Origin of the sequence: Fontibacillus phaseoli, assembly GCF_003337355.1 — a bacterium.
In the GTDB taxonomy this organism is placed as follows: Bacteria; Bacillota; Bacilli; order Paenibacillales; family Paenibacillaceae; genus Fontibacillus; species Fontibacillus phaseoli.
Window position 1 is genome coordinate 57,672 of sequence record NZ_QPJW01000006.1, and the last position, 57,671, is coordinate 115,342.

A 57,671-nucleotide genomic window follows, 5' to 3' on the forward strand; every position below is an offset into this window, starting at 1 on the left:
GTACCGATGCAAGACGGTCAAATTACCGATGACACCCGGATTCGCGAAACGCTGCCAACGATTAAGTATTTGATCGAAAACGGTGCGAAAGTCATTTTGGCGAGCCACCTTGGACGTCCGAAGGGCCAAGTGAACGAGGATATGCGTTTGACGTTGCCGGCTAAACGCCTGGGCGAACTGCTCGGCAAAGAAGTAGCTAAAGCCGACGAAGCGATTGGCGAAGCGGTTAAAGCGAAAGTAGACGCTATGAACAATGGCGACGTGCTCGTGCTTGAAAACGTCCGTTTCTATCCGGGCGAAGAAAAGAACGATTCCGAGCTTGCTAAGCAATTTGCAGAACTTGCTGATCTGTTCGTCAACGACGCCTTCGGCGCCGCTCACCGTGCGCATGCTTCCACAGAAGGCATTGCACACCATTTGCCGGCTGTATCCGGTCTTTTGATGGAAAAAGAATTGTCCGTACTCGGCAAAGCTTTGTCGAATCCGGACCGTCCTTTCACGGCTATCATCGGCGGTTCCAAGGTTAAAGACAAAATCGATGTCATCGACAATCTGTTGAACATTGCCGACAACGTATTGATCGGCGGAGGCCTGGCGTATACCTTCTTCAAAGCTCAAGGCCATGAAATCGGCCAATCCTTGCTGGATGACAGCAAACTGGATGTAGCTCTCGGCTTCATCGAAAAGGCGAAAAAGCTCGGCAAGAACTTCGTATTGCCGGTTGACGTAGTCATCGCTGACGATTTCAGTGCGGATGCTAACTATAAAGAAGTCGACATCGATAGCATTCCAGCCGATTGGGAAGGCGTGGACATCGGGCCTAAATCCCGTGCTATCTATGCCGATATCATCAAAAATTCCAAACTGGTCGTTTGGAACGGACCGATGGGCGTATTCGAAATCGATATTTTCGCGAACGGCACCAAAGAAGTGGCTGAAGCTTGTGCTACAACAGAAGGCTACACTATTATTGGCGGCGGTGATTCCGCAGCGGCAGCAGAGAAATTCAAACTGGCTGACCAAATGGACCACATCTCCACGGGCGGCGGCGCTTCTCTGGAATTCATGGAAGGCAAGGCGCTTCCAGGCGTTGTGGCTCTGAACGATAAATAAGATTAGCTTTAATGAAAGTTTTACTTCTAGATAGAAGGAGTTGAGCCACAAATGAGAACACCTATTATTGCCGGGAACTGGAAGATGTTCAAAACTGTTTCCGAAGCAAAAGCTTTCTTCGTAGACATCAAAGGGAAAGCGGAAGTAGAAGGCGTGGAGAGCGTGATCTGTGCTCCATTTACCAATCTTCCAGCTTTGGTGGAAGCCGCCAAAGGTACGTCGATCAAAATCGGCGCCCAAAACCTGCACTTTGAAGATGAAGGTGCATTCACCGGTGAAATCAGCGGGGGAATGCTGAAAGAGTTGGGCGTTGATTATGTCATTATCGGGCATTCCGAGCGTCGCGCTTATTTTGCTGAAACCGACGAGATTGTCAACAAGAAAGTGCTTGCCGCATTCAAACACGGATTGACTCCAATCCCGTGCGTCGGCGAGAAACTGGAAGAGCGCGAAGCAGGCCAAACCAAGGACGTCGTGAAGGTACAAACCGAAGCGGCTCTGAAGGGATTGTCCGCAGAGCAAGCCGCACAAGTTGTTATTGCTTACGAACCGATCTGGGCGATCGGCACGGGCAAATCTTCCACTTCTGAAGATGCCAATGAAGTGATCTCTTACATCCGCAGTCTGGTGAAAGACCTGTATGGCGCGGAAGTGGCGGACAAGATCCGCATTCAATACGGCGGCAGCGTAAAACCTGAAAATGTGAAGGAATATATGGGCCAAAGCGATATCGACGGCGCGCTCGTGGGCGGCGCCAGTCTGCAGCCGGCTTCCTATATTCAATTGGTTGAGGGGGCAAAGTAAGATGTCCACTCCAAAACCAGTAGCACTGATCATCATGGACGGCTTCGGACTTCGGAATACGGTAGAGGGGAATGCGGTTGCTCAGGCAAACAAGCCTAACTATGACCGTTACCTGAAGCAGTATCCGAATACGACCCTGACCGCTTGCGGCGAAGCCGTAGGTTTGCCTGAAGGTCAAATGGGTAATTCCGAAGTGGGCCACTTGAACATCGGCGCCGGACGGATTGTTTATCAGGATTTGACCCGTATTTCCAAGTCGATCCGCGAAGGTGAGTTCTTCCAAAACGAAACCCTGGTTGCTGCCGTTCGCAGCGCGAAGGCAAGTGGCAAGAAGCTGCACCTGTATGGCCTTCTCTCCGATGGCGGCGTACACAGCCATATTGACCACCTGTTCGCGATGCTCGACCTGGCCAAGAAGGAAGATATGCACGAAGTGTATATCCATGCTTTCCTGGACGGGCGGGACGTAGCTCCGGACAGCGCGAAAGGCTTCATCGAGCGTCTGATTGCGAAGATCGAAGAAGTAGGCGTAGGCAAAATCGCTACGGTTCAAGGCCGCTACTATGCCATGGACCGTGACAAACGCTGGGAACGCGTCGAAAAATCGTACCGTGCGATGGTATACGGGGAAGGCCCGCAATATACCGATCCGGTTACGGCCGTAACGGAATCGTACGAGAAATCGGTATTTGACGAGTTTGTAATGCCGACAGTCATCGTGGATGGACATGACCAACCGATCGCGTTGGTGGAATCCGGCGACTCCGTCGTGTTCCTGAACTTCCGTCCGGACCGTGCGATTCAGCTGTCCAACGTGTTTACGAACAAGGACTTCCAAGGCTTTGACCGCGGACCGAAATTTCCGAAGGATCTGCACTTCGTCTGCCTGACGCTGTTTGCGGAAACCGTGGAAGGTTACGTAGCTTACTCGCCGAAGAACCTGGACAACACGTTTGGTGAAGTGCTGGTACAGCAAGGCAAGAAGCAACTGCGCATCGCGGAAACCGAAAAGTATCCGCACGTAACGTTCTTCTTCAGCGGCGGACGCGATGTGGAGCTTCCGGGCGAAACGCGTATCCTGATCAACTCGCCGAAGGTTGCTACCTATGACTTGCAGCCGGAAATGAGCGCTTATGAAGTGGCTGAAGCCTGCGTGAAGGAAATTGAAGCCGACAAGCATGATGCGATCATTTTGAACTTCGCCAATCCGGACATGGTCGGCCACTCCGGTATGCTGGAGCCAACGAAGAAAGCGGTCGAAGTGACCGACGAATGCGTTGGTAAAGTCGTAGACGCGGTTAGAGCTAAAGGCGGCGTAGTCATCATCATCGCCGACCATGGCAATGCGGATATGGTATTTGACGAAAACGGCCGTCCGTTCACGGCACATACGACGAATCCGGTTCCGTTTATCGTAACCGACGAGAACGTCATTTTGCGTGAAAGCGGCATTCTGGCTGACGTGGCTCCAACGCTCCTTGATCTGATGGGGCTGCCGCAACCGGCGGAAATGACGGGCCAATCGATGATCGCCAGCCGCAAGGCTTAAGCGATAAATAAAAGTAAGAAATACTAAACCTACTTGAGTTCAAAAACATCATTTTAGGCTAACCTAGGAGCATAGAATGAATTTTTGAACATCAACCAACTAAAAGGAGAATATACCAATGACTATTATTTCTGACGTATACGCTCGCGAAGTCCTTGACTCCCGCGGCAACCCTACAGTAGAAGTTGAAGTTTACCTGGAGTCCGGCGCCATCGGACGCGCTATCGTTCCTTCCGGTGCTTCCACAGGCGCTCACGAAGCTGTTGAGCTTCGCGACGACGACAAATCCCGTTACCTCGGCAAAGGTGTGTTGAAAGCCGTTGAGAACGTAAACGAAATCATCGCTCCGGAAGTAATCGGTATGGACGCGCTTGATCAACTCGGCATCGACAAATTGATGATTGCTTTGGACGGAACACATAACAAAGGCAAACTCGGCGCAAATGCGATCCTGGCTGTTTCGATGGCTGTAGCCCGCGCTGCCGCTGACGCTCTGGACCTGCCGCTGTATGTTTACCTCGGCGGATTCAATGCTAAACAACTGCCAGTTCCAATGATGAACATCGTAAACGGCGGCGCACATGCCGACAACAACGTTGACGTACAAGAGTTCATGGTATTGCCTGTAGGCGCTCCTACATTCAAAGAAGCTCTTCGCACAGGCGCAGAAATTTTCCACAACCTGAAATCCGTTCTGAAAGCTAAAGGCTTGAACACAGCCGTTGGCGACGAAGGTGGCTTTGCTCCTAACTTCTCTTCCAACGAAGACGCTTTGGCTTCGATCATGGAAGCCATTGAAAAAGCCGGCTACAAACCAGGCGTTGACGTATTCCTGGGTATGGACGTAGCCTCCACTGAATTCTTCAAAGACGGCAAATACCATCTTGAAGGCGAAGGCAAATCCTTTACGCCTGCTGAATTCGTTGACCTCTTGTCTTCTTGGGTTGACAAATATCCGATCATCACGATCGAAGACGGCTGCTCCGAAGACGACTGGGAAGGTTGGAAATTGCTCACTGAAAAATTGGGCAACAAAATCCAACTCGTTGGCGACGACTTGTTCGTAACTAACACAGAGCGTCTTGAAAAAGGCATCAATGACGGCATCGGTAACTCGATTCTGATCAAAGTGAACCAAATCGGTACGCTCACTGAAACCTTCGACGCGATCGAAATGGCAAAATGCGCAGGCTACACAGCGGTTATCTCCCACCGTTCCGGTGAATCCGAAGATAGCACCATCGCTGACATCGCGGTTGCTACCAATGCCGGCCAAATCAAAACCGGTGCTCCTTCCCGTACCGACCGTATTGCGAAGTACAACCAATTGCTCCGCATCGAGGACCAACTGGGCGAACTGGCTCAGTACAACGGCTTGAAATCTTTCTACAACCTGAAACGTTAAGATAAACATGCAAAAAGACCCATCCGAAGCAATTTCGGATGGGTTTTTTTTTATAAGAATACAAGGAGGTATACATGCAAAAGGTGGGTAGGTGGGCATATTTCAGAAATCAATATGGCATAAATACAAACAACATACAAAGATTTTAAAAGGGAATAATTGTATAATAGTAGAGAATTATATTTACTCCATTACTTTATCTTAAAATGCATCTTAATATAAAAACATATTGAGGAGAATACAGGATATGAAAAGATGGATTTTGCTCCTTGTAGTCATTATTTTGATGCAATCGGGATGTAAGTATAGGCCAGAGGAAAGCAACATAACACTCAAAGTTCTCTACTTTGATACGGATGAGTTTATGACAAAATACGGAAATGTCTTTCATACAAAATTCCCTAATATTGATTTCGAGGTCATACCATTATCTGAATATTATAAAGAAGGGTTAAGTGAAGATATACTTAAACAATTAATTAAGTCCGAGCAGCCGGATTTAATATATGTGGAAGAATCCTTTTTTGATGCCATCATTTCTGAAGGATTGTTAGTAAGTCTTGATCTATATCTTAATAAATCAAGCGATTTTAAAATGGAAGAAATAAATCCCCACCTACTGGATTATTTGCGCTTAAAGGGACAAGGTGAAATTTATGCTCTAACTCCAACTTTTTCGGGAAAGGCGCTATTCTATAACAAAACGTTATTCGATCAATATGGTTTGGATTATCCAGTTGATCAGATGAGCTGGGGAGATGTTTTTAAATCAGCTTCAATGATAACGAATTATGCTCAAAATAAAAGTGATATTGTAGGGTTGTTTTACGATAAGAATTTGTTTGATATGGCAGTTGACATGGCCTCATCCCAAGGAGTTCGTTATGTGGATCCAAAGGGGGGGAAAGCGACAATTAATACCTCAAGTTGGGAGAATATCTTGAGTCCTCTTCTGGAAGGGATTAAAACTGGTTCTTTGAAAACACGTGAAAATATTAACCAAATTGAAGACAGTCCCGAGGATTTTCCGTTTATATTCGGGAAAATCGCTATGACTGTTGACTATTCATATTTAATGGAAGATTTATTTAAGGCAGATTTTGAGTGGGACATGGTCACCGCACCAGTCGATCCAGCCTACACCAAAAGTGCTTCAGCAATTATGCCAAATGAATTATTTGGAATTTACTCTGGTTCAAGCAAATTAGAGCAAAGTTGGAAGTTTATTCAGTATATTAATGGTCCGGAGTTTGCGAACACATACCAGATGGGTGATGATTATTCCGTCCTCCTGTCAAGGCAAGGATACAATAACCATATTGATAAGAATTGGGAGTCGTTTTATAACATAGCGCCATCGGATACTCCGAATAATCCCCTAAGCGCTGAGCAAGATCAGAAGATATTTAAAATCGCTAATCAAAAACTATGGGAAGCAATAAATAATGATGCTAATATAAAGGATTTATTATCATCAATGGAAAATGAAATTCAGAATATTATTGGACAGTAGGATAGGTAGCTCTTCAAGCTATTCGTGTAAAAATTTATAGATCTTATTTATTAGAGTAAGAGGTGGTGAGTCTCCATCTCTTACTCTATTTCAGTTTAATATGGTTAATGGTTAATATTAATCGCAGGAGCATATTCAGCCACGATGCTGATAGCCTGTAGTTGGGAAGCATGTTTGACGAATTGGCGCCGCATTTGAAGGACGCGCTTCAAGGCGGTTCTGTTCTTGAGGAGATTCCTTACCATTTTGGCAACTCCGCGCCATCCTTCATCTTGGACCAGGCGCCCGAAATGAAGCAGATGCATCGGCGCCGTCTGGACGGAAAGGACGTTGAACCCGTTATTCTCCAGTAACTGCATCCATTCCCCTGCTGTCAGCGGTGCGACATTGACACGAATGACCTGGGCGAGGTCCTTGCATACCTGCTTTCGCAGCGCAGGGTCTATATCGCCCGGAGCTAGGCTCATTTCGTGAATCCCGTACCGTCCACCCGGCTTTAGTAACCTTGCCGCCTCCTGGATGATCCTCTCCTTTTGGACAGGTGCTTGCATGGTTAGCATAGCTTCACCGTATACGACGGTCGCAGACCGGTCAGGAAGCGGGACTTGCTCTACATTACCGATAATGACACTGCGGCGATCTCCGGACAGATAGGATTGGACGGTTTGGGCAGCCTGCTCGTTTTGTTCAATTGCAATATAACTGTGCGGGCTTCGGCTTAACGTCATCCTGGCGGTTATTCCGAGACCGGGGGCAAATTCAATGACTTGATCCGTGTCGTGGATATTCAAATGCTCCAGCATTTTTCGAGTCAGGCCGATGCCTCCGGGGCGGAGTACCTTTTTGCCGAGACTGGCCAATACCCAATGTCCAGGCATTTTCGTGTAATCTTTGTTCAATGTATTCATTAAGATATCCTCCTTTGCTATTCACCCTAACAAGCCCGCTGCGATTCCTGGGCCATTCTGAGCCCAAGACCAATCAGCATTCTGTAGCCTGAGACGAGAAGCTGATTTAGCAACTCCCCACTCTGTACCATTGTAAACAAAGAATAAATGATAATAATTATCATTATCAATGATATATTCAAAAGGAATTTATTTTATGTGATTATGGTCACTTTAATGAAAATGAAGGTGCTTGTGGCAGTGTGGGGATGATCGACAGAAGGAGTTAATTATAGTAAACTTATCAATAAGTAAACGTTTACGTCGTGATTCCAAGTAGATGAAATGAAGCATGAATTGGAGAAGATATGTCGATGAGCTCAACAATTAAGGACGTGGCCAAGCACGCCGGCGTGTCGGTGGCGACGGTATCCCGTGTTCTGAATAACCTGCCGGGTTATTCGGAGGAAACGAAGCGCAAAGTGGAACAAGCGGTGAAGGAGTTGGGATACCAGCCTAATGCAATTGCACGCGGTCTTGTTAACAAACGAACGCAAACCATCGGTGTGCTGTTTCCCAGCGTGTCCAGTTCGTTCTCATCCGAAATTTTGCACGGGATCGAAGATGTAGCGCAGAATCACAATTATAGCATCATCGTCTGCAATACGGCGGAAGACGGGAAACGGACGATGAAATACTTGCAGGTGCTGCGGGAGAAACGGGTGGACGGGATTATTTTTTCCAGCGGCGTATTGGAGCCGGAATACTATGAGGCCGTTCAGGCTATGGATGTGCCTCTCGTGCTCGTGGCGACGCAGTCGGAGTTTGACGGGGCTCCTTACGTCAAAGTTGATGACCGGAAGGCGGCGTATGATGCCGCCTGCTATCTGATCCGCCGGGGGCACCGGGAGATCGCTATGATCGGCGGCGGCGAAAGCGACCTGATCGCGGGACGGCCGCGATACGAGGGCTTCCGCCAAGCGCTGCGGGATCATGGTCTCCCGCTTCGGGAGGACCATGTGCTGGACGGCGGCTTCACCTTCGAAGGCGGATGCCGGGCCGCGGAGCGGCTGCTTACGGCCGCGCCCGAGGTGACGGCGGTGTTCGCCGCCGGGGACGAGATGGCGATCGCCGTCATCTCTATGGCGGCTAAGCTGGGCATAGCCGTGCCGGGGCGGTTGTCGGTCATCGGTTACGACAACCTGAAGCTGGCGGAGATGAGCAATCCGCCGCTTACGACGGTCGCCCAGCCGCTTCAGGAGATGGGCCGGCTGGCGTCGGAGAAGCTGATTGCGATGCTGGATAACGGGGAGACGGCGTTCAGCGAAATCGTCCCGCACCGGGTGATCGAGCGGCAAACGGTCAAGCAGCGCTCGCTTTAACATGGGGGCGGCATGAAGCCGCAGCCTGCTGCTGCAACTTTTTCTTTCGCTCGCTCACTCAAATAGCGGCCAAATAGGGCCTTATTTGGTCGATGCAAGATGAAAAGGGAGAAATAAGGACGTTTTGGGTCTTATTTCTTGGAAATATACTCAATTGGGGAAGATTCCGCTGTATTTCCTCAATTAGCGTCCTTAAAAGATCCTATTTTCCTCGTTAAGCGCAAAAGGATGAAATAGGGACCCAAAAGATCGCTATTGGGCAAGTGCCTGCAAAAAAGAAAGTTGGTGGCGGCACCCAAGCTTCTCGAACAAACAGTTAGCTTGTGGCGCATCAGGATTCACGAAAAAAGTAAATTAGTTGAATAAATATGTAAGTGTAAGTGTTACGTAAACGTTTACGTTCACGTTAAAATGAGAGCTTTCCTATCAATAAAAATGGTCTGCAGAAGGGTAATAATAAGGAGCATAAAGGCTCCTTGAGCAGTCTGGATTCAGAGTAAATTCTGGTCACAGGCAAGCCAATTACAGATTAAGCCAACCAATACAAACCGACCAAACAAACCCAATACAGGCAGGTCACTTAATTAAGGCAAGGCAACCAATACAGGCAGGTCACTCAATTAAGGCAAGGCAACCAATGCAGGCAACCAATGCAGACCAAGAGAAACCAAATTAATGCAGGCCAATAAATTCAAGCCAACAATTTTGAGGAGGAGCCAATATGGACAAAAAGTGGTGGAAAGAGAGCGTCGTGTATCAAATTTATCCGCGCAGTTTTATGGATAGCAATGGAGACGGGATCGGGGATCTCCAGGGGATTATTTCAAAGCTGGACTACCTGAAAACGCTCGGCGTGGACGTAGTGTGGTTGTGCCCGGTTTATGAGTCGCCGAACGACGACAATGGGTACGATATCAGCAATTACAGGGGGATCATGCACGAGTTCGGGACCATGGCGGACTGGGAAGAACTGCTCGCCGGCTTGCATGAGCGGGGCATGAAGCTGATCATGGACCTGGTCGTCAACCATAGCTCCGACGAGCATGCCTGGTTCGTCGAGTCCCGCAAATCGAAAGATAACGAGTACCGCGATTACTATATTTGGCGCCCGGGCAAAGACGGCAAGGAACCGAATGATTGGGGCTCCTTCTTCAGTGGCCCGGCCTGGAAGTATGATGAGCAAACGGGCGAATACTACCTCCATCTTTTCTCAACGAAGCAACCGGATTTGAACTGGGAGAACCCAAAGGTACGCCAAGAAGTGTACGATATGATGACCTGGTGGCTGGATAAAGGCATCGACGGATTCCGGATGGACGTCATCAACGTCATTTCCAAGGTGCCGGGATTGCCGGACAGCTCGGACGGATCGGGCTGTGGCGAGCATTACATCAATGGCCCGCGCGTGCATGAGTTTTTGCAGGAAATGAACCGGGAAGTGCTGTCCAAATACGACATTATGACGGTCGGGGAGACGGTCGACGTGACGCCTGAAGATGCGGCGCTGTTCGCCGGCAGCGACGGAAACGAGCTGAACATGGTGTTCCAGTTCGAGCTGATGGGCATCGACTCGGGGCCGACCGGCAAGTGGGAAGTGACGCCGTGGAAGCTGACGAAATTCAAGGAGATCGTGAGCAAATGGCAGACCGAGCTGCAAGGCAAAGCATGGAACAGCATCTATTTGAACAATCACGACCAGCCTCGCCAATTGTCGAGATTCGGTCATGACGGAGAACATCACAATGTGTCGGCCAAAATGCTGGGCACGCTGCTACACACGCTTCAAGGCACACCGTACATTTATCAAGGCGAAGAGATCGGCATGACCAACGTACGCTTTAAAACGATCGAAGAATACAAGGACATCGAGACGCTTAACATGTACAAAGACTATCAAAAGAGAGGACATGACGACTCCGAGATCATGGAATCGATCTATACGAAAGGGCGCGACAATGCCAGAACGCCGATGCAGTGGAACGGGGAGGTTCAGGCTGGGTTCACCACCGGGACGCCTTGGCTCGCCGTTAATCCGAACTACAAAGAGATCAATGCGGAAAATGCGCTGAAGAATCCCAACTCTGTTTTCCACTATTATAAGAAGCTGATCGAGCTGCGTAAAAAACATGACGTTATCGTTTACGGCGACTACGCTATCATCAATGAAAGCAATGAACAGATTTATGCTTATACGCGGACTTTGGGCGATGTGCAATTACTGGTCATCCTCAACTTCTATGAACAACCGGCCGAATTCAAGCTGGATGAACAAATCCGTTTTCAAAACAAGGAACTGTTGATCGCCAATTACGACGTTCCTGTGGAAGAGGATTTCCACCAAATCTCCTTGCGGCCTTATGAGGCACGGGTTTATAAACTTCAAGGGGTAGAATAAGGATAACGGTTGTTATTCGTATTTTGAAATGGTATAATGATAATGCTGTTTTTGTATCGTTAATGATTAAGTATAAGGAAAATAGATTTCGAAGTGTTCTCACTTAGGAGGTGGATTGGATGAATATCTTTTTGGAAGTGTTGCTCATTATTTTCTCCATCGGTCTGATTGCGGTCGTTCTGCTGCAAAAAGGGAAGAGCGCAGGTCTTTCCGGTGCCATCTCCGGGGGTGCTGAACATCTCTTCGGCAAGTCGAAAGCGCGCGGCATGGAACTCGTTTTGGAACGGGTAACGATCGGGTTGGCAGCAGGATTCTTTATCCTGGCAATCGTAGTCGCTGTCGTACAAAGGTAGAAATAAATCTAAATCAAAAAGCCTTCGTTCCCATTCGGAAACGGGGGCTTTTTTTATGGGCAAAGATGCAAGAGACGAAAAAGGCGGAAAGAAGGAGAGGACGGAACTCCCTGAATCATCGGAGGTTTCTAGAATAAATTTGAAGATTTTGCGCAATAGTGATGCAATCTATTTTCTCTTCCCGGTTCCTTACCGATATTTTCTGAAAAGAGAGAAGCGGAATTTTCGGTATTTTGCGGTGGGAATTTAGGGGGGATTAGCATCCAGATTGAAAAGCTCTTCGGGGAGAGGGAGAGGCTCTCAGTTCCGGTGCGAAAAGGCGTTCATTCCGAAAAAAGTGACAAACGGATGCCGGAGGTTGATTTCGTGTATACTAGGGTATATACATGAAGGGTATTCATGGAAATTATCGTACACAAATAATTTATGCCGGCGGACAGGCCGGCCGAGGTGAGAGCATGATAACAGAAACAGAGCTGCTCGCATTTATGCGGGAGACGGCGTATAAACCAATGACATACCAGGAGCTGGAAGAGCATTTTCAAATTACGGATGCTGCCGGTTTCAAGGAGTTCCTGAAGCTGCTGAACCAACTGGAGCAGGCAGGCAAGATTCTGTTGACGCGGAGCAACCGTTACGGGGTACCCGAACGGATGGATCTGGTGCGGGGGCGTTTGCAGGCCCACGCCAAGGGCTTTGCCTTTCTCATTCCCGATGACCGGGAGCATCCGGACGTATACGTTCACGCCAACGATCTGAAAAGTGCGATGAACGGCGATATCGTGCTGGTGCGCGTGAGCTCGAAAAGCGCCGGGGGCGGCAAGCTGGAAGGCGAGGTCGTGCGGATCGTTAACCGGGCGATTACCCAGGTGGTCGGCGTGTTTCAGCATAACGAAACCTACGGGTTCGTCATTCCGGACGATAAGCGGATTAACCGGGATATTTTCGTGGCGCAGGAGAATTTCGGCGGTGCGGTAGACGGTGAAAAAGTCGTGGCCCGCATCGTCAATTACCCGGAAGGGCGGTCGGCGGCGGAGGGAGCCATCATCGAGATTCTCGGGCATAAGGATGACCCGGGGGTCGATATTTTGTCGATCATCCGCAAGCATCAGCTGCCGGAGGCGTTCCCCGATGAAGTGATGGCGGAAGCGCAGGAAGCGCCGGATGTCATTGCCGAGGAGGAGATCGCTAAGCAGGGCCGGCGCGATCTCCGGAACAAGGTGATCGTGACGATCGACGGCGAGGATGCGAAGGACCTCGACGACGCGGTCAACGTGGAGCGGTTGCCGAACGGCCATATCCAGCTCGGTGTGCATATCGCGGACGTAGGCTACTATGTGCGCGAGGGTTCGAAGCTGGACCAGGAAGCTTACAACCGCGGCTGCAGTGTGTATCTCGTCGACCGGGTCATCCCGATGCTGCCGCATCGGCTGTCCAACGGCATTTGCTCGCTCAACCCGAAGGTCGACCGCTTTACGTTGTCCTGCGAGATGGAGTTCGACGAGCAGATGAAGGTCGTGAAGCACGATGTTTTCACAAGCGTGATCCGGACTACGGAGCGCATGACATATACGAACGTGCGCAAAATTTTGCAGCAGGAGGATCCGGAGGTGACGGAACGCTACAGTCATCTGACGGATACGTTCGAACTGATGCGCGAGCTTGCGCTCAAGCTGCGGGGCAACCGGATGCGGCGCGGAGCGGTCGATTTCGACTTCGAGGAATCAAAGGTCATCGTCGACGAGAACGGCAAGGCGGTCGACATCGTCAAGCGGGAGCGGTCTATTGCGGAGCAAATTATCGAGGAATTCATGCTGGCGGCGAACGAGACGGTGGCTGAGCATTTCCACTGGCTCAAGGTGCCGTTCATCTACCGGATTCATGAGGATCCCGATCAAGAGAAGCTGATGAATTTTATGGCATTTGTGTCCAATTTCGGTTATGCCGTCAAGGGCGGGAAAGGCAACAAGATTCACCCGCGCGCACTGCAGACGCTGCTGGAGGATATCCAGGGCACGAAGGAGCAGACGGTCATCAGCACGATGATGCTGCGGTCGATGAAGCAGGCGAAGTACGACGCCGAGAGCACTGGTCATTTCGGGCTGGCGGCGGAGTTCTACACGCACTTTACATCCCCGATCCGCCGCTACCCGGATTTGGTGATCCACCGGGTCATCCGCGAGGTGATCGAGCATGGCGGGGCTCTGCCGGAAGCGCGGCAGGAGTATTTGGCCAGCCGCATGCAGGAGATTGCGCAGCAATCGTCCGAGCGGGAGCGGGTCGCCGTGGACGCGGAGCGAGATACGGAACAGTTGAAGAAAGCGGAGTTCATGCTGGATAAGGTCGGGGAGGAATTCCCCGGCATTATCAGCAGCGTAACGAGCTTCGGGATGTTCATCGAGCTGGAGAACACGGTGGAAGGGCTCATCCGTCTCAGTGCGATGACGGATGATTATTACCACTTCCATGAGCAGCATATGGCACTGATCGGCGAGCGTACATCGAAAATTTACCGCATCGGCGATGAGGTAAAAATCCGCGTAGCCCGCGTGAACATGGACGATCATACGATCGATTTCGAGATGGTCGATATGAAGCCGCGCCGCCGTGAGGATTCGAACGGCGGAAACGGCGGCGGCGGGTTTAACGGCGCCGCGGGCGCTGGGCGCGGTGGCGGTAAGCGCGGCGGAAGCGGCAAGGGCGGCGGCAAAGTTGGCGCCGGCAAGGCGGGCTGGAGCGGCAAAGCCGGTAAGGGCGGCGCCGCAGGCACAGGCGCCGGGATAGGCGAGGCCGCCTCGGCCGGCCGCGGCAAACGCGGCGGCGGACGCCGAAGCGACGCGGCGGGGGGCGGCAGTGCCGCCCCCGCCATGAGCTTCGGCTTTGGCTCCGGCAAGGGCGGCTATGCGCCCGGGCCGGCGGCCCTCAGCCGCGACTCCGGAAGCTACCGCTCCGGAGAAGGCGGCGGGTCCGGCTCGCGGCGGAAGAAGACGTCCGCGAGCGGGATTTTCACCGGCGGCGGAGGCAGCACCGATGAGAGTACGGCGTCGTCCCCGCGCAAGAAGCGGGGCGGCGGCAAGAGCAAGGGCGGCAACGGCACGGCTGCGTTCGTGCGTAAGAAGAAAAAATAGCCGCATCGGCAAGCTAGTTGGGCCGGGTATCGCTTCGTGCGATCCCGGCCTGTTCCACTTATCAGTAATTTTCATGTTGGCGTCACCTTAGTTCTAACAATGTCCTCTCCGGGTGGAATTTTCGCAAAAAATGTCTTTCAAAAGGTGGACACTTTTCTGTGAAAGAGATACTGACTCCTCATCCATAAAACGTCCATATATAGTAGTTTAGAGGCATTGAGATACTTAATATTGACTTTAGCCATATGCGAGGAAAAAGACCTTCGTGTCCACTTTTAGGTGGACATTTTTATGAATTGTCCGCTTGAAGAATACAGTGATCCTGCGTATCGTTCGTTAGAGACACGTTAATTATCAAAAAGTCTATTGTCGCTAGTCGAAATGGCCGCGAAAAAAGCAGGTTTAAGTTGATGCCTTACAAAATTACCAGATTCATGATGAATGTTCCTTTAAAGAACGCTATACACAGGGGCAATGAATAATCAATTTAATAAAAGGTGGCAGTCCTACGAAACCTGATGGTTTGTTCCTGGGCTGTCACTTTTTCATATTAATCAAGCTCTTTAAGCCTTCCCGCACACTCCATAGAAGAAACATATGCAGGCGTTCTTAAATTCTTCCTGTCTTGTAGGTAGAGCCGGTGTCGTTGGACGGTGGGAGCAGAGGCGGTGGGAGCGGAGGCGGTGCCGCGTCCGGATTCCGGGTCCGGGTGGGCGATCCAGGGCAACTATGATCAGTTCGTGGCGGAGACGGCCAAGTACCGGGTGCGCAATATCGATATTTTTACGCAGAACCTGGAGGATATATTCATCTGGTGGGGAAATTCAGCGATAAAATCGAGTGGCTACGGGGGAATCATTAACGGCAGCGTGAATTTGGGCATCAGTTTCACGATTCTCGCAGTGATCGGCCTGGTGACGTTCGGACTCGCGGTAATTCTATTCCGCAAGCGCAATCTGCCCCTGTAACTCGGGGGCTTTTCTTGATTTTGCGCGGGAGAGTTGTTACAATTAAGGTCTGGCGTTTTCATAAGGCCTGAGACGCTTTTGCGGCTATAAGTTTGGGATGAGGAGGATGAACATGGCGAAGAAAAATGACGGCAAAGTGCTGGCCCAGAACAAAAAAGCTTCCCATGACTATTTCATCGAGGATACTTTCGAAGCGGGAATGGTACTCACCGGCACTGAGATCAAATCGATCCGGAACGCCCGGGTGAATATCGGGGATGCTTTTGCGACGATCCGGAATGGGGAAATCCACATCCACAATATGCATATCAGCCCGTTCGAGCAGGGGAATCGATACAATCCGCTTGACCCGACCCGGACGCGTAAGCTGCTGATGCATAAAGCTCAGATCAGCAAGCTGCTCGGCTTGTCCAAGCAGGAAGGCTATTCCATCGTACCGCTGAAGATCTACATCAAGAACGGCTACGCCAAGCTGCTAATCGGCCTCGGCAAAGGGAAAAAGCAGTACGACAAACGCGATGCCGCCGCCAAACGCGACGCCCAGCGCGACATTCAGCGCGTGCTGCGAGAGAAGCAGAAAGTGGCCAAATGACGATATACAACAAAACCGGGAGCGCCTTATTCGGCTCCCGGTTTTTTATGTTCTGAGCTTATACCCTGTTACATCGAAGTGGGTGGCTTATTAGGATCGTTCTCCGCCTCAAATTTGCTTTTGAAGCGATTTTCCTCCGGATTCTCGGGAGAGGATTGGTGATCCACATGCAAAGCAGGAGCATTTTCCGAGTTCGGGTCGGTGCCTAAGTTCCCTTGCGCCGGCTCGGTATTTTTCCCCTTTTTCTTGAATAACTTGCCGAGCCAAAGCAAAGGTGCAAAAATAACGATCCAAAACTTCTTGGCTATTAAAGCGATGATGGCAATGACGCCCGTTTTTTTGGCCACGGCAAGTCCGGCTCCCCCTAGAATGAGTCCCGTCAGGCCCATGGAAGACTTCTTGTCCGTAGAAGGATCGAAATCAGAGTATGTATTGCCTGGAGTTACGGAGAGACCAGGGAGCAGTTCCTGAGTAAACGTTGTACGGTCGGCCTCCAGGGTTTCCGGGGTAGATACCAGGATTGCCGATATGTATCCCACGCGTGTAAGAATGCGCACGTTATAATTAATTATTTGTTCTCCGTTGTTGTCATGAAGGAGCAGAGCCCATGTGAGGCTGCGCATGGATTCATCATAGGCAGGCTCTTTAAACCATCCTTCCACATACAATTGATTGTATTCGGGAAGCTTTTTGTTCGCTTCCTTCTGCCCTCGTTCATAGCTCTTGAGCAGCTCATCGGCATCGATGTCCGATTTTTCTTTATCTTCGATATGACCGGATTCGGCATATTCAAAGTAAACGCTCCATACGGAATTCTCATCTCCTGGCTGCACATATCCGATTTCATCGTAAGTCGGGAGGTCCTCGAAGCTTTCGATGAAAGCAATCGTATTATCCTTGTCGAGGAAATAATAATTTTGCGGCAGCGTGAGCTCTGCAATGTTTGTAAGCTTAACTTTCTGTCCGGAGCCTACGGTCCAGTACAGGTTGGGTTCTTGCACCTCTTCTGCAACTGCGTTGAAGGGCATAGCGAGTATGCTGAGCAGGATCAGGCAGGATAGCAGAAGTTTTCTGATTTTTGGCTTGTTGTTGCTGAGTTTCATGATTAACCCCCAATATTAGTGTTTTACTCCAAAGAAAAAAATGGAATGTTATGATCTTACCACGATCATTCTGCATAATGAAGGAAGAAAAATACATATTTCGAGTTTATTCTTGCTTTTTTGCTATTATGTGAATTTGCTTTTCGGTCCGTTCATTGCTACAATTATTTCTACCGCTTGGCACTGTTGCCATGTATTCACCAGACAATTCGCGTGCTATCTGTGGTATACTAATGAATGTTAAGAAAAGAATCAAAGCATTCATGCTCAGCCGTTTAACCGGAAACACCTTGAGAATAAGGGGGCGTTTTTGGATTCGACGGGGGTAGATCGAGCATGGGTAGCGGGTAGTGGGGACGCGTCCGCTTTATCAACGCTAAAGCCTATTAAACGGCAAACAAAACAACAACTTAGCTTTCGCAGCTTAATAACCTGTGAGCTAGCTCTGCCTCTGCATCGCCCATGTGCCGAGATTAGGGCCCAACTTTAGTGGGATACGCCGATTGGTCTCCGCCTGGGGCCTTTCGGAAGAAGACAATCAGGCTGACCTGAAGGGAATCCGGTGACAGGGAGTCTCTAGGGTGACATCAAATCTGTCACTACACCCGTAGAAGCCTATGTGGCGTTGCCTTCGGACAGGGGTTCGACTCCCCTCGCCTCCATACTTAGTATGAGAAAAAGCGACCGTGATTGGTCGCTTTTTTGCATCCTCATATAATTAAAAAGTTACTTTTTATTTTAATAAAATAGAAAGTGGCAAAATATTGAAAGAAATGAAATTTAGGAACCGAAAAACTCGTAATATGTGGTAATATGTAGAAAAGGGGGAGAGAGTTTTGAGAAAGACTAGTTTGAGAATTTTATTTTTGGCACTGTTATTACTGGTTACTGCATGTGGAGGTGCCGCGTCTACATCAACAGGAGCGCAGAATGCTAATACTTCTGTAAAGGATCAAGGTCCTGCAGAAAACGTAAATAATGAGCAAACAGGTGATGCTGTTACAGAAGAACCGACTAAGGAGCCTGAAGAGCCGAAAGAGGTTGTCTACAAAGTAGGGGACAAGTTCAATTTGGGCAATTGGGAAGTTGTGCTGGACTCTTTTGAATTCAATCAAAAAGTCAGTGATGAATACTTTTCTTCTAGTGCGGACGAGGGCAATAGGTTTTTAATTTTAAATTATACGGTTACTAATCAAGGAACGGAAGCAGACAATTTTACGTCAATGATTGGCGGAGTCGAAATGAAGGCGCTATTTCAGGACAAATATGAGTATACATACACGATCACGATGATAGATAAAGATCTTAGCAAAGAAAGTATTAAGCCTCTATCTTCAAAAACCGGATTTGTTGTAATGGAAGTTCCTGACACAGTAGCCAAATCAGAAGATAGTTTGATTCTAAAGCTGGTAAAAGATGAGAACAAGGCCACTATTAATTTAAGATAGTTGAAGTTGCCACTAGTATGAAAGAAACCGCAAGCGTAAGGGATTTTTCCCCAAGGCTTGCGGTTTCTTTGAGAGTTCCCTCGCTTCAAAGAACCTGCATCCTTCTTTCGTTCGCTAATGAATCTATCTAAGCTAAGGAAGGGGAACAAAATCCGTAATAGGACAGGGGTTCGACTCCCCTCGCCTCCATATGTAAAATCCACAACCGAGTCCGGTTGTGAATTTTTCGTTTCAGGCTCTTTATACACGATCCTCACTATTTCAAATCAAACCCTTTGCTTTTCACGTATTCCGTATACCCGCCCAACGGCAAATCCTTATCCAGCATGGAGATGAATTTTCCGGACCAGCTAGCCTTTTGTTTGTTGTTCGTTCGTGCGGTGTAATACTCCTCGATTTCCCGGTCATACCTTTCAACCTTTGCTTTAAGATCAAGATCATCATCATACAGGTTTTCAAAAAACACGGCGGACCGCGGCAACCGCGGCTTTTGCTCGGGGAACTCGTCGGGAACGCCTACTGCAAGACCGGCCAAAGGAATGACGAGGTCCGGCAGTCCAAGCCATTCGTCCAGAGCGGGCAGGGCCTCGTTAATTCCTCCGATAATCACGGCTCCGAGCCCCATGGATTCGGCTGCCAAATTGGCATTCTGCAGGGCAAGCGCGGCACTCAGCACAGCGGATTGGTAAAAATACGAGTAGCTCAAGTTGCGGCCCATTTTTTCCTGTTGGTCCGGGCCGGCGGCAAGCATCATCCGATGAAGATCGGCACAAAACACATAAAAGTACCCGCATTTCTCAACCGACGGATTTTTCGAATGCACCGCGATCTTCTTTCTCAGTCCCTGATCGGTCACGCCGATGATCGAGAACGGCTGCATATGCGCCGAGGTCGGTGCCATTTGCGCCGCATCGACAATGGCGTCGATTTGCTCGCTAGTCAACGAAATATTTTTAAACTTACGGATGGAGCGATGCTGGCGGATCATTTGCATAACCTCATTCATTTAGATTCCCTCCAAATAGTTAGTTTTCTGTAGAAGTCTCAGGAGACAGTGTTTAATTATATGGTTTCCATGGAAACCATAATAACAAGGAAAGGAGGTTCTGTCAAATGGTTTCCTTGGAAACCGTGGTATAATGAAAAGAAAAAAGGTAGGCTTGCCTTATGCCAGATATGAATGATGATTTGCTTCAGCTCAAAAACCGCATAGAAAAATCCATGTACCGGATTCTCATCAGCGAAACCGACGAGGACCAGGATCGGCTTTGGCTCATGGAGCATATCTCCAACGACCGGCTAAAAAGGATGCTGCCCCGCCTATCCCTCTCAAGCCTGCATGTTTTGGATGTGATCGATATGCATGAAGGCATCAAAGGAGTCGATATCGCCCGCGAAATGGAGATAACGAAAGGCGCCGTTTCTAAAATTACCCGCAAATTGTTGGATCAGGACCTGATTAGAAAAATTCAACTGCCGGACAACCTGAAAGAAATTTATTTCTCCGTGACTCCGCTCGGCGCCGAATTGGCCGAACTGCACCGGGTATTCCACCAAGAACAGGACCGAAAATCGATGGAATTGTTAACCAGTTTCGACGCGGCGTCGCTGGAAATCGTGGCAGACTTTCTGGAGAAGTTGGCCAGCCTGCGGTAGCCAAAATTCTACTTGGCAGAAGGTTTTTATCGGCGAAGTCGACAGATTCCTAGTCTTAAGTCTAGGTTCAGACACCCCCTAAGACGGTTATATTAGGCAAATAAGGTCGGATATAATGGATTTATATCTCACAGAGCGTGATTTATGAAGCCAAAAGGGGTGTTTGAATATGAAGGTAACAGAAGCGACTGCAATGGAGCGGGCAGGCAAGGTGAATTGGGTGCTTTTTAATCCAAAAACCTATGCAACGATCCTCTATTTATTGCTATCTCTCCCGTTAGGGATTATTTATTTTACAGTAGCGATAACGGGACTTACCCTATCCATCGGTTTAACTCCAATATTTATCGGAATACCGCTGTTTTTTGGAGTAGCCAAGCTGTTGAATGGGATCGTGAATTTTGAACAAAACATGATTAGACAAATTTTAGGTTTACCTGCTCCTTCTGTATCGTATACCTATAATCAACAATCTGAAGCCGGGGAGAACTGGTTGAAGCGAATGGTGAGAGGCTTTGAGGGTGGGCTATTCATTCGAAATCTGCTGCTTGTATTACTAAGATGTGTAACAGGCATTGTATTCTTTGTTATCATGGTAACGGCGATTTCACTAGGACTAGGATTAATTGCTCTTCCAGTCGTGCATATCATTTTGATGAATGAAATGCAGCTTGATATTTTAGAGAATAGCTTGTTTAGTTATTTTCATATAGATTGGACTTATAATCAGCAATATCTGCTGTACGTAGGCCTTGGCCTTGTGTTTTTCTGGCTAGCGCTGCGCGTCGTGAATGGACTCATGCAAATTCAGCGCAGAATCATGTATGTGGATGAGCCATATCAGCAGCCGTCAGTGCCGCCAATGGAAGCACAAATACATGCGCCCGTTGAGTCGCAATATTATGAGTACCAAGAGGATCAGCCCACTCAAGGGATGATGCAGCCAGCCCATAGAGAGCTTTAGAAGTTCTCTTTTTTAAATCCACTACTTAGCGTATCGTACCTCATCAACACACTACGGCGAATTGTGGTTTTCACAGCCGTGGTTCGACTCCACCATGAAAAGCCCGACCACACGCGGACGGGCTTTTGCTATACCCCGAAATTGTAGACGGGTTGGAGATGACTGAAAAAAAGCGCAGGCACAGCATGAGGAACATATCTGTTCCTACGCTGTGCCTGGTGTTATCTATGTTTTATTGTTCCAATATCCGAACCAATAGGGTTACCGCTTCCGCCCGGGTCGCAGTACCGTTCGGAACGAACTTATTGTCACCGCGGCCGTCCACGATGTCCAGCTTGCGAACCGCCTCAATTGCGCCTTTCGCCCACTTCGGGATATCCTTATCGTCCGCGAAACCGGTCGTTGTGCCTGCTTCAGCAGACAGTTTAAGCGCTCTAGCGATCATCGCTGCCATTTCGGCACGGGTAATACGCGCATTCGGCCGGAAGCTGCCGTCCGCGTACCCGCTCACAATGCCTGCTTCAACAGCATTCGCAATTTCTTGCTTCGCCCATCCGCCGAGTTTGGCCTCGTCCGTAAACGCAGGCGCTGAACCTGTTTCTTCCAGCTTAAGCGCCTTGGCCAGCATGACCGTAAATTCGGCGCGGGTAATGGCGGCATTCGGCTTGAACGTTCCATCCGGATAGCCGCTGACAAGCTTCATGCCCGCCGCGCTCAGGATGGCGCTCTTCGCCCAATGTCCCGCGATGTCTGTGAACGATGGCGCCGGCGCGTTCGGTTCGCCGCTTTCGTCTTTCTTTTCGCCTACAGCCATGACCGCAAACTTGGTGAAGTGATCCACCTCGGCCGTAATTCGATCGCCGTTCACGACGCCGCCTATTTCAGTCCATACTTTCTTTGCATCGTCATAGTAGAAGATAGCGACTCTTTGATTGTCTCCTACAAGAGACGGATCGAACTTCATCGAGATGACGATCGGCTTCTTAAAGTTGCTGGTCATATTTTTCGTTAATTCATAGACGTTGCTGACAAGCGTTTCCTTATCGAATACGAGGTTTGCCGTACTGTTCAGCTTCTCGATCTCGATGCGCAGCTCTTGCTCCGCCGCCCCAGCGCCTATCGTAAGGATAACTTCTTTATCGAGGCTGACCTCGCCGGCCCGTCCGCTCGGAATAAGAATGATGCCGTTGGTCGATTCGATGACGGAAGTATTATTGCCATTACCTGTGCCGCTGCCGCTGACCGGCGTCTCCGGTTGCGGATCCTTCGGCGTCTCCGGTTGCGGAGCATTCGGTGTTGCCGTCACGGCATTGGAGAACTTGCTCTCGCCCCCCGCTCCCACGGCTTTCACTGAGAACGCGTATCGCGTGCCATTCGTCAGACCGGTTACTGTGTATGCGGTTTCCGTGACGTTCTCCTGCACTTGCACCCAATTGGCCGGATCAACCGGAGCCGCAGACCCTGCATACTTGTAAACGACATAGCGATCCGCACCAGCCACGGCATCCCAACTCAGCGAAACTTTCCGGTCTTCCGCCAAGGCGGCAAGATGAACCGGCGCTGCCGGAACCTGCGACAATGTCGAATTCGGCGTCGCCGTCACGACATTGGAGAAATTACTCTCGCCTCTCGCATCTACGGCTTTCACCGTGAACGCATAGCTTGTTTCGTTCGTTAATCCGGTTACCGTATACGTAGCTTCCGTTACGCTAGCTTGAACCAGCTGCCAGTTGCCCGGATCGGCCGGCGCAGCCATGCCTTCATATTGGTACACGGAATAGGTGACGCTTTCCGCCGGAGCGTCCCATTTTAAGGTTACGGATCGGTCACCGGGCGCCGCCGTCAAATTCGCAGGCGAAGCCGGAACAGATGCTTCATCCGACGATGGGATCACTTCCTTAGACGGCTTGGATGCCGCCGAATCGCCTTGAGCGTTCGTCGCGACTACCGTAAAGGTATACGCCGTACCGTTCGTCAAACCGGGGACGGTGATTGGGCTGCCCGAACCTTCCGCCGTCACAACAGCTTCTCCGTTTGCCCACGCGGTTACCTTATAGCCTGTAATTTCGCTTCCGCCGTTATGGACCGGCGCAGCAAAGCTCACCTCAACGGACCCGTCATGACCGACGGCATGCACATCGGCAGGCGCATCCGGGGCGGTAGCAAGAGCCGAATACACTTTAAATTCCCAGAGTGAGTAGCCGTATGTGGTCCCTCTTTTCGTGCCATACATCTGAACGTATCTTGCATTCACGGGTTCGAAGGAGATTCTATCGATTCCTCCGTCTCCGGTTGTGGTACTGTAAACCGTAGTCCAATTCGTCGCGTCGTCGGAAACCTGAATTTGGTACGCCTTTCCATACGCGTCTTCCCAATGTAGATCAACCTCCTGGATCGATTGGCTAGAGCCAAGATCGACATAGATCCACTGCGTATCGGAATAGTTAGATCCCCAACGGGTACTAAGTGAGCCATCGACCGCATAGCCGGGCCCGACGTTCGCTGCTCTGGACGAGCTTGCCTCTACCGGCTTGCCTTCTGCAAGATTGGGCGGTACTGCTTCATACACGTTAAATTCATAAAGCGAGTAGCCATTTCCGGTACCCTGCTGAACTCCTTGCATACGAACGTACCTGGCATTGATCGGACTGAAAGAAATGTCGTCGATTCCTCCGTTACCCGTCGTCGTTGAGTAAACATCACTCCAGGTGACAGCGTCGTCCGATACTTGAATTTTATAACTCTTCCCGTACGCTTTCTCCCAATTTAGCCTAACTTTATTGATCGAAAACTGATTTTGCAAATCAACATAAATCCATTCATTATCCGAATTGTTTGAACCCCAATACGAAGTTCTGTAAAGATCCGTAGCATTCGAGGCAAATAGGTTGTCTTTGCTGGATGAAGCGGTCGCACCTTTAGTATAAGCGAGATCGAATCCGCTATCGTCGATGGAGGACCCCTCATTCAAAGTCATGCTTCGGCCTGTGAACGTATCCTTGCCGAGCCTATAGCTTGTCGTGGATGTTTCTCCGTTTCGATTCAGCGTCACGTTCACTGTAATCCCCGGTGTTTCGGGATTGGCGACCGAAATACGGACAGGTGCTGAAGATTCGTCGACGATAACCATGGCGGGTTGATCTACTGTAACAATCAAACCGTCTCTCACCGTCACCGTTCCGGGTTGATAAAACAGCAATTCCGCAATCCCCAGCGACTCATGCCGGACAGCCTGGACGGATGATGTATTCGAAAGAATACTTATCGGGTTGTCGCTCGCGTAGTTGCTGACCTCTCCGGAGGTTTTGTTCGGCAATACGATGTATTGATAGGAAGCGTTAGTTGGTTTCACGCCATGATCGAGCCAAATTGAAAAAATCGGCTTGGTAATCGCCTCCGTTGAACTTCCCGTGATGACGTCACTCCATTTTCCGGTTTTCGTCTCCCGCTTTACTTGAAAATCCGTCGGATTCGGGAATATATAGCCGATATTATCGTTATAGGCCCAGCGTCCGTTGGTTTGCATCGTTCCGTCTGCTAGGGGATTGCCATCTACGAGAACTTCGCCTATCGCCTGACTTTGGTTCAATGTCGTATGGATCGGCGCGGTATTCGTAGAAGCGATTCCTGCACCAAGCGCCACCATTTCGTCATCGAAAAAGAAGTAGCCTTTCTTTCCGCTTGTATTCAACTTGTTAAAATCAAATGCGGTGGCTCCATAACGCTCGTTTGTCACTCCGCCTACAAACGTTTTGGGATTGTTGAAATTTCCGTCTTTCGTGAGTGCGTACGGGGCCGTCGTACCGGGAACATGGGCCCAGTCCATCAACCGGTAAACGGGTCTGTATTCGTCGCCGGTTCTCTGAATGGCGGTGGCTCCTTGCGGCGTCCAGAACAACAGGTTATATCCGCTGGGATTGATCGTTCTCCATTCGCCGCCTTTAACCGTGCTGGAGGCCATTTTGACCGTAATTCCGTAGTCAGTTCGCATATGGGAGGAGACAAGCGTTTGCCATTGCGTTATATTGTTGGCGTTCAGTCCGTTGCTCGTGCTCGTGCCGATCCTGCGAATATTGTCAAGGAAACTTGCAAACTCCGTAGCCCTCTTCGGATTGGCCGCCTGCATCCATTGCATCGGATCTTCATAGAAGGTCAAAGCCGCGCTCGAATAATCCGGCCAATCAGGTCCATTCATCCCCATGCCCAGATCGGCAACATCGCCTTTCACGAGATACCTGGTGCCGTCCAATAAATATGACGATAACGAATCAATCGCCGCCTCGCTGAACGAGAACACGGTGCCCGAGGCAATGTAGGCCCAGAATGACATATCTCTGGCAAAGCTTCTTCCATAGCCCGTCGTATAATTCGTTTTGCCATGCATAAAAAAGGACATGTCCGACTGGATTCCCGTCACGGTCGTCGTCACATTCGACAATACGTTAAACGCATTCACGGCGTTCCGAACGATCTGGGCATCCTCCAGCAACAAGCCCCGGTACATATAATTTTGATTGTACCAGGACGAATTGGCCCCATCGACAGTGTGAGGGCTGCTGTCTAACGTGCCAATAATATTGGAGGCTTGCGTTGCCGTTAAATAGCCTTCACATAAAAGCGCAATTTTTTCCAGCCTTAGTTGTTTGCCGATTCCGGTCTCCCACCAGTTGGTTGAAGTCGGCTTTACCGTGAACCAATAATCCAGCGCCTTTTGAATACCATTTAACAACGTTTCACTATGATAGTTTGGATCATTCGGGTCGGCAAAAGCCTGCGCCATCGACTGCATCCGGTCTAATGCAAGGTAGGGTGACCAACCTCTCCCATTGGCGGCGGAAGTTGTACTCGTGTAATCGACATCGTCCCAGCTTCCATCCGGTTTTTGATTGGATAAATAAGTACCTGCCTGTGATTTGAAGGTCCATTCGACCCGACCGTTCGTTCCGTCATTTATGATATCTTTGGAGATGTAAAAATCAACCATACGCTTTTTCATCATTTTCATGTCAGCGATCTCTTGAGAAGCATTCGTCTCCTCGGGAGTGCTCGCCGATACGGGCGAGTATAAAAATAGGGACGATATCATTGAACAAACAATAACAAGACAGATCCACCTCTTTACAAACCTTTGCATTTGGTTAGTCATTCACATGCGCTCCTTTGCTTAACTAATCTAAAAAATCTGATGATAGCGCTTTCCAATTCATGGATTGAAGACCGTTTACTTGTCAAGTTGCTTTTGCATCGTTTTCCTCCTTTCATCGAGACCGGCCATCATCAGCGTCCCGTTATCTATGCCGTTACCTTACCAAGCCCTCGCCGCAACGGCAATTCCTGCAAGCGCCAATTTTTCCTGCAAGCGCAGATTTACGAACTTCCCAAAAACAACACTATTTCAAAAATAAACGATTTTGTAGACGGTAATGCCCGTTATGCTATAATTAATCCTTAATTTATAAGCTTGGCAGGTATTATTGCGAAAGTTCTAGAGCCATGAAATTCAGACTTACAAAGGTTCGCAAACTTGGATATTCAGGTGCAGTACATTTCGCTTTCGGCAATAGGCTACTTAATCATCAGGAAACACGGGATGTGGTACAAAGGCCTATTTGTATGTCTATATCATGCTAGTTAAGTGACTTGAAAATGAAGGTTTTATTTCATGATGTGAAATATAATGGGGATTGCGAGGATAATCACTTGATAAAACCAAGTGTGTTCCAGGCTGCAAAAATCGATTAAGACAGGAGTGCAATGGATGCAGTTTACCAATCCCGTGATCCCCGGCTTTCACCCGGACCCTAGTATTTGCCGGGTAGGTGACGACTATTATTTGGTTACGAGCTCGTTTGAATATTTTCCCGGCGTACCTATTTTTCATAGCAAGGACCTTGTCCATTGGCGGCAGATCGGCCATTGCTTAACAACCGAAGAGCAGCTTCCGCTCGCCAATGCATGGAGTTCAGGGGGAATCTATGCTCCGACTCTTCGTTATCACAAGGGCTGGTTTTATATGGTGACTACTAATGTAAGCGGAGTCGGGAATTTCTACGTTAAAACGATGAATCCCGAAGGTCCCTGGTCGAAGCCCATCCAGGTTGCTCAGGACGGCATAGATCCTTCTCTTTTGTTCGATGATGACGGCCGCGTATATTTTCAATCTGCACGTAACGGCGGTATATATCAATGCGAAATCGATATCGAATCCGGGAGTATGTTGACCGGGAGTCGCTTGATCTGGACAGGATCGGGCGGGGCACATCCCGAAGCGCCTCACTTATACAAAATCAATGATCAATATTATTTGATGATCGCCGAGGGCGGGACCGAATACGGACATATGGAGACCGTAGCCAGAAGCAATGATCCGTTTGGGCCTTATGAATCCTGTCCTCATAATCCTATTCTTTCAAACCGAAGCATGGATAGCAAAATACACGCAACGGGCCATGCGGATCTGGTCCAAACCCAGGACGGCAGTTGGTGGGCCGTTTGCTTAGGAGTAAGGCCTGTTTCCTATCCATACAGGCACCACCTGGGGAGAGAGGTTTTCCTCGCGAACGTAAGCTGGAGTGCTGACGGATGGCCGATCGTTGGCAACGACGGTCACATTCATCCCCTAATGGAAGCGCCTGAATTACCGGAAGTGCGTTGGCCGGAGAAGCCGGTCAGAGACGACTTCAACCGTTCCCGGCTGGGAATGGATTGGACATTTTTACGAAATCTCAAGCAAGGCTGCTGGTCGTTGGAAGAACGGCCGGGTTATCTTGTTCTGCATGGCAATCAAACGTCTTTGAACGATATCGGTTCTCCGGCCTTTGTAGGGCGACGGCTTTGTCATTTCTCCAGCAATATTCGAGCAGCGATGGAATTTGAGCCGCTTATAGATGGGGAAGAGGCCGGTTTAACCGTTTATATGAACGAGAAGTATCATTACGATCTTGCCGTAAGGCGCGAGAGAGGACGGAAGATGATCGTTTTTCGCCGGACGGTCGGCTCGATGAAGGTAGAAGAAATGCGCGATTGCCCTGAGGGGGAAGTGGTGCTTCAAATTAAAGCTCTTCTCGAGAAGTTTGAAGCATCATTCCAAACCATTGAATCGAAGGTGTTTGAGATGGGATGGGGCGAAACTCATTTGCTTTCCACAGAAGTAGCGGGCGGCTTTACAGGCGTGTTTATGGCGATGTATGCAACGAGTGAATCGGAGCAAGTTACCCCCGCGTATTTTGATTGGTTTGATTATGAACCGGTGAATTAAATTCACCGGTTTTTTCGGTAGGTTTGAGGCGACATCCCATAGGTCTTTTTGAATAGGCGGGCCAGATAATTACTGTCATTAAATCCGCACGCATAGGAGATATCCGTTACTGAAAGATGGGTTTGTTTTAAGAGCATGCAGGCTCTTTCGAGACGAAGCCGCTGAAGATAAGCGATCGGCGTCGTTTGATAATACGCTTTAAAAATCCGGTTTAAGTGTCTTATGGAAATATTCGATTTTGCGGCAACTTCCTCCAACGCGATCGGCTCGAGATAGTGATCTTCAATATAGGAGACCGCATTCGCAAGGTGGATCAGGCCGCTGTCGAGGTCTTTTTCGCCATTGTCATAATGTCTGGACAAATAAACGACGAGTTCCATGAAGCGCGAAGCGAGCAAGGTTTGATGACCGGGAAGCTTGGACTCGTATTCCCCGACCATGAAAGAGATGAGAGACGCAACATATTCCAGGCTTGAAATCGACAAATTTAATTTGCTTTTATAAGCGGTGATATTTCGATAAAACGGTTCCAAAATGAAAAGCGCCTGAAACCCATTCAACGTCCGCAGATCGGGGCCGGCGGATTCAAGCATCTCCGGCTTGTACATAATGTTGCAAATCTTAAAGTCCTGAGGCTCTTTATAGGCATGAGAAGTACTGCCGTTAATAACAAAAACATGGCCCTTTTTGATAAATGATTCTTCGTTATTGACGATATGAGTAGCGTGTCCATTCAGGACAATGACTAATTCGGAGAAGTCCACGTGACTATGATCAAAGGTGTCTTCCTCGTGTCCTCCGTATTGAATGAAAAAGGGGAAATGCTCATCCCTCGTAAACCAGTTTAAATATACATTACTCAAAGGATCACCGCCTGATTATGCATATGTCTATATCATGCTATTGAATGACTTGAAAATCAAGGTTTGCCTATAAACGATGCGATAGAATAAGGAATGTAAGCAAGGCCGTAATTCGCCGGGTGGATGGTTTGCAGCCATTAAAGAAAGCGTATTCAATTGATGTTTGTTTCGAGAAATATACAGGGGGAAAGGATGATTAGATGCGAAGCTTGAACAAGAACTTTGGAATTCTTTTATTGGCAAGTATGCTGCTTGTCAGTGCAGGCTGCGGCAATTCGGGAAATAAAACCGTGAATTCAGGGGATTCAACCCGTGGAGACGATACTAGCCCCATCTCATTTACCTTTTTTGGTGCTGATGCGAATCCAAACTGGAACAACATGCAGGATGAAGTGGGTAAGGAAATAACGGCCAAAACCGGAGTCACCATCGACGCGGAGTTTGATATCGGCAGCGGCGGAGGACAAGACAAAATCTCCATGATGGCGGCAAGCGGCGATTATCCGGATCTTATTTTCGCTAAGGGTGAGCTCGGTAAACTGGTGGATACGGAGGCCATTCTAGATCTCACTGATTTGATTGAGGAACATGCCCCTAATATCAAAAAGATCATGAGCGAGAACATGAACCGCATGAAATACAGCAATGAAGATCAGGCCATCTATGCGATCCCGACCAATATCGGAGTTGACCAGCAATATTTCGATGCTACGAACGGCTTTCAAGTTCAGCATCGCGTACTGAAGGAACTGGGCTATCCGGAAATCAAAACGATCAATGACTTTGAAAACGTACTTAGGGAATACGCAGAGAAGCATCCGACTACGGACGGCCAACCTACAATTCCGCTCACGCTGAATGCGGATGGTTGGAAAATGTTGATTACGGTCACCAATCAGGCCAATAACACGACGGGCGGCATGAACGACGGCGAATATCATGTGGACCCCGAAACTTATGAAGCGATGCTTCACTATAAACGACCGGTAGAACGAGAATATTTTCGCTGGTTGAACAAGCTGTACAATGATGGATTGCTCGATAAGGATTCTTTTGTCCAAAAAGAAGATCAATATAAAGCGAAAATCGCCAGTGGCCGCGTACTGGGTTTGACTTCGGTGGACTGGGAATACGCTGAAGCTGAAAATGCATTGAAAGCCGCGGGCAAATATGAATATACGTATGCGCACTTTCCGGTTACGCTGAGCGAAGAATACAAGGATCATGCCATGCAGTCTTTCGGGGTTGATGGCTATGGCATTAGTATTACGACCGCTTGCAAAGATCCGGTCCGCGCGATCAAGTTCCTTGACTGGCTGGCATCCGATGAAGGTCAAGTGTTAAGAAACTGGGGGATCGAGGGTAAGCAATATATCGTCGAAAACGGTACCCGCGTCATTCCTGCCGATGTTCTCAACAAAAAAGTCAACGATGCCAACACGTTTGCCAAAGAAACGGGCGTCGATTTGTATACGACCTTTGCTCCGCGCTACGGGGATGGCGTCAAAGATTCCACAGGCAATTATTATACAACCAATTTCCCGGAACAAATCATCGCCAAATATTCGGATGTCGAAAAGGAAACGTTAGCCGCTTATAAGGCAAAGACTTGGAAGGAACTGTTCCCAAGCGAAGACGAACTTCCTGTCAAAGAGTGGGGCGCCTTGTACAATATGCAGGTTCCAACAGACGGAGAATATCAGGTCATTTCTAAGAAAACCCAAGATATCGTCCAAAAAAGAATTCCAGAGGCGATTTTGACCAAAGCGGACAAATTTGATCAAGTTTATGACGACTTCCTCGCCGAGTTGGATAAAGTCGGAGCCGAGAAGATGGAGAAGGAATATACAGAGCTGGTAAAGGCCAGAGTTTCGCTCTTTACGGGTAAGAATATAGAATAAAGCGTAATGTATTCATAATTTCCGATATTTACTCGGTATGACGAGTGAATATCGGTTTTTTTACATGAATCAGAACTCCCTTGACAACCTGGAATATCATGGTATTATTTAACCGACAGGCAGTCGGTCGGTAATGAAGGAGGTTCCCAAAAATGAGAGTTAAAAAAGAGGCGGAAGAACGCAGAAACGAAATCCTTGACGCGGCGGATGAGCTTTTCGGTCAGAAGGGCTTTGACGGCACGAGTACAAATGATCTTCTTGAAAAGGTAGGAATAGCGCGGGGAACGCTGTATCATCACTTCAAGTCGAAGGAGGATATTATGGATGCGCTGATTGAGCGCTATAATAGCTCCATTTTAGGTGCGGCGCAGGAAATTGCCGCGGATAAAAGCATCCCCGTCATCGAGCGCGTGATTCGCGCCGTAATGGCACTGAATATCAGCAGCGGCGGGAGCAGCAGTGAGGAAATTATGGAGCATATTCACAAGCCGCAGAACGCGCTTATGCATCAGAAAATCCAGAAGAGCATCATTAACGGCGTTACGCCGATCCTGACGGGAATCATTCGCGAGGGTATCGAGCAAGGAATGTTCAGCACCCCGTTCCCGTATGAATGCATGGAGATGGTCGTGATCTATGCCAATACCGTTTTTGATGAGGATATGGTACCCATGACGGAGGAGGAGCGCGCTTCACGAGTGCTGGCTTTTATTTGCAACGTAGAAAGGCTGCTCGGTGCCGAAAGCGGAAGTCTTATGGATGTCATGAAGATGTTTGGAGGAGGAGATGGAGGAGGCCATGAGTAAACGAGGCAAATCCTTCGGAAAGTTCCTCCTGCTGTGGTCCGGACAGCTGATCTCGGCCATCGGAAGCGGGCTTACGTCGTTCGGGCTGGGGATTCATGTGTTCCAGCAGACGGGCAAGGCATCGGCGATGGCGCTTGTAACCTTGCTTGCGTTTCTGCCGTCGCTCCTCTTAGGCGCTTTTGCGGGAGTGCTTGCGGACCGTTATGATCGCAGGCTTTTAATGGTTCTGGGCGATGGCCTTTCCGCACTGGGACTTGTATTCATCCTCCTATGTATGCTTGGTGGAGAAGCGCAGCTATGGCAGATTTGCGTGGGAGTTACCTTAAGCTCGGTGTTTTCATCGCTGCTCGAACCCGCATACAGAGCTACGGTTACGGATTTGCTTACCGAGGAGCAGTACACGAAGGCAAGCGGTCTGGTCCAGGTGGCGGGCTCGGCAAAATTTCTGATTTCTCCGGTCATTGCCGGATTTTTACTCACCGTTTCGGATGTAAAGCTGTTGCTTGTCCTCGACATTTGCACTATTTTTGTCACTGTGATTACTACTCTTGCCGTACGCAGCGGCCTTGCCTCCAAGGCAAGCGAACAGACCAAGTCGTTTATCCGTGAATTCAAAGACGGTTGGAGCGCGGTTTCCGAAAACAGAGGCGTGTTTGTCCTTGTCATCATGACCTCGGTGCTGACCTTGTTCCTCGGAGTAATTGAAACGTTGTCCATACCGATGTTGCTTGCTTTTACGGACAGTTCCGCAGTTGGAACGCTTGAAACCATCGTCGCTTCGGGAATGCTCGTATCCAGTGTGCTATTAGGATTCCTTCCGATCAAAAAAGATTACGTGAAAATTCTCTCAATATCTCTGTTTTGTGTAGGTGTGTTTATGGCGGGGTTCGGATTTCGCGAAAATATGGTGTTGATCTGTATTTCGGGATTTCTCTTTTTTGCCATGATGCCGTTTGCCAACGCAAGCCTGGATTTTTTGGTTCGCACCAACCTTGATAATTCCGTTCAGGGCAGAGCGTGGGCATTGATCGGAATCCTTTCTCAGCTTGGGTTTGTTGCCGCTTATGCGTTTTCGGGTCTGCTGGCGGATTATGTGTTCACTCCATTATTGGTTGAAGGCGGCCTGCTTGCCGATAGTGTGGGAAAGATCATCGGCACGGGCAGCGGCAGGGGAACGGGATTGCTCATTATCATCGCCGGTATGCTGTTATGCATGACTTCGATCCTTCTGTATCACCTGAAACCGGTTAAAAAGCTTGAATACGGAGGTGACTTATGTATTACAGAATAATCCGTAATGATATAGCCAAAAGCAAGCTGATCACGTTGGCAACCATGTTCTTTGTTGCTGCCGCGGCGATGCTGGTTTCCCTTGCGGTGATGCTCGTCGTAAATCTTTCGGGCGCAATAGATACGCTTATGACGCGGGCGGAAACGCCGCATTTTATGCAGATGCATACGGGGGAAATCGATACGGCCCGGCTAACGGAATTTGCGGAGCGGAACGGCCATGTCGACGAATTTCAGGTGCTGGAATTCCTCAACATGGACGGTGCGCGGATTAGATTAGGCGATACTTCGCTTGCGGATAATGTTCAAGATAACGGATTCAGCATCCAGAGCGAAAAGTTCGACTATCTGCTTGATCTTGACGGAAACGTCATCCATGCATCCGACGGCGAGCTTTATGTTCCGCTAAGTTATATGAAGGACAACACCACAAAGGTCGGCGACAAGGCCGTCATCAGCGGAAAGGAGTTTGTCGTTGCGGGATTTCTCCGCGATTCGCAAATGAATTCCACGCTCTCCTCCTCCAAGAGATTTCTTATCAGTAAAAATGATTACGCAGAAATTAAAAACCTGGGAAGCACGGAGTATCTGATTGAGTTTAGATTGAAGAATTTGGCGGCGCTCGGCGCATTCGAAACCGCTTATGCCACCGCAGGACTTGAAGCGAACGGACCGACGGTTACTTATCCGCTGTTCAAAATGATCAACGCCATTTCCGACGGGATGATGATCGGGGTAATCCTGCTTGTCAGCGTGCTCGTCGTTGCCATCGCGTTGATGTGCATCCGTTTTACGCTCCTTGCGAAAATCGAAGACGACTACCGGGAAATCGGTGTTATGAAGGCCATAGGGCTGCGCGTTTTCGACATTAAGAAAATATATCTTGCTAAATACGCGGCTATGGCGGCGGCAGGTTGTATTCTCGGATTTGGACTTTCGTTCATATTCAAAGGCCTGCTTCTTGAAAATATACGGCTTTATATGGGGGAAAGCAATCATTCTTCTTTAGCCTTACTTTTTGGAATCATCGGCATCCTGCTTGTATTCCTTGCCATCATGGCCTACGTAAACGGAGTGCTAAGACGCTTTCGGAGAATATCTCCCGCCGAAGCCGTCCGCTTCGGCACTTCGCAGGAAAAAGCCGCAGGTGCAAAGCGCCTTAACCTGAGCGGCAACCGGCTGTTTAACACGAACGTATTTCTCGGAATCAAAGACGTTCTCGCAAGGAAAAAACTTTACGCCACCATGCTTTCGGTGCTGATCATTTCGGCATTTATCATCATTGTTCCGCAGAATCTGCACAACACGATTTCCTCAAAGGGGTTCAGCCAATATATGGGGATAGGTGACGCCGATATGCGCATAGACCTCCAGCAGACCGACCATATTTCCGAAAAAGCCGCTGAAATTGTAATGACGATGAGCGGCGACAGCGCCATTTCAAAGGTTGTCGTGCTTACTACAAAAACGTTCCGGGCCAAGACGGAGGACGGGGCGGAGGAAAGATTGAAAATCGAGCTCGGCGACCATTCCGTCTTCCCCGTAAAATATTCCGAGGGCCGGGCTCCCGCTGCGGAAGACGAAATTGCGCTTTCGGCCATGAACGCCAATGAACTGGGCAAAAAGGTCGGGGATGTCATTACACTGACGATGGAAGGGAAGGGCAATAATCTCAAGGTAAGCGGCATTTACTCCGACATTACCAACGGAGGTAAAACCGCAAAGGCCGTTTTCGCCGACAATTCGGGTGACGTGATGTGGTACGTAATTTGTGCGGAGCTTTCGGATCCATCTCTGATCGGCAGTAAGGTTTCGGAATATGGTGACAGGTTTGATTATGCCAAGGTGTCGGACATCGACGACTATATAAAACAGACCTTCGGCTCGACCATAAGCTCCGTCGAAAAGGCCTCATATGCTGCTATTGTCGTTGCGCTGATGATCACGGTATTGGTTACCCTGTTGTTTATGAAAATGCTTGTCGCAAAAGACAGATCTTCCATTAGCGTGATGAAAGTGTTCGGTTTTACCAACTCGGATATTCAGGCACAGTACATTTCGCGCTCAGCATTCGTTTTGATTCTCGGAATTGCTCTTGGCACGCTTCTGGCTAATACGCTCGGAGAGAGGCTTGCGGGCGCGGTGATCTCCTCCTTTGGAGCGTCGGCGTTTCATTTTACCGTCCATCCGATTTCCGCGTACCTGCTTAGTCCGCTGATGATGATCGGCTCGGTGCTTATCGCCACCCTGATCGGCACATCGCGGGCGGGACAAATCCAAATTTCCGAAAATATAAAGGAGTAGGCCTATGAAGAAGATCATTATCGGGGATCAGATCATTAAATCTTTCGGCGAGGGGGATGAAAAGCGTAATGTTCTTGACGGAGTGTCAGCCTACATTAACGAAGGCGAGTTCGTTGCGGTTATGGGGCCTTCGGGCTCGGGAAAATCAACGCTGATGTTTGCGCTGAGCGGGACGGATGGAATTAATGGCGGAAAAGTCGCGGTTGACGGCAGGGATTTATCGGAGATCGGGGAGAATGAGCTTTCGGATCTGCGCAGGACCCAAATGGGATTCGTTTTTCAACAGCCGACGATGCTGAAACATCTGAATATCCTCGACAACATCATACTTCCGTCGATGCGGGGTAACCGAAGAAATGCCGCCGACATTACGAAAAAAGCAAGAGCGCTTATGAAAAGGGTGGGCATTTCCGAGCTTGAAAAGCGCGACATTACGCAGGTTTCGGGAGGTCAGCTTCAACGTGCGGGAATATGCCGGGCGCTTATGAACAGCCCGAGGATTATTTTCGGCGATGAGCCTACGGGCGCGCTCAACTCCCAATCCGCGGAGGAGATTATGGACCTGTTGTCCGAGATCAACGCGGAGGGTACCGCGATTATGCTAGTCACCCACGACGCCAAGGTTGCGGCGCGGAGTGAGCGTATTCTATTTATGCGCGACGGAACCCTCGTAAGCGATCTGAAACTTCCGAAGTTCGACAGGACGAATCTGGAGGACAGGATCGGGAAAGTCACGGAGAAAATGAGGGAATTGAGAATTTAGATGGAGGCAAAAGAAAGCAACCTCCGTCCGAAGCGGATAGAGGTTGCTTTTCTTAAATATTACAGGAAGCAAGCCCGCGACCCCATGGATGATGTCTTACCCCATAATGATCCGCACATGGTTCTCGGCTTCCATTTCGGCGACCGGGATCAGATTGCCCTGGATTTCTTTGCCGTTAATAATGATGTGGGAAACTCCTTTTTGTACACCGTTTGTGTTTTCCACTTGAATATTCAGCTGCTTGCCGCGGAATTCCCGCACCATGGAGAAGTCCTTCCAGTCGGAAGGAACGCACGGGTTAATCCGGAGGCCATCAAACTGCGGTTGAACCCCCATGATGCCCTCCACCAAAGAGACCATCACCGTCGAGGCGGTGCCGGTGAGCCAATGGACATGCGCCCGGCCTTGATACGGGCTGTCTTTGGACTCGACGAACTGTCCATGCACGTAGGGCTCGAGTTTGCGGATTTCGGCCTTATCGTTCATGCTGGCCGGGCTGCAATCCAGGAAATATTCAAACGCGCGATCTCCGTTGCCGATCATCGTTTCCGCCAAAATGAGCCATCCCTGCGGCTGGCTGAAGATGCCGGCATTCTCCTTGGTCGAGGCGTTGAAAAGGACCATCCGGGCTACGGGCATCCCATATTCTTTAAACGGCGGGTAGCATAACATGGTGCCGTATTCGGTCCGCAGATTGTCGTACACTTTGTCCATGGAAAGCTTCGCTTGATCCGGGCGGGCTGCGCCGCTTAATACGGCCCAACTTTGCGGATTCAGCCAGATTCTTGCCTCATCGTTCTCCCAGGAGCCGACCGTATAATTGTCTTCCGTAAAACCCCGGACGAATTGATCATTCTCCCAAGCATGCTTTTGAATATTCGCGTCCAGCTCATCAAGCAGGCCTTGTGCCCACTCTACATCGTCAGGCTTGTTCTTGTTCTGTGCGATTTCCATAAACACTTGGAAGGCCATGTACAGCTGGAAGGCGACGAATAGCGACTCTCCCTTGGCTCCAAGACGCAGACAATCGTTCCAGTCAGCGTAAAGTCCGACCGGCATGCCGTGGATGCCCATGCGATCCAAGCTGAATTGAAGCGCTTGGCGCAAATGCTCGTAAACCGTGTCCTCGCCTTGGTCCGAATAAGGAATCACTTCCTCCGTAAAGCCCCAGTTGCCGCTTTCTTTCAAATATTTGATGACGGTCGGGAACAGCCACAAAGCATCGTCGGCACGGTAGTGGGGATGGCCGGTTTCCTGCACGTATTCCGGGTCGTCGGGCGTGCCCTCATGCCCGGGGTTATGGTCGAATTTCACGAGCGGAAGACCGCCGCCGTTGGAGACCTGGGCGGAGATCATCAGTCTCAGACGTTCGAGCGCCATTTCATGATCCAGATGAATGATGCCTTGAATATCCTGCACGGTATCCCGATAGCCGAGTCCGTTGCGCAGACCGCAGTATTGGAAGGAGGCGGCACGGGACCAGATGAAGGTGATGAAGCATTGATAGGCGTTCCAAGTATTGATCATGCTGTTCAGATTTTCGCTTGGCGTTTGGACCTGAAAACGGTTAAGTTTGCTGTGCCAAAATGTTTTTAACTCTTCGAGTTCCTTGTCCACGACGGACAAATCGTGATAATGGCCGAGAATTTCGGACGCGCCTTGCTCGTCATACTGTCCCAGGAGAAAGGCAATTTCCTTTTCTTCTCCCGGTTGCAAATCCACGTTAATCTGTAGGGCACCGCAGGAGTTGGTGTTATAGTTTAGCGAATTGGCGCATTGGCCCATTTCGACGGAGGAAGGATTGCCGTAACCGCGGTAATCGCCGAGAAACGTATCCCGGTCGCCGTCGTAAGCGATAACCTCCGCGCCCGCGGCGCCGAAAAATCTCCAGCATTGGTCCTCGGGAACGTTTTCATTAATGGACTGGAGGATCATATTGTTTTTGTAATAGGTCCGTGAAATAAACAAAGTGTATTGAAGATTCACGTTATCCTGTTCATAGTTGTTATGGTTGGTGAATTCCACAAATCCGAAGAGAGCCAGTTTTCGGGCCTTGGAGCCATCATTGCGGACCTTCAGGCGCCACACCTCGTAAGTTTTGCCCAGCGGCACGTAATATAAGGTTTCCGTCCGGATGCTGTCATACTCCGAAACCAGGTTCGTGTATCCGGTTCCATGATGGCATACCGATTTGTACTGATCCAGATCCTTGCCTACCGGCTGCCAAGAGCCGGACCAATAATCCCCGTTCTCCAAGTCTCGCACATAAATATAGCGTCCCGGCTCATCCTTGGAATTGAAGTGATATCGGATATGCCGTCCGTTCGCGCCGGACTTTACAAAGCTGTACCCTCCTGCATTGCCGGAAATGATGGCGCCGTACTCCGGTGAGCCGAGGTAGTTCCCCAAGGGGCCGGCGTATTCGGCTTCGTAATGAGATACTCCTTGTTTTTTTCGTCAAAGTAGCCGTATTGCATGACCATTCCTCCTATTAAGTGGGTGATAGGCAGGACAATAAACGCGCGTTCACGAAGTGTTGAAGTATCCCAACCCAATCTAATCATAAGACGGATTTGAACAACCTAAAACCCCATATTTGTGAAAAATAAACAAAGGTTATCAAACCAATGAAGATTACAAATACTAATATTACCTCGATGCATGTGGTTCGACCGACCGCCGTCATGCAGCAAAGCACCGCGCGCTGGGAGCTGCGCGCGGAAGGTAGCCTGCCTTTTGTAGGCCTGCCTATACTTTCTTCAATGATGCCCTATAAACAGATAATCCATAAAATACTACGGCGGTAACAATCAGAACAAGGGTACTTGTTGTGGCGGTCGTTGTATAATCGCCAAAATTGAAGGTTACGCCCATCATATCCTTGAATTCAGCAGCGTTCTCTGAGGGCATTCCTTCAAATGATGAGGCTATGGGCGCCTCCATCATGACTTGACGGAACAGAGCTGCTGCATGAGAAACGGGGAACAGCTTAATAATCCATTGTACTCCTTCCGGGAGCATACTAATGGGAAGATAGATTCCCGTCAGAAAACCAATCAGCGTTCCGATAATCGTGCTTGCCGTTGCGAAGGCATTTTGGCTCTTAAAGAAAGACACGATAAAAAATATAATAGCTGTATTCACGAAGGCTGAAAGTACAATTAATACGAGCACCTTCAGCAAGACCGGCAGACTCATAATAGTCCCGCCATTAGCAATGATATAGATTTCGCCAAGCACAAGCGTAACGACACTCATAATCAGTGCAATGATAAATGCGCTAAGAACGTATCCGCCTGCAATACTATTTCTGCTTAACGGCGATGAATAGAAGTCCTTCGTTATCTTTTGTGTTTTATCATTGATCATGATGCCGAAAGCACCCATAGACGTCGTGAATGTGGTTACTGCCAGCATTCCCGCGATAATCCAGTTGTCCATCATTTCTCTCGCACCCGGTACATCCTTAAGATTGGATGTCCACACATCGCCGAGAAACAATACATAAAGTCCGAGTATAATAAATACGGCTAGCAGTGAGAAAAATACGGAAGACCTATCTCTGAAAAATATTTTGAGATTTCTCTTTGTAAATCCAATCATGCCCGCACCTCCTTGCCTGTTATACCGATGAAGGCGTCATCCATCGTCCCGCTTGTAACCTCAAAACCTCGAATGTGATCCTTGCAAGCTTCAATAATTGGCAGAGCGTCCATGGTAGATGGCAATGGAATCACGATTCGGTCAGCAATACAAGTATATGATGCATCCCGTTCATCTAATAGGAGGCACACCTGGTCGATATTTGTACAATTAAGAGATAGCTTATCGTGGGAGTAATTTTCCTTTAACTCTGCAGGAGTACCCTTTGCGGCAATTTGGCCATCATCAATGACCAGGATATAATCCGCTTCGGCGGCTTCTTCCATATAATGCGTGGTAAGAAAAACGGTCATTCCGGTTTTCTTTTGCAGGTGCTTAATTGTCTCCCATACGCTTTTTCTAGTCTGCGGATCAAGACCGGTGGTAGGTTCATCCAAAAAGAGAATGGTAGGCGTGTTGACAAGAGCCCGTGCAATGTCGCACCGTCTGCGCTGACCACCCGATAGTTTCCCATAGTGACGCTTCAATAAATCAGATACGCCTGTCGCGGTAGCCGCATTATGGACTGCATTGTCCAGTGCAGCACCCTTTAGTCCATAAAACCCGCCGCGAATTCTAAGGTTCTCTTCAATGGTCAGAAGCGGGTCGAGCAGTCCGTCCTGAAATACCACCCCGATGACGGAACGGATTTGATCATCTTCTCTGCCCAGCTCGTGCCCATTTAAGCTTACCTCTCCGCTGTCCTGCTTTAGAAAAGTACAAATGATGTCGATCGTTGTGGATTTGCCCGCACCGTTAGGTCCAAGGAATGCGAACAGCTTTCCCTTTTCTACGTAGAAACTAATTCCTTTCACAGCGTGAACATTCCCGTAAGATTTATGCAGATTGGATACCTCAATAATTTTATCCATTTCACACACACCTTGCTTTTATTTGATAGAAGTATGTACAAGGAAGCTATTTACAAATATTATACGTCTACAGAAGTGATAATCAATATTTATGTAATACTCTTCCTAAAAAGATCAGGAGGGCGAAAAGGGAATTTTCTTCCATGGCCAACTTTTTGATGTTAGGTTATATTACATACTAACACAAGGCTTCAAACCATGAGGTGGATGTCAAACTGCGTTAGGAGGAAACCATGGAATTTATCAAAAATCAACTAGACGGATATGGCATGAGCGAACAAACCATGGGTTATCTCTCGAATCTGATCATGGTTGTTTTTATAGCCGTGGTCTCTATACTGGCCAATTTTATAGCCAAAAAAATCGTACTGAAGACGATTATTCATATTGTCAATAACAACCGGTATACGTGGGACAATATCATTTTGGAGAAAAAAGTGTTCCACAAGCTGTCGCATCTCGTGCCGGCGATCATCATCTACTATTCCGCATCCATTTTTCCGCCCTATCAAGCATTGATTGAAAAAGCCGCATTCACCTATATGACTATTGTAACCATCACGGTGTTTAATGCGCTGCTCAATGCCTTTGATGCGATTTATCGCTCGTTTGAAGTCTCCAAGATTAGACCGATTAAGGGCTACATTCAGGTGGCGAAGATCGTTCTGTTCATCGTCGGCGGCATTGTGGTGATCTCGAACCTTATCGGTCAGAATCCCTTGATCATTCTCAGCGGGCTTGGTGCCTTATCGGCTGTTCTGATGCTAATCTTCAAGGATTCCATATTAGGTCTGGTGGCAGGCGTTCAATTATCATCGAATGATATGGTGCGTGTAGGCGACTGGATTGAAATGCCTAAATACCATGCGGACGGCGACGTGATCGACATTACCTTAAACACGGTAAAGGTTATGAATTTCGATAAGACGATCACGATGATTCCGAGCTACGCCCTCATCTCGGACTCGTTCAAAAATTGGAGAGGCATGCAAGCATCCGGCGGCAGAAGGATTAAGCGAAGCATCTTTATCGATACGAGCAGCATAAGCTTTTGTACCCGGGAAATGATTGATGAATTTCTGAAGATTCACTACCTTACCGATTATGTCACGACCAGATTAGATGAAATTAACGCGTACAACATGGAACACCGGATTAATACGGAAAGCAAAGTGAACGGTAGGCAACTTACGAATGTGGGTGTATTCCGAGAATACATTCATCAATATTTGAAAAATCATCCGAAAATTCATAAGGAAATGACGATGATTGTCAGGCAACTGGCGCCGGGAGATAACGGACTGCCGTTGGAAATCTACGCTTTCAGCAACGATATCAACTGGGGAGTATATGAATCAGTTCAGGCGGATATCTTTGATCATATTTTTGCGGTTGCTCCGACATTCGGACTTCGTGCCTTCCAAAATCCAACGGGCCATGATATCGTCCAATTAAAAGAAAGCGCGGAGTTTTCGCGAGAATATTGAGATATGACAGGAGATGAGTAATAACCCCAACCGTGAGGTTGGGGCTTTTGGTTCGATGGCAAGCATAAAGAATCAAGACCGAATTGAGGGGCTTGTCCAGTTGGGGGCCTACCCGGTTAGGGACAGCGAAGTACCGAACTTTGGTAACTATGGCACGACTCGACGAAATAGTAAAGCCTGTTACAAACCTGATTCATCAGGGTATTAAGTCTTAGGCGTCGCAGCATATTAAATAAGAAGGATCATGCAATTTTAATAAAAACTAATTTAATGGCTTGAATTTCATGAATTCCGGGATTATAATGTGCTTACGAAACGTTTCGAATTAAGCGCTTTCCGGTAATACCTCAAAACGGAGGCTTTTAGGCTTCCCTTTATATCAACGGATAATGTAAGCGGTAACTTTTGAAAATTTCAGTATATTATAGGGGGTTTTCACGCAAAATAAAGAATATTCCGTCCGAAATTATCTCGATATTTTTTTTGAAATATATCGAAACGTTTCGAATTGTGGGTTGAATTATTGATTTTTGGCTTTTCATACTAATAAAGAGGTGAGGAAAAGTGAAGAAAAATTGGTTAGTTGCTTTGATTACACTGCTTGCTGTTTCTGTTATCGTGGCCGGCTGCGGCTCGAAAAATAACTCGGGTTCCAACTCGGCTTCAGGCGACAACAATACGGTAAAGGTTTGGTTCATGGGCACCTCGGAAAGCGTGGAGCCTATCGCGAAAATGTACGAGGAGAAGAATCCCGGCGTGAAGGTAGATGTGCAGGCGATTCCTTGGGATTCCGCGCATGACAAACTGCTTACGGCCGTTGCTTCCAAAAATGGTCCGGACGTCATCCAGATGGGTACGACCTGGATCCCCGAATTTGCTTCCGCCGGTGCCTTGCTGGACATGGCTCCTTACATTGAAAAATATCCGGAACTCAAAACGGAGAACTTCTTCGACGGCGCAATTCAAACCACGCAATATGACGGCGTGACCGTAGGCATCCCATGGTATGTGGAAACGCGCGGGTTGTTCTATCGTACCGACTTGCTTGAGGAGGCCGGATATCCCGAAGGACCGCAGACCTGGGATGAACTGAAAGATGCCGCCAAGAAGCTGGCCGGGAGAGGCGCAGGTAACTATGCGATGCCAATCGACGCGAAGGACCAAAACTATTTGTCCATGTTCGCTTGGCAAGCAGGCAGCGATATCATTACGGCCGACCGTCAGCCGCAGTTTAACCAGCCTGAATACGTAGAAGCGATGAATTTCTTGAACAGCTTCTATAAGGAGAACCTCGTTCCGCCGACGGACCTCGACACGGTTACGGGCTTTAAGGACGGCACGGTGCCGATGTTTATCAGCGGTCCTTGGATGATCCAAGCCGTGAAGGATCAAAATCCGGAAATTGAAGGCAAGTGGACGGTTAAGACCTTGCCTGCCAACAAAAATAATAAATCGCTGATGGGCGGTTCCGACCTTTCGATCTTTAAATACAGCAAAAATCCCGAAGGAGCGGCGAAATTTATCGCCTACCTGAGTAGTGAGGAAGCGCAACTCAAATTTTACGAAACATCGAATTCCTTGCCGGCCCTGAAAACGGCTTGGGACAATGAGCAATTCTCCGATCCGATGATCGCCGCATTCGGCAAGCAGTTGGAAAGCGCCATCCCGACGCCAATGGTTAAGGAATGGGAAGAAGTTTCGCAAGCTTCGGTCGCGGCCTTTGAGCGGATTACGGTTGGCGGCGCGGATGCGCAAGCCGAGCTTGATGCATTGAATGAGGAAGCCAAGGGGATTTTAGGAAACTAAGCATTTTGTCTTCCGCCCGCGAAGATGACGCCGGGACTCTACAAAAGCGAGGGTCCCGGTTATGTCTTTACGATTCTTCGTCCGGAAGGGAGTGGAAAAAGTTAAGGGGTGAGGATAAATGAAGCAGCATGCAAATAGCTGGCAGAAATATAAATATCCGTATTTGTTCATTGCTCCGGCCATACTGTTACTTACGGTATTTTCGATCCTGCCGATCATTATCGCATTAGTTATCAGCTTTACCGATATGGACTTGGTGGGGCTTGCCGACTATTCGAACATTCAAGGCGCCGGCTTTACGAATTATCTCGGACTATTTAAGGATCCCGTATTTATAAAATCCATTGTGAACACCGGCATATATGTCGTTATCGGGGTGCCGCTGGTCATTTTATTTGCCATGACAGCCGCACTGCTGCTGAATTATGGAACAAGCTGGCTGTTTAATACGTTTCGGGTTGTTTACTACTTGCCATCCATTACGAATATTGTAGCCGTGGCTGTTGTATGGGGTTACCTCTATAACAGCAATTACGGGCTGTTTAATTATATCCTTTCCTGGTTTGGATTGCCCGCTCAGCAATGGTTGCAGGATCCGATGCTGGCCAAACTGTCGCTCATTCTGATGGCAGTCTGGAAGTCGATCGGCCTGAATATGATTATTTTTCTGGCAGCGCTCCAAGGAATTCCCCGCTCCTATTACGAAGCTGCGGAAATCGACGGTGCCACCGGGTGGAAGAAGCTGCGGTTTATTACCATTCCGTTGCTTAGCTTTGCCACTTTCTTCGTGACGATTACGACGCTGATCGGTTGGATTCAGTTCTTCGAGGAACCGCTCGTGATGACGAAAGGCGGGCCGCTCAATGGGACGATGTCCATGGCGCTCTTTATTTATAACAACGGATTTAAGCTGAGCGACTTTGGGTACGCGGCATCCGGTTCCTTTGTTCTGTTCATCATCATTATCATTGCAACGATTGTGCAGTTCCTCGTCAAGCGGAAGGAAGTTGAATATTAAGGTAAAGGAGGGGACGCAAATGGCGTTGAAAAGACTTGAAAAGGGCCTTATGATATTTCTTCTGGTTGCCTTCGGCATTCTGATGATGATTCCGTTCATCTGGATGCTGGGCTCATCGTTTAAGCCGGAAAACGAATTTACCATTGTTCCGCCGACGATCATTCCGAACCATCCGACCTTCAATAACTATGTGGATCTGTTTGCGAAAATGGATTTCCTCGTGTACCTCAAAAATACGCTGATCATCGTATTATGTTCGTTTGTCGGACTTCTTCTTAACGCGCTTGCCGGATATGCCTTCGCAAAGTTTGAATTTCCGGGCAAAAACAAATTTTTCTATCTCATCCTGGCCACGATGATGATTCCCGCTCAAGTGACCATGATTCCTACTTATCTGATCATCAATAAGCTTGGGCTAGTGAATACGATGGCAGGTATGGTGCTGCCGGGCTTGGTCGGCGCGTTCGGCATCTTCCTCTTCCGCCAGTTTATGTCGACCATTCCGATGGATCTGATGGAAGCTGCGAGACTCGACGGCGCGGGGGAAATGCGAATTTTCTTCCAATTGATTGTGCCGATCGTAAAACCGGTCTTCGCCGTCCAGGGCATATTGACGTTTATCGGCGCCTGGAACAGTTTCTTGTGGCCGTTAATCATCGCCAACGACGAAAGCTTGTACACCCTGTCGGTTGGACTGTCCCTTTTGAAAGGGCAATACGCCTCGAAATTCGGCCTGCAAATGGCCGGGGCCGCATTTATGGTCGTTCCGATCATTATCGTTTTTTCTTTCTTTCAGAAGCACATTATTGAAGGATATACGATCTCGGGGATGAAATAAGTAAAGTATATAAGCTGAACTATTGAAATGGATGGTTGGGCAAGTACGTAAAATGTTCCTACGATCGCTGTTGTTTCCGGATTTCTTGATTTTGTGAAACCTAATAAAGTAGAAATCCGGAAACAAAGGCGACCGCTCCGCTTCTTCGGAATCATTTTACTCCCTTGCCTGCATCGTTTTCTTCAGTTCATCTTATATATGTAAGGGTAGAAAGGATGAACATATAGAATGGCTACGATTAAAGATGTGGCGAAATTGGCCGGCGTGGCGCTTTCCACGGCATCGTACGCACTTAGCGGAGACAGCAAAGTCAGCGCGAAAACGAGAGAAAAAGTGCTGGAGGCTGCCAGACAGCTGAATTATCATAAGAACGGTTTCGCCATGGATTTAAAACGGAGCCGTACGAATACGATTGCGCTAATCTTGACGGATCTGTCCGGACCTTTTTATTCGGAATTGATCCGCAGTGTGCAGGATGTGGCGCTGTCCAACGGTTATGATTTGGTGGCCTGCAGTTCTATGGGGGGCCGGGAGTCTACGGCGGTCAAATATCTACGCGAAAAAAGAGTGGATGGCGCCATCGTGCTTGCGCAAAATATTTCCGATGAAATATTGCTGAACGCGGCCGGTAGCGGCTTTCCGATCATTGCGATGGACCGGCTTACGACGGGCGAAGGGCTGATTAGCGTCGTTGTCGACGGGGAGCTCGGCGGTTATAAAGCGACCCGACATCTCATCGACAAGGGGCATCGGTCTATCGCTTACATTAGCGGGCCGACCAATTCTTACGATAACAGTGTGCGATATCAGGGATATTTACGGGCGATGCACGAGGCGGGTCTTGAGGAGAAAGCGAAGTGGCGGCTGACCGGTAATTTTGTACGGGACGGCGGCTATAAGGCGACGAAAATGATGCTCATGCAAGGCGAGATTCCTTCGGCCGTATTCTATGGCAACGATGAAATGGCGATCGGCGGCATCAAAGCGATGAAAGAGGACGGGTTCTCCGTGCCGGACGATATATCGGTCATCGGATTTGACGATATTCAATTGGCCGAGTACGTTCAGACGCCGCTGACGACGATCCGTCAGCCGATGTATGATTCCGGGTCGCTGGCGGGCCACCTGCTGTTTCAATTACTGAATAATGAACAAGTTAATGATTCCTATAAATTAAAGGTCGAACTGATAGAACGCCAATCGGTGAAAACGGTCGCGGCTGAAATTAAAGGTTGAGAATATCGACATCACGGTGTGTGGAAGTGGAGTGATCGGTTTGGCATTTATACAAACGGCCTTGTTTGCGGAGACGCTCGAGATGTCAACGGATATCCATGCGGTGATTCCGATGGCTGCGCTTCGTGCCAGCGAGGACGGCAAGCTGCCTGTCCTGTACTTGCTTCACGGGCTGGGCGGAGACCATACGGAGTGGACGAGGTTATCCTCGGTGGAGCGTTACGCGGAGGACAGGGGCATCGCGCTCATCCTGCCGCGGGGTGACCGCAGCTACTATATGGATATGAAGCAAGGGGCGGCCTACTACACGTATTTATCGGAGGAACTTCCCGCGATTGCGAAGTCCTTGTTTCCGATCTCCGACCGCCGGGAGGACACATTTATCGCGGGCCTGTCGATGGGCGGCTACGGAGCGTTCAAACTGGCGCTTCGCCAGCCGGAACGCTTTGCGGCTGCGGCAAGCCTGTCCGGAAGCCTGGACATCGTCCACCGTCTAAGCGAGCCGGGAGTATTCCGCAACCATGAGGAACAGCGGATGTTCGGCAGCGTGGCGGAGCTTCGAGGAAGCGATGATGATTTGCTGGCGCTGGCGGGGAAAGTCGCCGCGTCGGGAAATCAGCCGCTGCTGTATCAATGTTGCGGGACGGAGGACTTTTTGTACGAGGGCAACCGGAATTTCCTGAAGCATGGCGAGGAAGTCGGGCTTCGGATTACTTATGAAGAAGAGCCAGGAAGTCATGAATGGGGCTACTGGGACCGCAAGATCCAGAGAGTGTTTGACTGGCTGCCGGTTGAAAAGAACCGATAGTGGGTCGAAGCGGCCCTGAGGGATCGAGCGGGTGAGTGCAATCACAATTCGAAACGTTATTATTTTTTATGTAATAATTGATCTGAGTTATGCGATAATAAAGGAATTTGAAAGGGAAAACGATTCGATTAAATAGAAGATGAACTAAAAAATGATGCAGGCAAGGGAGCAACAGCGATCGTAGGAACATTTTGTGCACTTGCCCCGACATCCATTCAATAGTTCAACTTATATAGGAGAGGGAGAAATCATGTCCGAGCAACGTAGACTGGAACATATTTTGCGAAAAATGACGCTCGACGAAAAAATAGCTCAGCTGCAGCAATTGGCGGCGCCTTTCTATGATGAAGCCGGAGACGATGGGCAAATTACCGGGCCGATGGAATCGCTCGGCATTACGGCGGAGACGGTGACGAACGCCGGCTCGGTGCTTGGCGTAGCCGGGGCTGAGAAGGTCATCTCTGTGCAACGGACGCATATGGCGAACAACCGGCATGGCATTCCGCTCTTGTTTATGGCGGATATCGTGCATGGATTCAAGACGATTTTTCCGATCCCGCTGGCCATGGGCTGCTCCTGGGACCTGGAACTGGCGGAGCGCAGCGCGGAGATCGCAGCCAAAGAAGCGGCTGTTTCCGGGCTTCACGTCACCTTCGCGCCGATGGCGGACCTGGTGCGCGATCCCCGCTGGGGCCGGGTGATGGAATCGACGGGAGAAGACCCCTACCTCAACGCCTTGTTCGCGCGGGCGATGGTCCGGGGCTTCCAGGGCACGGATTTAAAGAACGATACCGGCCGTGTCGCTTCCTGCGTGAAGCACTTCGCGGCCTACGGGCTGGCGGAAGGCGGGCGCGAGTACAATACGGTCGACCTTTCGGAGCGCCAACTGCGCGAGTATTATTTGCCGGCTTATAAAGCCGCTCTCGACGAGGGAGCGGAGATGGTGATGACCTCGTTCAACACGGTCGAAGGCATCCCCGCCAGCGGCAACGTCAAGCTGATGCGGGATCTACTGCGCGGTGAATGGGGATTTGACGGCGTCGTCATTTCCGATTGGGCCGCTATCGGGGAACTGATTGCGCACGGAGTCGCCGAAGATGACCGCGAAGCGGCTTTAAAGGCGATTCACGCTGGTGTGGATATCGATATGATGACTTCGGCTTATGTGCTTGAACTGGCCCGGCTGGTTTCCGACGGGCTTGTGGACGAGTCGCTGATCGACGAAGCGGTGCTGCGCATTTTGCGGTTGAAAGAAAAGCTCGGCTTGTTCGAGAACCCGCTGCGCGGCGCCGACCCGGAAGCGGAACGCGAAGTTGTGTACTGCAAGGAGCATCTTGAGGCCGCGAAAGAGCTGGCGGTGAAATCCTGCGTTCTGCTGAAAAATGAAGGCGCGCTGCCGCTGAGGCAGGGGCAAAGGATCGCGCTGATCGGCCCGTTTGTGCAAAGCGGCGATATTCTCGGCAATTGGTCATGGACCGGATCGCGGGAGACGGCCGTGCGGTTGGGAACGGCGATGGAGGCGCTCGGCGGTTCCGGTCTCGTAGTAGCCGAGGGCTGCGGCATCCATGACATCACCGAACTCCAGCTTGAAGAAGCTCTTAATGCCGCCGGGGAAGCCGACGTCATCGTGTTGGCGCTCGGCGAAGCTTCGGAGATGAGCGGAGAAGCGGCGAGCCGCACCAACATCAAGCTGCCGGATGCGCAGCTTAAGCTTGTGCAAAGCATGAAGCGGCTCGGGAAACCGATGGTTGCCGTGCTGTTCAACGGCCGACCGCTGGATCTGCACGGCATCTACGAGGAAGCCGATGCGGTGCTCGAGGCCTGGTTCCCGGGCAGTGCGGGCGGGGCGGCGATCGCCGATTTGTTATACGGCGTTGCCAATCCTTCGGGTCGGCTTACCATGTCTTTTCCAACCACGGTTGGACAAATTCCGGTCTATTACAACCACTTCAATACGGGACGGCCGAAGCCTGCGGAAGACACGGAGGAGAAGTACGTATCGCATTATCTGGATAGTCCGAACGCGCCGTTATTCCCTTTTGGCTATGGCCTAAGCTATTCGAGTTTTTCATATGGAGAGCTTGCCTTGTCATCGGCTTCGCTGAAGGCGGGCCAGACCTTGCAGGCCAAAGTTCGGGTCAGCAACGACGGAAGCATGGCAGGGACGGAAACGGTTCAGCTTTATATCCGCGACGTTTCCGGCGAGGTCGTTCGCCCGGTGAAGGAGTTGAAGGATTTCCGCCAAGTGATGCTTGCTCCGGGCGAAAGTGCGGAAGTGGCGTTTGAAATCACCGAAGCGCAGCTGCGGTATCACCACAGCGACTTGTCTTTTACAAGCGACGCGGGAAAATTCGAGCTGCACGTCGGAGGGAACAGCCGCGATACGTTGCAGTCGGTGTTCCGATTGGAGCAATAACTTGCTTATTATAGGATGAACGGATGAATGATGCAGGCAAGGGAGTAAAATGATTCCGAAGAAATGGAAGGGTCGCCTTTGTTTCCGGACTTCAACCTTATTAGAATTTATAAGATCAAGAAATCTGGAGACAACAGCGATCGTAGGAACATTTTACGTACTTGCTCTAACAACCCTGTCACTAGATCATCTTATACAGGCTTAAAAGAGAGAAAGGGAGTGAAGAGAATGGCGATGGCAACAGATACCAAACTGTCGATTCAAAAAGGCGAGCTTGAATTCACTTTTCATAAGAATGGCGATCTGTATGAGGCGACCGGCGGCTCCACGATGATCAATCAGCTCCTGAGCAACCCGATTGACGGTTCGCTGGGCAATCTTTACGTCCGGCTGCATACGGAACAAGGGATCAAGGCTTATCCGCTGCTGGGCATCGCGTCGGGCAGCCGTTTTCGTCAAGCCGGTGACCGGCTGATGTGGGAAGGCGAAATAGCCGCGGAAGGACCGAAGGAGCCGATCCGTTATCGGGTCGTGTTTACACTGACCGCCCAAGGCGTATGGTTTTGGGATGTCCAGCTCGAAGGGAGCGGCGCAACCGCCGATATCGTGTACGGACAGGACGTCGGCCTTGCCGACCCGGGCGCCGTCCGCAGCAATGAAGCGTATTTGTCGCAGTACATTGACCATATCGTATTTGAGGATGAGGACAAAGGCTTCGTCGTTTGTTCCCGGCAGAATCAGCCGCAAGGAGGGAAGTTTCCTTATTTGCAGCAAGGTTCGCTGACGAAGGCCGAGGGTTATTCCACGGACGGGTTCCAGTTTTTCGGCTTGACTTACAAGGAAACCAACCGGCCTGAAGCATTGTCCGAGGAAAAACTGGCAAACGAGATTTACCAATACGAATTTGCCTATACGGCGCTGCAATCCCGTAAAACGGAGCTAAGCGGCAAGGCGCGCTTTGTGTTTTACGGTTTGTTCCGCGGAGATCATCCGGCCGCGATGACGGAGCTGGAATATGGCGATGTTATCCGTGAGGCATGGAATGAGGCGGAGGCGGCTTCGGCCGGTTTGGAGCAGGATAGCGAGGGCGGCTGGAACCGGACGGTAACCCTGTCGCCGTGGCTCGGAGAGCCGCTGCAAACCCTGCCGGTGACCGGGGAGGAACTGGAACAATGGTTTCCGCGCCGCCGGCAGGAGGAATTTGCCGGCGATCAATTGCTGTCTTTTTTCACGGAAAGCTATGAGCATATCATTCTGAAAGAAAAGGAACTGCGGGTCGAACGGCCGCATGGCCATATTTTGATGAGCGGGGACAATGTGCGGTTCGGTGCCGAGGTAATCACGACAACCTCCTATATGTACGGCATTTTTAACTCACAGCTGGTCGTCGGTAACACGAACCTCAACAAGATGATGTCCAACGCGCGGAATGCCTTGAATGTGCCGAAGACTTCCGGGCAGCGGATCTACGTAGAGCTCGACGGAAAATATCGTCTGCTCACGCTGCCTTCCTTGTTCGAGATCGGGTTCAACTATGTTCGCTGGTATTATAAAATGCCTGCCGACACGCTGATTGTCACGAACTTCACCACGGTCGACACGCCGGAGGTCCGGTTACAGGTGCGTTCCGCAAACGGCGTTCCTTACCGCTTCCTGGTGACGAATCAAGTCACGATGAACGTGGCGGAATATGAAATTCCGTACGTAATGGAACAGGATGGGGAGGGCGGAGCCCTTACGTTCCGGGCAGACGCCTCTTGCATCAGCGCGCAGGTGTATCCGCAGCTTGCTTACCGGATGGTTCTGGACGGGGCAACGTACACTTTGCGCGACGAGTCGGCCTTGGCCGAAGGAGCCGCTCCGGGCTGCGCCTCGTTGGTGGCGATGGAGCTGGAAGCAAGTGCGGAATGGACGCTGACGCACCAAGGGCTGCTGAACGGCGGCGAGTTGCCGGTTAAGCGCCGCTCCGCCGAAACCGAGATCGAGCGTTATAGAGCTTTTTACGCCGAAGTCATGAGCGGTTTCAAATTGACCAAGGACGGCGGAAGCGAGGACGAATTCTTTAAAGTGAACGCGCTGGCCTGGTGGTATACCCACAATATGCTCGTTCACTACTCCGTGCCGCACGGGTTGGAGCAATACGGCGGCGCAGCCTGGGGGACGCGGGATGTCTGTCAGGGACCGGTGGAATATTTCTCGGCAACCCATCAGTACGGACAAGTGCGGGACATTTTGCTGACGGTTTATGCCCATCAATATGCCGAGGACGGCAACTGGCCGCAGTGGTTCATGTTCGACAAATATACGCAAATCCAGCAGGAGGAAAGCCACGGAGACATTATTGTCTGGCCGTTAAAAGTGCTCGGCGATTATCTGACGGCGACCCGCGACTTTTCGATTCTCGATGAGCAGGTTCCTTACACGAGCAAGCATGGCTTTGACTTTACGCCGGAGACGGCCTCGATTCGTGAGCATGTGCTTAAAGAACTGGGTTACATCAAAGAGCATTTCCTTCACGACACTTATCTTTCTTCCTACGGAGACGGGGACTGGGACGATACGCTACAGCCGGCCAATGCCCAATTGAAGCAGTTCATGGTCAGCAGTTGGACCGTGGCTTTGACGTATCAGGCCGTGGATGTGTTGTCGCAGGCGCTAAGCCAGGTGGACGCCGCCTGGTCGGACGATCTGAAACAGATCGCCGAAGGCATCAAACGAGACTATAACCGTTACATGCTGGGAAAAGGCGTCATTCCGGGCTTCCTTTATTTCGAGGATCCGAGCGACGTAAAGCTGATGCTGCACCCGGAAGACCGGGAGACCGGCATCAAATATCGGTTGCTGCCGATGATTCAAAGTATGATCAGCGAATTGCTTACCCCGGAACAGGCGGAAAGTCATTACCGGCTGATTCAGGATAAGCTACTGTTCCCCGATGGAGTGCGGCTCATGGACCGGCCGGCGCAATATGTCGGCGGGGTCAACGTGCACTTCAAGCGCGCGGAGCAAGCGGCAAACTTCGGCCGCGAAATCGGGCTGCAATACGTGCATGCACACATCCGCTACATCGAAGCGATGGCGAAGACCGGACGGCGGGAACAGATCTGGCATGACCTGGCCGCCATTAATCCGATCGGCATCCGGGATGTCGTACCTAATGCGGAACTGCGCCAAAGCAATACGTATTTCAGCAGCTCCGACGGCAAGTTCAATACGCGGTATGAGGCGCAGCAACGTTTTGAAGACTTGCGGGACGGTTCGGCTCAGGTCAAAGGCGGCTGGCGGATTTATTCCAGCGGCCCCGGGATTTACATGAATCAGCTGATTTCCAATGTGCTCGGCATCCGGGTGGACGGCGGAGATTTGCTCATCGATCCCGTGTTGCCGGATGAGCTGGATGGCACCCATTTCGAGTTTGATTACAACGGCCCCGTCACCTTCATTTACCGGGTGAAGGGCAGTGCCGTTCATTCCGTAACCATAAACGGACGCAAGGCGGAAGCCGAGCGGATCTCCAACCCGTATCGTACGGGAGGCCTGCGCATTTCCCGGGCCGAATTCGATAGGCTGCGGGAAAACGGCAAAGCTGTAGTGGAGATTGAAATGTAAGTTATATAACCAAGAAGAGAGAGACGCCGGGTCTCTCTCTTTTTGTTCTGTCGTTTTACTTTCATCAGATCATGTTTAATCTTTATCCGTCTCCTGAAGAAGTCGACCTCCAGATAAAGGATATGTAGAGGACAGAAACTTAAAGAGGTAGGTGGTCTTTTGTATTTCGGAGTAGACAGTGCGGCTATAAAAACCATGCTAACTGGATTTAAGTATGCTAGGAGAGCGTAATTCACGAGTGTCAATGATGATATATATAGTGCAGTTAGGCGAACTAGTATTTTATTTATTTAATATACTGCCGAAAATATATTATAGGTTCCTCTTTGAGAAGAATGGGCTACATTCTTTAGTAGATGCAAGTTGAGTCTAATGGTCCAGGTGGCAATATTGTTGGGGACAATATCTTTTTCATATAGCATGGGTTGAAAGTTATGGTGGGTATTTTTGGAATTTCCAGATTAGGAGTATAACGTTTATGAAAAAAATTAAAAAGTTGCTATATTTGTTTACATTGAATGGATTTAGGGACGATAGTAAAGCTTACATAATAGGATTTATCAGTTTTTATTTTTCGGTTATTTTTACCATAGGGTCTTTAATTTTCTCAATATATGCTTACTATGTTCCATACAGTTTAAGTAAAGATTCTATTGTTGAAAAACTTAATAATCTGGAAGTGAGTAAACAATGGGGGAAACTAAATAAAGAAGTCGAAAAATTGAAACACGATAATAATAATAAAGACATATATTACTTATTTAAAGGAAGAATAGCAGCAAGAATTACCCAAGTACCTAAAGTCAATCCAGACTTTTACTTTTCTAGAGTGGATCCAGAGAGTCCCTATTACAGAGAAGTACTTCACAGTAGGATTACTTACTATTTAATAAATTTTAACGGAGATGAAAGAAAGGAAAAATTCAGAAACATTGTAAATCAAATGGAGGAGGATGAAATGAACTATGATCATTATTATTTTTTTGTGAAATTATTATCACTGGAAAATTATAATTATCAAAGTGTTCTCCAACTTTATAAGGGATACAGTAATCTTTACAATGAATATAATATTGAGGAGCTAACTTTCAATATCCATACAACAGAGATAGGAGAAATTGATGTAGACAATAAGAGGGCAACTGAAGTGCAATCACTTTATTTGATATTTCTAACAGAATTGTTGTATCTAGGTCAGAGTGAAAATATAACACTACCTAGTGAATGGGACCTTGTTAAAGAACAACTGATACAGAGGAATAGCTTTGTTACTAATGAGATTAAACTGCTTCTGAACTTCTCTAAATCATCCGATTCCTTTAAGGAATTACAGTTAAATTTACATCAAATTATTACTCAATAGCGTTTTTACCGGGTAAAGTGCAGCGTCGTCCATTCCGAGAGTGTTTATTATAATAGGGGTATTCGCGCGGTTTACAACTGCTTGGGAAGGGTTCTTTGCTTTGATAATTTCTGACATTACAGTTCTCACTCAAGCTCTGAAAGGTGAAGGTTAGAACTAGATATAGACGGATGCGGAAAGGCATTCAAAATGTATTTTGACGCCTCTCAGCCCTTATACAGTTATAGAAATGTAGACGCATACTGCTCACTAATGAATTCCAGGAATTACTTATGTAAGGTCACAGCCACTCACCCTAATTAGAGCGTCTCAACCAATTTCTGAATCTTTGAGTGAGAAATTAAATATACAGGACCCATTATTTCTATTTTGCCGTCCTTTACACGTATAGCGCTCTCCTGTTCTGCCGCATAAACATCAATCTCTTCAGACAAGGGAAACAGGTATCCTTGAACAAACGTGGCGTAGTCGCGTTTAGAATGAGATTCATAGGCAAAATGATCAAAGCCAATACCATCATAAACAGTACTTGTTTCAACTTCATAGCCCGTGTTTATCAAGCTTAACCATTTTGCAGCCATGTTTATCGCACCGGCGCTGGCACCCATTATAACGGCATTGCTGTTCTTAATAACATCCGATAATTCATATTCCGCCAAAAAATCGTTTTGCAAAACAGGATCTCCACCGCACAAAAAAATGACAGAAGCGTTTTGAATTAATCGCTGTGCATCTTCCTTCTGCATACGGTAATCAATGAAATGATATTCATTAAAAATAAGGTTAGCCTGATTCAACCATGTCCATTCAGAAATATCATCCATGTTAATTTGCTCACCTGTATAACCAGACGGATTAGCGCTAATCATAACAAGCGATTTTTTGTCTTGTATATCCTCATGCAAACATTGGACCAGCTTCTCTGGAAAAAAATCATTAAACCAACTGAGATAGTAGTGAGTACTCAAACTTAGTTACCTCCATATGTATTATTTACATTCATCTATTCTAACGATAAAACATACTATACACGCTAGAAAAAGAACGGTTCTGAATCGAACTCTATATAACCATAACATGGAATCTAAGTATGTGAATTATGTTTCCGGCCAACCCGCCTAATTGGTGGCCTTTACTATTTCATTTGCCGAAGATTTTTTGATGCAGTGTCTAGCCTTTATACCTTTTTACGTGCACTATAAAAATATATAAATTTGAACGGGTGGGTGATCCCAATGAGCGAACAATTCTGGTTAGTGGTCCAGTATCCTATGAAAAGCGCAAAAGGCAGCCAACGCGACTCCTGGTTAAGGGATAAAGTAATGGAGGTTCTGGAGATCACTCTAGCGGATGCCGGTTTAGGCCATGTTGACGGCTTTGATATGGGAAAGTCCCTATCCGATCCGAAGAAATATGTTCTTAATGTATTTTGCGTCGTTACGGAAGAAGAGCGGAGCCTAGCCTTGGTAAAAAGGGTTCTAAGAGAGAGCCGGCTGGACTATACCCGCATCAAAATTGCTACCATGCCCTATGGAACAGAAGAAGCATACACGCTGAAATATGCAGCTAAAAAGGGCGTTACCGACTTTTCGCTATAGGAAGCGGAGAAGTGATGCTTATGTTCATTCGCTGCGATGGATCCGCTGTAACCTTTGGGATTGTGTCAGGGTTATGTAATCATGTATGGTTTGTTAAAGAGTCGTGAACATCAGGTTCATAGGAGGACATCACATTGAAACCAAAAGTGAAAAGAAGATTGAAAATCACCCTATTAAGCGTAGTAGCCGCTTTGGTATTACTGTGTGCAGGCTTCTACATCTATACCTTGAATTACTATCGGGCCGATGAAAATGCGGTTGCCGTGCTTTCCGGTACGGAGATAGAGCCTCAGATAGAGAAGAAAGACGGGATGTGGATCTTCCATCCAAGTGCCGAACAGGATACGGGTGTCGGGTTCATCTTTTATCCGGGCGGGAAAGTAGAGGATACGGCTTACTCGGTATTGCTACAACAGCTTTCTCGGAAGGGAATCACCGGTGTCCTGGTTCACATGCCTTTTAACCTGGCCGTATTCGATATTGATGCAGCTGATCCGGTCTATGCTCAATTCCCTGAAATCAAACATTGGGTG

At 49.0% G+C, this 57,671-nt stretch carries 41 protein-coding genes and 1 other RNA gene (2 of these 42 cut by a window edge); 32 read left to right on the forward strand and 10 right to left on the reverse strand.

The window, feature by feature from the left end:
* The 5 genes from DFP94_RS15655 to DFP94_RS15675 form a co-directional block, all read left to right on the forward strand.
* Positions 1 to 1,113, forward strand: the 3' portion of a protein-coding gene (locus tag DFP94_RS15655; protein ID WP_114497403.1) for a phosphoglycerate kinase. Its footprint begins 69 nt before the window's first position; 1,113 of the gene's 1,182 nt are visible here — the last part of the coding sequence; the start codon falls outside the window, past its left edge; its stop codon occupies positions 1,111 to 1,113.
* Between the two features lie 51 nt (positions 1,114 to 1,164).
* The gene (tpiA, locus tag DFP94_RS15660; RefSeq protein WP_114497404.1) at positions 1,165 to 1,917 is read left to right on the forward strand and encodes a triose-phosphate isomerase; all 753 of its coding nucleotides are present in this window, start codon (positions 1,165 to 1,167) and stop codon (positions 1,915 to 1,917) included.
* 1 nt (position 1,918) lies between these two features.
* Positions 1,919 to 3,466 carry a 2,3-bisphosphoglycerate-independent phosphoglycerate mutase gene (gpmI, locus tag DFP94_RS15665; protein ID WP_114497405.1) on the forward strand — a complete coding sequence of 516 codons (1,548 nt, stop codon included), beginning with the start codon at positions 1,919 to 1,921 and terminating at the stop codon, positions 3,464 to 3,466.
* A 118-nt stretch (positions 3,467 to 3,584) separates the two neighbouring features.
* Positions 3,585 to 4,871: a phosphopyruvate hydratase gene (gene eno, locus DFP94_RS15670; RefSeq protein WP_114497406.1), complete on the forward strand. Its 1,287-nt coding sequence runs from the start codon at positions 3,585 to 3,587 to the stop codon at positions 4,869 to 4,871.
* Positions 4,872 to 5,118: 247 nt separating this feature from the next.
* On the forward strand, positions 5,119 to 6,384 hold the full coding sequence (locus DFP94_RS15675) for an ABC transporter substrate-binding protein (RefSeq protein WP_114497407.1): 1,266 nt from the start codon (positions 5,119 to 5,121) through the stop codon (positions 6,382 to 6,384).
* Between the two features lie 104 nt (positions 6,385 to 6,488).
* Here DFP94_RS15675 and DFP94_RS15680 read toward each other — a convergent pair whose 3' ends face one another.
* A complete protein-coding gene (locus DFP94_RS15680) occupies positions 6,489 to 7,292 on the reverse strand; it encodes a class I SAM-dependent methyltransferase (protein ID WP_114497408.1) in 804 nt (267 codons plus the stop codon).
* Positions 7,293 to 7,645: 353 nt separating this feature from the next.
* Here DFP94_RS15680 and DFP94_RS15685 point away from each other — a divergent pair, with 353 nt between their 5' ends.
* The 6 genes from DFP94_RS15685 to smpB all read left to right on the forward strand — a co-directional run bounded on the left by DFP94_RS15685 (position 7,646) and on the right by smpB (position 16,089).
* Complete coding sequence (locus tag DFP94_RS15685) at positions 7,646 to 8,653, forward strand: LacI family DNA-binding transcriptional regulator (protein ID WP_114497409.1); 1,008 nt, start codon at positions 7,646 to 7,648, stop codon at positions 8,651 to 8,653.
* A gap of 721 nt (positions 8,654 to 9,374) precedes the next feature.
* Complete coding sequence (locus DFP94_RS15690) at positions 9,375 to 11,048, forward strand: glycoside hydrolase family 13 protein (RefSeq protein WP_114497410.1); 1,674 nt, start codon at positions 9,375 to 9,377, stop codon at positions 11,046 to 11,048.
* A gap of 119 nt (positions 11,049 to 11,167) precedes the next feature.
* The gene (secG, locus tag DFP94_RS15695; RefSeq protein ID WP_114497411.1) at positions 11,168 to 11,401 is read left to right on the forward strand and encodes a preprotein translocase subunit SecG; all 234 of its coding nucleotides are present in this window, start codon (positions 11,168 to 11,170) and stop codon (positions 11,399 to 11,401) included.
* Between the two features lie 458 nt (positions 11,402 to 11,859).
* Complete coding sequence (gene rnr, locus DFP94_RS15705) at positions 11,860 to 14,529, forward strand: ribonuclease R (RefSeq protein WP_114497561.1); 2,670 nt, start codon at positions 11,860 to 11,862, stop codon at positions 14,527 to 14,529.
* A 668-nt stretch (positions 14,530 to 15,197) separates the two neighbouring features.
* Complete coding sequence (locus tag DFP94_RS15710; RefSeq protein WP_114497413.1) at positions 15,198 to 15,497, forward strand: hypothetical protein; 300 nt, start codon at positions 15,198 to 15,200, stop codon at positions 15,495 to 15,497.
* Positions 15,498 to 15,609: 112 nt separating this feature from the next.
* Positions 15,610 to 16,089: an SsrA-binding protein SmpB gene (smpB, locus tag DFP94_RS15715; RefSeq protein ID WP_114497414.1), complete on the forward strand. Its 480-nt coding sequence runs from the start codon at positions 15,610 to 15,612 to the stop codon at positions 16,087 to 16,089.
* A 68-nt stretch (positions 16,090 to 16,157) separates the two neighbouring features.
* On the opposite strand, the gene DFP94_RS15720 is transcribed toward smpB, so the two are convergent.
* A complete protein-coding gene (locus tag DFP94_RS15720; protein WP_114497415.1) occupies positions 16,158 to 17,192 on the reverse strand; it encodes a DUF2167 domain-containing protein in 1,035 nt (344 codons plus the stop codon).
* A 300-nt stretch (positions 17,193 to 17,492) separates the two neighbouring features.
* Here DFP94_RS15720 and ssrA point away from each other — a divergent pair.
* Positions 17,493 to 17,857, forward strand: a transfer-messenger RNA (tmRNA) gene (ssrA, locus tag DFP94_RS15725).
* Positions 17,858 to 18,028: 171 nt separating this feature from the next.
* Positions 18,029 to 18,640, forward strand: coding sequence for a DUF4352 domain-containing protein (locus DFP94_RS15730; protein ID WP_114497416.1), 612 nt, complete (start codon positions 18,029 to 18,031; stop codon positions 18,638 to 18,640).
* Positions 18,641 to 18,896: 256 nt separating this feature from the next.
* Here DFP94_RS15730 and DFP94_RS15735 read toward each other — a convergent pair whose 3' ends face one another.
* Positions 18,897 to 19,646 (reverse strand): NADPH-dependent oxidoreductase, encoded by a 750-nt coding sequence (locus DFP94_RS15735; RefSeq protein ID WP_114497417.1) that lies wholly within the window; start codon positions 19,644 to 19,646, stop codon positions 18,897 to 18,899.
* A gap of 161 nt (positions 19,647 to 19,807) precedes the next feature.
* Here DFP94_RS15735 and DFP94_RS15740 point away from each other — a divergent pair, with 161 nt between their 5' ends.
* Positions 19,808 to 20,296 (forward strand): MarR family transcriptional regulator, encoded by a 489-nt coding sequence (locus DFP94_RS15740; protein ID WP_114497418.1) that lies wholly within the window; start codon positions 19,808 to 19,810, stop codon positions 20,294 to 20,296.
* 169 nt (positions 20,297 to 20,465) lie between these two features.
* Positions 20,466 to 21,260: a sensor domain-containing protein gene (locus DFP94_RS15745; RefSeq protein ID WP_114497419.1), complete on the forward strand. Its 795-nt coding sequence runs from the start codon at positions 20,466 to 20,468 to the stop codon at positions 21,258 to 21,260.
* A gap of 232 nt (positions 21,261 to 21,492) precedes the next feature.
* Here the strand turns inward: DFP94_RS15745 and DFP94_RS15750 are convergent, their stop codons facing one another.
* Entirely contained in the window at positions 21,493 to 26,265 is a 4,773-nt protein-coding gene (locus DFP94_RS15750; protein WP_181873172.1) for a polysaccharide lyase family 8 super-sandwich domain-containing protein, read from the reverse strand.
* Positions 26,266 to 27,018: 753 nt separating this feature from the next.
* On the opposite strand from DFP94_RS15750, the gene DFP94_RS15755 reads away from it, so the two are divergent.
* A complete protein-coding gene (locus tag DFP94_RS15755) occupies positions 27,019 to 28,518 on the forward strand; it encodes a glycoside hydrolase family 43 protein (protein ID WP_114497421.1) in 1,500 nt (499 codons plus the stop codon).
* A 2-nt stretch (positions 28,519 to 28,520) separates the two neighbouring features.
* Here the strand turns inward: DFP94_RS15755 and DFP94_RS15760 are convergent, their stop codons facing one another.
* Positions 28,521 to 29,381 (reverse strand): helix-turn-helix domain-containing protein, encoded by an 861-nt coding sequence (locus tag DFP94_RS15760; RefSeq protein ID WP_114497422.1) that lies wholly within the window; start codon positions 29,379 to 29,381, stop codon positions 28,521 to 28,523.
* Between the two features lie 200 nt (positions 29,382 to 29,581).
* Between DFP94_RS15760 and DFP94_RS15765 the strand changes: the two genes are divergently transcribed.
* The 5 genes from DFP94_RS15765 (at position 29,582) to DFP94_RS15785 (ending at position 36,445) form a co-directional block, all read left to right on the forward strand.
* Positions 29,582 to 31,282 carry an ABC transporter substrate-binding protein gene (locus DFP94_RS15765; protein WP_114497423.1) on the forward strand — a complete coding sequence of 567 codons (1,701 nt, stop codon included), beginning with the start codon at positions 29,582 to 29,584 and terminating at the stop codon, positions 31,280 to 31,282.
* Positions 31,283 to 31,434: 152 nt separating this feature from the next.
* Positions 31,435 to 32,088: a TetR/AcrR family transcriptional regulator gene (locus DFP94_RS15770; RefSeq protein ID WP_114497424.1), complete on the forward strand. Its 654-nt coding sequence runs from the start codon at positions 31,435 to 31,437 to the stop codon at positions 32,086 to 32,088.
* A complete protein-coding gene (locus DFP94_RS15775) occupies positions 32,081 to 33,379 on the forward strand; it encodes an MFS transporter (RefSeq protein ID WP_114497425.1) in 1,299 nt (432 codons plus the stop codon). Before DFP94_RS15770 ends, DFP94_RS15775 begins: the two co-directional genes overlap by 8 nt.
* On the forward strand, positions 33,364 to 35,682 hold the full coding sequence (locus DFP94_RS15780) for an ABC transporter permease (protein ID WP_114497426.1): 2,319 nt from the start codon (positions 33,364 to 33,366) through the stop codon (positions 35,680 to 35,682). Before DFP94_RS15775 ends, DFP94_RS15780 begins: the two co-directional genes overlap by 16 nt.
* A 4-nt stretch (positions 35,683 to 35,686) precedes the next feature.
* The gene (locus DFP94_RS15785) at positions 35,687 to 36,445 is read left to right on the forward strand and encodes an ABC transporter ATP-binding protein (protein WP_114497427.1); all 759 of its coding nucleotides are present in this window, start codon (positions 35,687 to 35,689) and stop codon (positions 36,443 to 36,445) included.
* A 96-nt stretch (positions 36,446 to 36,541) separates the two neighbouring features.
* On the opposite strand, the gene DFP94_RS15790 is transcribed toward DFP94_RS15785, so the two are convergent.
* The 4 genes from DFP94_RS15790 to DFP94_RS15800 all read right to left on the reverse strand — a co-directional run bounded on the left by DFP94_RS15790 (position 36,542) and on the right by DFP94_RS15800 (position 40,959).
* A complete protein-coding gene (locus DFP94_RS15790; protein ID WP_245954891.1) occupies positions 36,542 to 38,818 on the reverse strand; it encodes a glycoside hydrolase family 94 protein in 2,277 nt (758 codons plus the stop codon).
* Positions 38,782 to 38,922, reverse strand: a complete 141-nt coding sequence (locus tag DFP94_RS26070; RefSeq protein WP_245954895.1) for a hypothetical protein — start codon at positions 38,920 to 38,922, stop codon at positions 38,782 to 38,784. The genes DFP94_RS15790 and DFP94_RS26070 overlap by 37 nt, the downstream gene beginning before the upstream one ends.
* Before the next feature lie 271 nt (positions 38,923 to 39,193).
* Positions 39,194 to 40,048 (reverse strand): ABC transporter permease, encoded by an 855-nt coding sequence (locus tag DFP94_RS15795; RefSeq protein WP_114497428.1) that lies wholly within the window; start codon positions 40,046 to 40,048, stop codon positions 39,194 to 39,196.
* Positions 40,045 to 40,959, reverse strand: coding sequence for an ABC transporter ATP-binding protein (locus tag DFP94_RS15800; protein WP_114497429.1), 915 nt, complete (start codon positions 40,957 to 40,959; stop codon positions 40,045 to 40,047). The genes DFP94_RS15795 and DFP94_RS15800 overlap by 4 nt, the downstream gene beginning before the upstream one ends.
* A gap of 233 nt (positions 40,960 to 41,192) precedes the next feature.
* Here DFP94_RS15800 and DFP94_RS15805 point away from each other — a divergent pair, with 233 nt between their 5' ends.
* The 9 genes from DFP94_RS15805 to DFP94_RS15845 all read left to right on the forward strand — a co-directional run bounded on the left by DFP94_RS15805 (position 41,193) and on the right by DFP94_RS15845 (position 55,540).
* Positions 41,193 to 42,446, forward strand: a complete 1,254-nt coding sequence (locus DFP94_RS15805; RefSeq protein WP_114497430.1) for a mechanosensitive ion channel family protein — start codon at positions 41,193 to 41,195, stop codon at positions 42,444 to 42,446.
* Between the two features lie 564 nt (positions 42,447 to 43,010).
* Entirely contained in the window at positions 43,011 to 44,252 is a 1,242-nt protein-coding gene (locus DFP94_RS15810) for a sugar ABC transporter substrate-binding protein (RefSeq protein WP_245954873.1), read from the forward strand.
* 118 nt (positions 44,253 to 44,370) lie between these two features.
* Complete coding sequence (locus DFP94_RS15815; protein ID WP_114497431.1) at positions 44,371 to 45,270, forward strand: carbohydrate ABC transporter permease; 900 nt, start codon at positions 44,371 to 44,373, stop codon at positions 45,268 to 45,270.
* A 19-nt stretch (positions 45,271 to 45,289) separates the two neighbouring features.
* Positions 45,290 to 46,108: a carbohydrate ABC transporter permease gene (locus tag DFP94_RS15820; protein WP_114497432.1), complete on the forward strand. Its 819-nt coding sequence runs from the start codon at positions 45,290 to 45,292 to the stop codon at positions 46,106 to 46,108.
* Between the two features lie 228 nt (positions 46,109 to 46,336).
* Positions 46,337 to 47,344, forward strand: coding sequence for a LacI family DNA-binding transcriptional regulator (locus DFP94_RS15825; RefSeq protein ID WP_114497433.1), 1,008 nt, complete (start codon positions 46,337 to 46,339; stop codon positions 47,342 to 47,344).
* Between the two features lie 40 nt (positions 47,345 to 47,384).
* On the forward strand, positions 47,385 to 48,152 hold the full coding sequence (locus DFP94_RS15830) for an alpha/beta hydrolase (RefSeq protein WP_114497434.1): 768 nt from the start codon (positions 47,385 to 47,387) through the stop codon (positions 48,150 to 48,152).
* Between the two features lie 250 nt (positions 48,153 to 48,402).
* Positions 48,403 to 50,568: a glycoside hydrolase family 3 N-terminal domain-containing protein gene (locus tag DFP94_RS15835; protein ID WP_114497435.1), complete on the forward strand. Its 2,166-nt coding sequence runs from the start codon at positions 48,403 to 48,405 to the stop codon at positions 50,566 to 50,568.
* Positions 50,569 to 50,796: 228 nt separating this feature from the next.
* Entirely contained in the window at positions 50,797 to 54,177 is a 3,381-nt protein-coding gene (locus DFP94_RS15840; RefSeq protein ID WP_114497436.1) for a GH36-type glycosyl hydrolase domain-containing protein, read from the forward strand.
* Between the two features lie 478 nt (positions 54,178 to 54,655).
* The gene (locus tag DFP94_RS15845; RefSeq protein ID WP_114497437.1) at positions 54,656 to 55,540 is read left to right on the forward strand and encodes a hypothetical protein; all 885 of its coding nucleotides are present in this window, start codon (positions 54,656 to 54,658) and stop codon (positions 55,538 to 55,540) included.
* A 299-nt stretch (positions 55,541 to 55,839) separates the two neighbouring features.
* On the opposite strand, the gene DFP94_RS15850 is transcribed toward DFP94_RS15845, so the two are convergent.
* Positions 55,840 to 56,508, reverse strand: a complete 669-nt coding sequence (locus DFP94_RS15850) for a Type 1 glutamine amidotransferase-like domain-containing protein (protein WP_114497438.1) — start codon at positions 56,506 to 56,508, stop codon at positions 55,840 to 55,842.
* 267 nt (positions 56,509 to 56,775) lie between these two features.
* Here DFP94_RS15850 and DFP94_RS15855 point away from each other — a divergent pair, with 267 nt between their 5' ends.
* Both DFP94_RS15855 and DFP94_RS15860 read left to right on the forward strand, forming a co-directional pair.
* The gene (locus tag DFP94_RS15855) at positions 56,776 to 57,138 is read left to right on the forward strand and encodes a hypothetical protein (RefSeq protein ID WP_114497439.1); all 363 of its coding nucleotides are present in this window, start codon (positions 56,776 to 56,778) and stop codon (positions 57,136 to 57,138) included.
* A gap of 134 nt (positions 57,139 to 57,272) precedes the next feature.
* Positions 57,273 to 57,671: the 5' portion of an alpha/beta hydrolase gene (locus DFP94_RS15860; RefSeq protein ID WP_220270923.1), read on the forward strand. The gene runs 330 nt beyond the window's last position; the window shows 399 of its 729 coding nt (coding positions 1-399); it begins with the start codon at positions 57,273 to 57,275; the stop codon falls past the right edge of the window.

What these genes read in the sequence shown, in the direction of transcription:
- DFP94_RS15690 (WP_114497410.1), top strand. Translation starts at nt 9,375, where the DNA reads ATGGACAAAAAGTGGTGGAAAGAGAGCGTCGTGTATCAAATTTATCCG.
- rnr (WP_114497561.1), top strand. Translation starts at nt 11,860, where the DNA reads ATGATAACAGAAACAGAGCTGCTCGCATTTATGCGGGAGACGGCGTAT.
- DFP94_RS15735 (WP_114497417.1), bottom strand. Translation starts at nt 19,646, where the DNA reads ATGAATGAGGTTATGCAAATGATCCGCCAGCATCGCTCCATCCGTAAG.
- DFP94_RS15755 (WP_114497421.1), top strand. Translation starts at nt 27,019, where the DNA reads ATGCAGTTTACCAATCCCGTGATCCCCGGCTTTCACCCGGACCCTAGT.
- DFP94_RS15845 (WP_114497437.1), top strand. Translation starts at nt 54,656, where the DNA reads ATGAAAAAAATTAAAAAGTTGCTATATTTGTTTACATTGAATGGATTT.
- DFP94_RS15780 (WP_114497426.1), top strand. Translation starts at nt 33,364, where the DNA reads ATGTATTACAGAATAATCCGTAATGATATAGCCAAAAGCAAGCTGATC.
- DFP94_RS15835 (WP_114497435.1), top strand. Translation starts at nt 48,403, where the DNA reads ATGTCCGAGCAACGTAGACTGGAACATATTTTGCGAAAAATGACGCTC.
- DFP94_RS15740 (WP_114497418.1), top strand. Translation starts at nt 19,808, where the DNA reads ATGCCAGATATGAATGATGATTTGCTTCAGCTCAAAAACCGCATAGAA.
- secG (WP_114497411.1), top strand. Translation starts at nt 11,168, where the DNA reads ATGAATATCTTTTTGGAAGTGTTGCTCATTATTTTCTCCATCGGTCTG.
- DFP94_RS15750 (WP_181873172.1), bottom strand. Translation starts at nt 26,265, where the DNA reads ATGAAAATGATGAAAAAGCGTATGGTTGATTTTTACATCTCCAAAGAT.
- DFP94_RS15745 (WP_114497419.1), top strand. Translation starts at nt 20,466, where the DNA reads ATGAAGGTAACAGAAGCGACTGCAATGGAGCGGGCAGGCAAGGTGAAT.
- DFP94_RS15680 (WP_114497408.1), bottom strand. Translation starts at nt 7,292, where the DNA reads ATGAATACATTGAACAAAGATTACACGAAAATGCCTGGACATTGGGTA.
- DFP94_RS15775 (WP_114497425.1), top strand. Translation starts at nt 32,081, where the DNA reads ATGAGTAAACGAGGCAAATCCTTCGGAAAGTTCCTCCTGCTGTGGTCC.
- DFP94_RS15770 (WP_114497424.1), top strand. Translation starts at nt 31,435, where the DNA reads ATGAGAGTTAAAAAAGAGGCGGAAGAACGCAGAAACGAAATCCTTGAC.
- gpmI (WP_114497405.1), top strand. Translation starts at nt 1,919, where the DNA reads ATGTCCACTCCAAAACCAGTAGCACTGATCATCATGGACGGCTTCGGA.
- smpB (WP_114497414.1), top strand. Translation starts at nt 15,610, where the DNA reads ATGGCGAAGAAAAATGACGGCAAAGTGCTGGCCCAGAACAAAAAAGCT.
- DFP94_RS15820 (WP_114497432.1), top strand. Translation starts at nt 45,290, where the DNA reads ATGGCGTTGAAAAGACTTGAAAAGGGCCTTATGATATTTCTTCTGGTT.
- DFP94_RS15785 (WP_114497427.1), top strand. Translation starts at nt 35,687, where the DNA reads ATGAAGAAGATCATTATCGGGGATCAGATCATTAAATCTTTCGGCGAG.
- DFP94_RS15795 (WP_114497428.1), bottom strand. Translation starts at nt 40,048, where the DNA reads ATGATTGGATTTACAAAGAGAAATCTCAAAATATTTTTCAGAGATAGG.
- DFP94_RS15840 (WP_114497436.1), top strand. Translation starts at nt 50,797, where the DNA reads ATGGCGATGGCAACAGATACCAAACTGTCGATTCAAAAAGGCGAGCTT.
- DFP94_RS15685 (WP_114497409.1), top strand. Translation starts at nt 7,646, where the DNA reads ATGAGCTCAACAATTAAGGACGTGGCCAAGCACGCCGGCGTGTCGGTG.
- DFP94_RS15855 (WP_114497439.1), top strand. Translation starts at nt 56,776, where the DNA reads ATGAGCGAACAATTCTGGTTAGTGGTCCAGTATCCTATGAAAAGCGCA.
- DFP94_RS15720 (WP_114497415.1), bottom strand. Translation starts at nt 17,192, where the DNA reads ATGAAACTCAGCAACAACAAGCCAAAAATCAGAAAACTTCTGCTATCC.
- DFP94_RS15800 (WP_114497429.1), bottom strand. Translation starts at nt 40,959, where the DNA reads ATGGATAAAATTATTGAGGTATCCAATCTGCATAAATCTTACGGGAAT.
- eno (WP_114497406.1), top strand. Translation starts at nt 3,585, where the DNA reads ATGACTATTATTTCTGACGTATACGCTCGCGAAGTCCTTGACTCCCGC.
- DFP94_RS26070 (WP_245954895.1), bottom strand. Translation starts at nt 38,922, where the DNA reads ATGCAATACGGCTACTTTGACGAAAAAAACAAGGAGTATCTCATTACG.
- DFP94_RS15825 (WP_114497433.1), top strand. Translation starts at nt 46,337, where the DNA reads ATGGCTACGATTAAAGATGTGGCGAAATTGGCCGGCGTGGCGCTTTCC.
- DFP94_RS15675 (WP_114497407.1), top strand. Translation starts at nt 5,119, where the DNA reads ATGAAAAGATGGATTTTGCTCCTTGTAGTCATTATTTTGATGCAATCG.
- DFP94_RS15815 (WP_114497431.1), top strand. Translation starts at nt 44,371, where the DNA reads ATGAAGCAGCATGCAAATAGCTGGCAGAAATATAAATATCCGTATTTG.
- DFP94_RS15805 (WP_114497430.1), top strand. Translation starts at nt 41,193, where the DNA reads ATGGAATTTATCAAAAATCAACTAGACGGATATGGCATGAGCGAACAA.
- tpiA (WP_114497404.1), top strand. Translation starts at nt 1,165, where the DNA reads ATGAGAACACCTATTATTGCCGGGAACTGGAAGATGTTCAAAACTGTT.
- DFP94_RS15765 (WP_114497423.1), top strand. Translation starts at nt 29,582, where the DNA reads ATGCGAAGCTTGAACAAGAACTTTGGAATTCTTTTATTGGCAAGTATG.